Below are 57,671 nucleotides of genomic sequence, written 5' to 3' on the forward strand. Positions count from 1 at the left end.
AGGGCCTTGCGGTCGAGCTTGGCGTTGGCGGTGAGGGGGAGCGCCGCGAGGTGAAGGAAGGCGGCGGGCAGCATGTAGTCCGGCAGCCGCGAGGCGAGGAAGGAGCGAAGGGCCTCGGTGGAGGGCGGGGCGTCGGAGGTGAAGTAGGCGACGAGGCGCTTGAGGCCCGGAGAGTCCTCACGGGCGATGACAACGGCCTCGCGCACGTCGGGGTGGGCGAGGAGGGCGGATTCGACTTCAGCGATTTCAACGCGGAAGCCGCGCACCTTCACCTGGGAGTCGAGGCGGCCGAGGAAGTCGAGGGTGCCGTCGAGGCGGTGCCGGGCCAAATCGCCGGTGCGGTACATGCGAGCGCCGGGCGAGGAGGCGAAGGGATTGGGGAGGAAGCGCTCGGCGGAAAGAGAGGGATTGGCGAGGTAGCCGCGCGCGAGGCCGTCACCGGCGAGGAAGACTTCGCCTGGGAGGCCGGGAGGGACGGGCTGGAGGTAGGCGTCGAGGAGGAAGAGCTGGGTATTGGCGAGAGGCCTGCCAATGGGGACGGAGGGCCCGACGGAAGCGGGGGGCGAGGCCGTCCAGGTGGAGGCGAAGAGGGTGGACTCGGTGGGCCCGTAGCAGGCGGTGACGGGGATGCGCAGGGCGTCGAGAGCGCGCTGGAAGTGGGCGGAGGAGACGACGTCGCCGCCGGTGAGCAGCTGGCGCAGGTGGCGCAGGCCGTCGAGGTGGGAGTCGATGACTTGAGAGAAGAGGCCGGCGGTGAGGTGGAGGGTGGAGACGCGGTGGTGGTTGAGGACGCGGACCAGCTCCGGGACGTCACTGGGAGAGTGGGGCGGGAAGACGACGAGGCGGGAGCCGTTGAGGAGGGGGCCCCAGACTTCGAGGGTGGAGGCGTCGAAGGAGATGGGGGCGATGAGGAGGAAGGACTCGCCGGGGCCGAGGCGTGCGTAGTCGACACCGCGCACGGTGCGAAGGACGGCGCGGTGGGTGGTGCCGACGGGCTTGGGGCGGCCCGTGGAGCCGGAGGTGAAGTCGATATAGGCGAGGTGCTCCGGGTGAATACCGACGCGGAGCGGTGCCTCGGACTGAAGCGGAAGCGTTGGGGCTACGTCCTCGATGAGGAGCACTTCAATGCCTTCGGTGGGCAGTGAAGGCAGCAGCTCTCGGGAGGTGAGGAGGAGCTGGGGCGGGACGTCCTCCAGCATGAAGGCGAGGCGCTGGCGGGGGTAGGACGCGTCGAGAGGAAGGTAGGCGCCGCCGGCCTTGAGGATGGCGACGAGGGAGACGACGAGCTCCAGGGAGCGCTCCAGGCAGAGCGCCACGGGCGAGTCGGGGCCGACGCCGCGCTGCACCAGCACCCGCGAGAGCTGGTTGGAGAGCGCGTCGAGCTGGCGGTACGTCAATCGCTGCTCACCGAATTCGACGGCGATGGCGTCTGGGAAGAGGGCGACCTGGGCGGCGAAGACTTCGGGGATGGAGGCGTCGCTGGGGTAGGGCCGCGCGGTGTCGTTCCACTCCACGAGGACGCGGTGCTTGTCCTCGGCGGAGAGCAATGACAACTCACCGATGGGAGCCTCGGGACGGGCGACGACGGACTCCAGCAACGTCAGCAGGTGGCCGGAGAGGCGCTGGACGGTGGAGGCTTCGAAGAGGTCGGTGCTGAATTCGAAGGCGCCGACGAAGCCGTCCGGGGTGCGAGTCAGGGACAGGCCAAGGTCGAACTTGGAAGTGGCGGAGTGCAGCTCCAGGGGGTGGACGACGAGGCCCGGCAGCGCCAGCTGGGGAAGGGCGTCGGGCTGGAGGGTGAACATCACCTGGAAGAGGGGCGTGCGGCCCAAATCCCGCTCCGGCTGGAGGGCTTCGACGAGCTTCTCGAAGGGGACGTCCTGGTGGGCGAAGGCGCCAAGGGCGGAGTGCTTCACCCGGGCCAGGTGGGAGAGGAAGGAAGGGTTGCCGGAGAAGCGGGCGCGGTGGACGAGGGTGTTGACGAAGAAGCCGATGAGGCCTTCGAGGGAGGAGCGGTTGCGGCCCGCGATGGGGGCGCCGACGCAGAAGTCGTCCTGGGCGCTGTAGCGGTGAAGCAGCAGCTGGAAGGAAGCCAGCAGCGTCATGAAGGGCGTGACGCCTTCACGAAGGCTGAGGGCTTCAACGGCCTGGGCCAGGGCCCGGGGTACGTGGACGCGAAGGCTCGAGCCGCGGAAGGACTGGACGGAGGGGCGGGGGAAGTCGGTGGGAAGCGAGAGGGATTGGGGCGCGCCCTCCAATTCCTGACGCCACCACGAGAGCTGTGCCTCCAGCGCTTCACCGCGCAAGGCCTGACGCTGCCACGCGGCGAAGTCCGCATACTGAATTGGCAGGGCCGGCAGCGGAGACTTGAGGCCCTGCGCGAACGTCGCGTACAGCGCCGACACCTCCCGGATCATCACCCCCATCGACGCGCCGTCGAAGACGATGTGATGCACGGTCACCACCAGCACATCGCCCCGCGACGCGTTCCGCAGCAGCACGGCCCGCAGCAGCGGTCCCCGTTCGAGGTTGAAGGGATCGCGAGCCGCCGCTTCGGCCTGACGGAGCAGGTCGGCTTCGGAGCCCTCCACCTCCACCACGGACAAGGTGAAGGCGCCTTCCGGTGAGATGATCTGGGTCGGCCCGCCGTCGGACACGACGAACGTGGTGCGCAGCGCTTCGTGGCGACGAAGGACCTCCTCGAAGGCACGCTCCAGCGCCGCGACGTTGAGCCACCCTTCGAGCCGAAGCGCTACCGCCAGGTTGTAGAGCGAACTGCTCGGATCCAACTGGTCCAGGAACCACAGTCGCTGCTGCGCGAACGACAGCGCCAGGGCCTCCGTGCGAGCCACGGGGAGCAGCGGGGGAAGCCCGGCCTCGCGCCGCGTCCGCACCAGGGCGGTCAGCTCCCGAAGGCTCGGTCCCCGCAGCAGGGCTTCCAGCGGAAGCACGGCGCCCCATCCCTGCTCGATGTCGTTCGCCAGCTCCGCGGCCCCCAACGAATCCAATCCCAGCCGGGTGATGGGCTCCTCCGCGTCCACCTGCTCCGGCCGCACGTGGGCCCGTGCCGCCAGCCGCGCCCGCAGCCAGGACTCCACAGCATCGCCCTGCGCGACCGGAACCGCGTCGGGCTCGGACGCTTCGGGCACGGGGTCCGTCCCCGCGTCGTCGGCCTCCCGCCAGACCCGCACCGAGGGCAGCTCGCCCGCGAGGAACGCCGAGCGCGACGCCCGCCGCTGCACCTTGCCACTGGAAGTCTTCGGCAGCGCGCCCGCTTCCAGCAGGACGAGCGCATGGGGCCGCACCTCATGCCGTTCCGCCAACCGCTGCCGCAACTGGCCCATGAGTTCGTCCAGATCCCCGTGCTTGCGCGCATCCACCTCCTGCGCGACGACGAGCCGTTCCTCGCCGTCCACGTCGACGGCGAACGCGGCGCCACAACCCGGCCGGAGCGCCGGGTGGGTCTGCTCGACGGTGAGCTCCAGGTCCTGCGGGTAGTGGTTGCGTCCCCGGAGGATGATCAGGTCCTTGCGGCGGCCGGTGACGAACAGCTCGCCGTCCAGCAGCACGCCCAGGTCGCCGGTGCGCAGGAACGTCCGCGTATCCTCCCCCGCGAGCCGCGCCCCGAACGTCTGGGCCGTCTCTTCCGGACGCTCCCAGTACCCCTGCGCGATGCTCGGGCCCGCGACCCAGATTTCACCCACCGCGCCGGGCTCAAGGCGCGACCGGGTCTCCGGATCAACGATCACGATCTCCTGATCAGGCAGCGAACCGCCGGACCCGACGAAGGTCCGCGCGCCCGGGGCACCCTCCGCGGCGGGGACCGCGCGATGCTGCTCCAGCGCCGCCGTCTCCAGCGAACGGAGCACGGGCACGGCGCTCTTCGCCCCACCGGAGACGATGAGCGTGCCCTCCGCGAGTCCGTAGCAGGGATAGAACGCCTCACGACGGAACCCGCTGGGCGCGAACGCCTCCGCGAACCGGTCCAACGTCTCCGCGCGGATGGGCTCCGCGCCGCAGAACGCGACCTCCCAGCGGCTCAGGTCCAGCGTGCTGCGGAGCTCCGGGGCAATCTTCCGCACGCAGAGGTCGAACGCGAAGTTCGGACCGCCGCTGATGGTGCCCCCGAAGCGAGACACCGCCTCCAGCCAGCGCAGCGGCTGACGCAAGAACGTGAGCGGCGACATCAGCGCCGTGTGGAAGCCCTGGTAGAGCGGCTCCAGGATGCCGCCGATGAGGCCCATGTCGTGGTACGGCGGCAGCCAGATGACGCCCGTGCTGTCCGGACGCGTCTGGAACGCCCGGGAGATCGACGCCAGGTTGTGCAGCAGGTTGCCGTGACTCAGTCGCACGCCCTTCGGAGCGCCCGTGGAGCCCGACGTGTACTGGAGGAACGCGAGGCTGTCGGTCCCCACGACAGGCGGCCTCCAGGCCCCCGCGGCCTCCGGCGGCAGCGCGTCCGTCGCCATCCAGTGCAGGGCGCGCAACTCCGGCGCCTGCTCGAAGAGGAACTCGCCCATCGACGCGATGAAGTCGGTGGTGAGCACCACCTCCGCGCGCGCATCCTCGATGATGGCTCGCAACCGGGGAACGGTCCGCTCCAGCCGCGTGGGATCGGGAGGATAGGCGGGCACCGCGACGAGCCCGGCGTAGAGGCAGCCAAAGAAGCCCGCGATGTACTCCGGGCCGGGCGGGTAGAGCAGCAACGCGCGTGTTCCGGGCGCCACCCTTTGCTGCAATGCAGCACCAATCTGACGCGCCCGGACGTCGAGCGCGCCGTATGTCAGCGTCGCCTCGTCCTCGCCCGCTTCCCCCAGGAACGTGTACAGCCGCTGATCCGCCCTCTCCGCCGCAGCCTGTCTCAGGAGTTCAACGAGCGAAGAAGCAGCGGATCCAGGGGGGAGAAGCGTGTTCTTGGAGTGCATCAGCAACCCGGTTGCAAATTGAAAAGCTGGAGCTGGCCATGCTCGGATTAGCCAGTGAGACGGGCACTCTATGACTCAACGGAGATGCTGTAACAAGCGCGCATGATCAGGGGCATCACGTCTGGCGCGTCTTGCATTTGTTGCAGTTCCTGGTGAGCATGCCGGCCGCCTCGGCTTCACGACTGCGACTGCCAGTGCGTGTGGAGTTTTCCACTCGCCCGCTCTTGCTCGGTGTGCGGACGACGGGGCCCCTGCCGGGTAAGGCCCGGAAGCCGAGGAGGTTCGTGGTGAGTGTGGATCGACAGGTCTTCTTGAAGCGGAACGTGGTGCTCGATCCGCTGTTCAACCATTGGTACGCGTGGACGCACCTCATCTCGCCGGCGACGGCGGCGTTGAACGTGGCGAACCACGTGAAGATCATGAAGTCCTTCCTCGCGAACCCGGAGGTTCACGAGGACGCGGCGAAGGATCCGCAGATGATGGGCGGCCCGTTCCTGGACTGTCCCGTGGATCAGTCGGACCGGGTGGCCGCGCTGCTGGAGCGCACGCTCGTCACGCAGGCGAAACCGCTGGAGCTGGTGGAGGCCCTGAAGGGGCTGGACGCGCTCCTGGCGAAGGAAGGGCAGGGGCTGTCGCTGGAGTCGCTCTATGCCCGCGTCCCCGCGCCCCTGAGGGGCTACGTGGAGCTCTTCTACGATCAGGAGAACCGCCCCACCTTCCGCCTCTTCGAAGCGCTGCTGTACCGCAGCCCCTTCTACAACCGCGGGGCCCAGGCCCTGGAGCTGTTCGAGTCCGGCGCGGATGGCCGTCCCTTCATGCTGAGCACGCCCCGGCTGGAGGACCCCACGCGCCTGCACGTGTCCCTCACGCTGGACAGTCCGGCCATTGACGCGCTGGTGCGGGCGAAGTGGACGGCGACGTCACTGGGGACGCTGCGCGATTCGCTTCACCTCACCGCTGCGCAGGTGCCGCTCCTGGACGCGCTGGTGACGGACACGTGTGAGAGCCGCGTGTCGGAGCCCTACCGAGGCGAACAGGTGCGCGTGCGCTACTTCGGCCACGCGTGCGTGTTGATGGAGGCGGGCGGCGTCAGCGTCATCACCGATCCCATCATCAGCTACGACGACGCGGGGGGCATCGACCGGTATTCGTTCTCTGACCTGCCGGAGACGCTGGACTACGTGCTCATCACGCACAACCACCAGGACCACGCGCAGATTGAAACCCTGCTCCACCTGCGTCACCGGGTGAAGACGGTGCTGGTGCCTCGCAACGACAGCGGCAGCCTGTTGGACCCCTCCCTGAAGCTGACGCTGGAGCACCTGGGGTTCCGGAACGTGGTGGCGGTGGACGACCTGCAGACGCTCGACATCCCGGGGGGCAGCATCATGGCCCTGCCGTTCCTGGGTGAGCATGGCGACCTGCTGATCCGCGCCAAGACGGGCTACATCGTCAGCATGGGGGGCCGCAGCGTGTTGTTCGCGGCGGACTCGCGCAACATGGAGCCGGAGATCTACGCGCACGTCCATCGCTGGGTGGGCGACGTGGACATGATGTTCGTGGGGATGGAGTGCGAGGGCGCGCCGGGAAGCTGGGTGTATGGGCCCCTGATGCTGCGTCCCCTCACGCGCAAGATGGACCAGGCGCGGCGGCTCAATGGCTCCGGCTTCGAGCAGGCGGCATCCCTGGTGAAGCAGTTCAATCCGCGTTCGGTCTGGGTCTACGCCATGGCCCAGGAGCCCTGGCTGCGGCACGTGCTCGGGCTGGCGTACACCCCGGAGTCGATCCAGATCATCGAGTCCGACCGTCTGGTCAAGCACTGCCGCGAGCGTGAACTGCCCTGCGAGCGACTCTATGGCAGGAGTGAGATGTTTCTGTAGCCGCGCGGTGCCACTGCGGGTGAACGCGTCGTTCTCCGGGGGGGCGTGCTCGCGCTGGTGGCGCTGATCCCCTTCAGGTAGGGTTCAGCGTTGTTGGCGCACGAGTGGCGGAATTGGCAGACGCAGCGGACTTAAAATCATCAAGCGCCTTCGGGGGTTTGCGCGTCCCCTCGAAGAGGCCCTGGTTCGCGTCCGCTGGAGTCCGGTGGCGTCCACCCGCCGTGGGTACGGAGTGGGTACCGATACGGGCATTCTCCATGTGCCGTTTGTAGGTCCTGCACCTGATAGTGACTTCAGATCGCGGAGCTTTCCAAATTGCTTGGGGGACTGATTCTCGTCCTCGTCCGCGCATGCGTTCCTGCCCAAGCCCAACTGCTGCGTTGGCTGCGCGCTTTCATCGGCGCGCGATCAGCACAACCCAGGGAATGTGGAGGGAAACCATGACTATAGAGTTCGGTTCGACTCCTGTAGACAGCGGTCATTCATTAGGTGTCGCGGCAATAACCGTCGCCTCACCGTCCTCAACCGCTAGGGTTGACGGTCGCCCAGGACGGCGAGAGAGAGCCTTTGCTCGATACTGTGCCGCCTCTACACGACTGAGGAGAGCACCAGGATCGGTCTTGGAACTTGTGGCCGCTACAATGCCACACGATGCGCTGAGGGGGCGATCAGCGTCGGAAACCCGGATGGTCTCGCGCTGGAGTTGCTGAAGTACACCCTGGAGCGTGCGAGTTGCCGCATCAATGGATACGGAGCGCATGATCAGGGTGACCTCATCGCCGCCTTCGCCACGATAAGCATCCCAGCCAGTATCAAGACGGCTGACGATGACTTGCAGGTACGCCCGTATGGCAGCATCGCCAATCGCGTGGTTCTTCGCATCGTCGTTGATAGCTTTGAGCCCATTCATATCGAGCAAGGCTACGCAGACAGGGGATTCCGCCGAGGCATGGAGTAGCGCGACGGAAATATCCCGCTCAAGGTACTTTCTCGCGATTGCGAGCCCCGTCGGATCTCGATCTCGCCCGGTTTGAATAGTCTCTTCGAGTTCCGCGCGCCGAACGCGTCCTTTGTGGGTGATGCCAAGTACGACCTTTCGGCCCGCGAGGACACTCCCTATATCACGCAGCCGATTGACCTCTGCCTCTTGAACCGCGTGGAGCGCGTGTCCATCAAAAGCGTAATGGCCGACATCGTTCACGAGTACAGATTGGAGCAGATGCACGACCATTTGGCTCTCGACCGAATCATCTGTTGTGGGCGTGTACACAATCCGGTCACCGGCCTGTTCCAGCATGGTGAGGAACTTCAATTCACGAAGCCGAGCGTCCTGGATGGGCATAGTGTGCTTCTACACGAGGGGAGCGCTCTACGGAATACTGCTCGTGTTGCCACTTCTGCTCGTGAAGTAGCTCGTCATGCGATGCGAACTGCCCCTACGGGAACGTCACGCCGGAGAGCGTGATCGTGCGGAGCCCGCCCGAGCCCCACAGCTTGAGGGTGAACGGCCCCAACGCAGCGTCCGGCGTTGCTTCCGCTTCAACTACGACGCGGCCGGACGGATAGCGAGAGATGGGGGCCTTCTGCCAGAGCGTCAGAATTTTCAGGGGTGCGCCCGTCCTGCTCACCAGCGATGCACCTTCCGCCGTCCAGGGGTGCTCGGCGTCCGGGTTCTCCAACTGCACCGCCACGGCCACTCGGACAGGGGCGCGATAGCTCCATGCCCGCAGTGTCCGGAGGGCATTGCTGGGATGCTGACGGACCTCCGTGTTGACGAGGAGGCGCTTCGCATCGACGCCCTCCTCACCTTCAATGACGCCGTTGGCCAGGAGGCCCGCGATGCCGCCCGGTCCCTTCTGCTCCGCCCTCAGCCTCGCGTTCTCCTCCTGGAACTGCTGGGTCTCCGCCCGGGCCTCCTTAGCCTCCTGCTGGTAGGACTCCGCCGTGCGCGGCTGGCGCCACACCTCGACGACACGCTCGGTGCGAGCGGGGTGGGCGACGAGCACGAAGGCCGCACCGAGGGGAACCGAACCGTCCTGGAAGCGTACCGTCAGCCGCAGGCGCTCGCCGGGCAGGATCTGCTCCGAGGGCACCAGCCGGAGCGTGCTTCGCCCGAGGTCCACGAGCGAGAAGCGCTTTTCACCTTCGAGCACGACCTTCGCCGGGTCGAGGGCGGAGTCGAACTCGAACGTGGTGGACATGCGCGGGCTTATCTGGACCTCGGGCGTCGGCGTCGCCTCGGTGCTCTCGGTCGGGATCTCGATGTGACGTACCCCGAGACCCGAGGCCATGGGATGGGGTTGGGCGGTCGCGGCTCCAGACGCGAGCATGACCACCAATAGAAAGGCGATGGGCGACGCGGGCACGTCCGGTCCTCACTCGAAGCGGCGCACGGCCTTCAAATCCAGGGTGGAGTAGACGAAGGCAGCGCCGGAATCACTGGTGAACCCTCTCTTTTGGAGTCCAATACGGCCGCCCTCGTCGTCAACGAACTGCACGCAGACGGGGATGCGCTCATTCTTGGGAGTACGCGCCTCGGTGAGCCGTCCGTAGACCCGCTCCGGGCCGACGAGGAGCTGCCCGGAGAACAGGGTCCCCGGCGGCATGCGTCCCCAATCATCCACCATGCGAACCGTGGTCGTGCCCTCGCGGACCTTGATGTTTCTGGCGTCTTGGGGACGCAGGTCGAAGGTGGCTGTAGGCTTCTCTCGGGTGAAAAGGCCAAGTTCTTCCATGGCCTCAACGGCCCCTGGAGGGCAGTCCTCCGGAGGGGGCGTCGGGCGCACCTGGGGGCCAGGGCAGGCCATCGCCATGCAGGCCGCGACGCCCAGGCCGAGCGCCTTGCCAACGGCTCCGCCCCGGAGGCGCTGCGGCTCTGGCTCGGGGAACATGCCGGTGTTCTTCTTCATCTTCACGGAAGCCTTCTCCTGGGAGAACGTCGCGGGAATGGCGACGGCCGCAAGGGTGGGTGCGCCATCGCGCGCGGCTGCGGCCGCGTGAGCTTCCAGTGGCAGCCAGGGTGCCGCCACTTCCTGGTCGGGAGCCCAGGGCGCGAGGTCGAACCCGGGAGATGCGGGTGGTGAGTCCACGGCCACATCGAGATGAGGCTCCAGTCCGTGACGTGCGGCCAGATCAGGGGAGGGCCGCAGGTCGCGCTCGATCACCAGCGCGCACACATTCAAGACCACGAGCAGGCCGATCCAGGTCGCCACTCGAAGGGCATTGAAGTGACCGGCTCGTGCCTGGGGCGTCGCGTGCGGCGGGGCAGGGCGAGCGGGAAGTGGAGGTGGCAGCTCGGCCTGAATGGCCGCTGCGCTTGACTCCGGATCGTGCGCGGCATCTTCCGTTGGCGGACGTGGCCCCCGGCGAGGACGGGCCTTGCGCTTCTTCAGCCACTGCACCAACTCGTCTTCGCCCGCGTGCGGCACCTCCGCGATCGTCGTAGCGGTGTCCGGGCCATAGGCGTCGCATAGCTTCACGTCCCAGAACTCGTCCGCCTGGGCCAGCAGGGCCTCCAGCTCCGCGCATAGCGCTTCGGCGTCCGAATGGCGCTCCTCGGGCTCCTTGGCCAGAAGGCGCATGCACACGGCACTCAGGGCCTCGGGGACGCGCGGGTTGAGCACATGGGGCGGTTTGGGGGCGCGGTTGAGGACGGCCTCCACCCCCTCGGCCTCATCCGGCAGGAAGGGCTGCTTGCCCGTCAGGAGCCAATAGATCACGACGCCCAGCGCGTACAGGTCGTCCGAGGGGCGGGGTTGGTACGAGCGGCCGGGCTCGTCTCCGTGCTCCTGCTGGAAGCGCCAGGCCTCGGGGGCGCGGTACTCCGGAGTGCCCGGTGGCAGCACGCCGCCGGTGATGCGGGGGGCGCTCTCGTACCCGCCCGCGCCGAAGTCCACCACCACCGCCTCTCCATCCGAGGCGCGGACGACGATGTTGCTCTCTTTCAAATCCCGATGCACCACCTTCGCTCGGTGTGCCGCGCCCAGTCCCCGTGCCACGCCGAGCATCTGGAGCAGGACTTCACGGCCCGAGGGGTTCTCCTCCCGGGCCCACACGTCCAGGCGGCGTCCCTCCACGAAGTCCATGACGATGAAGAAGGAATGGGGAGATTCATCCGGCCACTGCCCGTGCCCACGGATGCGCACCAGATTGGAATGCTTCAGCCGCAGGAGGATGGCCACCTCGCGCTCCGCCCACTCGGCCAGTCCCCAAAGCGGAATGAGTTTGAGCGCGTAGCTCCGTCCTCCGCGCCGCGTGCGGTACACAGCACCGAAGCCTCCAGCCCCCAGCTTCGCCTCGACCGTGTGCCCGCCGATATCCGTGCCCAAGGGCACGACGGGATGCCGACGGTGGCTCAAGAGGCGTCTCCTGTGGAGGTGCGCTCGGTGCTCCTGGACATGACCTCGACCTTCATCGCTGGTGCCAGAGTACGAGAGGGCCCGCCTCTCGACGGTCAGCGGAACTCGTGCGAGTTCCATCCGTCCAGGAGTGCATGGGAAGGATAAACCCAAAGCGGATACTCGAAGTATACCCAATGACCCCTATGCTGGGGTTGCCGTCCATGCGGCATCTTCCTCTTTCCCCCAGGTTCGCCCATGCCCGCGAAGCTCTCTGAACGGATTGGAACCCACGTCCGTGCCGCCCGGCATCGTGCGGGCCTCACGCAGGCCCAGGTGGCCCAGGCCATCCACGTACCGGCGCTGGTGTTCAGCCGTCTGGAGCGGGGCCGGTTGCTGCCCAGCGTTCCCACGTTGGTGGCGCTCGGTGGGGTCCTTCGTGTCTCTGTCGACTTCATCCTGAGCGGCAAGGCCTTGAAGGTCCACGCACCCGACGGGGCTGGCCAGTAGGTGTGGTGCCGTGCGCGTGCGTGGCGCCAGTCGCGCATCGACACGGCCGCCAGGATGCGGCAGGAAGGGGGCGCTGCGGTGCGGCCCCCCGGCCGCGCCAGACCTGGTTCTCGCGGTTCCTGGTACCCCGACACATGAACGAAGCGCTGGCGAGCATCATTGGAGGCGCGGCCCGAGAGGCCCGGACGCACCTTGGGCTCACGCAGGCGGAGGTGGCCGAGAAGCTGGGCCTCGCGCACATGGTCTACAGCCGCCTGGAGCGCGGGAAGATGCTGCCCAGCGTCCAGACCCTGTTGCGGATGTGCTCCGTGCTGCGCATCTCCTCGGACGAGTTGCTGGGGAACGTGAGCCCGGAGGAGGCCTCGAAAGCGGCCAGGAGTGAGCGAGGGCAGGTCGGGACGCCAAAGTTGCGCCAGCTCACGGGGCTCGCGCGCAAGATGGACGAGGACCAGCTCGACGCCCTCGTGACGGTGGCCCAGGTGTTGTTGCGTTGAAACGACGCGGACCCGCCTCTGGGCCCGCGTGCTTCAACGGAGGCGTGAGCGCCTGGGCTCACTTCGTGTCGGGCGAAGGTGTCACCACGTCGTCGGCGTCCAGGCCCTCGGGGAAGAAGCCTTCCTCGTCCAGCTCCACGCGGTCGCGCAGGACGGACGCCTCCGACAGCAGCCGTGCCAGCTCCTCGCTGGCCTCCTGTCGCTCGAAGCGTGGGGACTCCACCGCGAGTGCCCCCCGAAGCGCGTCGCGCATCTGGGCGGCCGTGGCGTAGCGCTCGGAGGGTTTGCGTTGGAGGGCCTTGTGCAGGATAGCCTTGAGCATGTCCGGGAGCCCCGCCACCGCGCGTTCCACGTCCTCGGGGCCGTAGCGGTTGACGAGCGCCATCATCTGCGTGAAGGGCACCGAGGGCAGCTCCTCCGTCATCACGCCCGGGATTGAAACAGGGGCCGTCGCGTCCTCCATGTCGAAGAGATGCTTGTTCGTCAGCATCTCCAACAAGACGAGGCCTAGCGAAAAGATGTCGGACCGGCCATCCATCGGCTTCCGGTGCAGGTACTCGGGCGAGGCGTATGCCACGTCGCCCTTGAGCAGGAGGTCCGGCGTTTCCTCCCGGCCCACCATGCGCGAGTAGGCGGCACCGAAGTGCGTCACCTTCGCTTCACCGCTCCTCGCCACGCGGATGTTCCGAGGGGCCACGTCGCGGTGAATGATGCCCAGCGGTCGGTGCTCCTCGTCCTTCAGCGTGTGCGCATGGTGGAGGGCGTCGGCCACCTCGGCGGCGATGTAGAGGGCGAAGGGCGCGGAGAGCGGTTTCTCCCGCATCGTGGCGAGGCTGATGAGGGTGTCCAGCGAAGGTCCGTCCACGTGCTCCGCGATGATGTGTGGCGAGTCGGAGTGGATCTTCAGGTGATGGACCTGGGCAATGGCGGGGTGGTGCAGGCGGAAGGCGAGCTGGACCTCCTCGATGAGCCGCTGGCACCGCTCGAACGTCGCCGGGTTGCGCAGGCGCTTGATGGTGACCCAACCGGCGAGGCCATGGGGCAGGTGACGCTCAGCCAGGAGCACCACCTCCCCGTTGCTCCGGCGGTCCAACACGCGGATGGTTTCGTACCGGGTGGTCTCCACCGTGAACCGGATCCGGGGATGCGCACGATCCAGTTCGGAAGAGATCTCTGGTGTCGCGTCCCCGCTCAGCGGGTCGTCGGTCGGCGTTCTGTCTTCGGTCATGTTTGACCTCCAGGAAGAACAAGGGCCGTGCATCAGGACAGTGGCCCGGGATTACCCCGCTCCTTGGCGTGACCTTGGCTTCGGAAGCCCTGGATCTTGCAAATAAAGGTCTACTATCAATAAACCCATCAGGTATTTCAAGTGGCCCATGCCGATGGGCCGGTCGAATGGGTGCATCCCCACCTGGGCCTTTGGGTCTGAATCTTGTGCGACGCAGGGGCTGAGCGAAGAGTTCCCACTAGGCGAGGGCCTGACCCTCGAGCACTCTCTGGGCGCAGCGCGGGTTCAGTTGCTCGGGAGGACTGGCTCCTTCGAGGTTCTGACCACGCTTTTCCAGGAGAGTGCGAAGCCGCTATAGGTGAGGTAGGGTCGTGGAGTCGTCGGCGCACGAGTGGCGGAATTGGCAGACGCAGCGGACTTAAAATCCGCTGACTCGCAAGGGTCGTCCGGGTTCGATCCCCGGCTCGTGCACTTCTTCGGTCAGTAGAGGCCCACGGCCTGCCTCTCGATGAGTCGGTGCTGGCGGCCAACGTGCACGACACGCACGGCACGGGTCACTCCCAGCCCCGTGCTGCGCGCCGTCACCGCACGACGCGCAGCATGAGACCCATCGAGAATCGTGCTCCGTCGCTGAGAGCTTTCCAGGGCCCCGCCGTGGCGTCGCTCTCGGTCCATGCCCCTGGTCCTTGACACCCATGCGCGCTTTCTGAAGATCGGCCGTCGCTCATCGCCTCCAGTTCGCGACGCAAACGAGAGTTCGATCCTCGTTCAAGCCGCGGAGGAGCTCCGGACTTCTCGTCGACCGTCCTCGCCTCACGTGGCAGGCTCATCGTTCATGGGAACGTGGCTGAACGTGGCCTTCATCCAGTGTGCGGATATCGCCCGGGTAGAGAGAGAACTCTCACGCTTGTTGGTGGAGGAGGGGCGGCAATTGATGACACCCAAGCCGCGCACCCGGGAACGGCATGACCGCATGCAGTACGGGCTCGGTGACGAGGTGCAGCGCTGGGGCCTGGCGGGTTTTCGCGGAGCTCCCGGGTGGACCGTCCTGCGCACCGCCCCCTTCGAACTCCTGATGCAGGGAACCCCGCCGCTGCTCGCACGCCTCTCCTCGCGCCTGGGCGTGCCCGCCTTTCAGTACAACATCTATGACAGCACCCCAGAGTTCCTGATGGAGGTGGATGCTGGTGGGCGCGTCGAACTCTCGGGGTTCGTGGGTCAGGATTTAACACGCTATTGGAACAGCGAACCGCCGATGGATCGTTTGGAGACACAATTTCGCATCATCGATCCATCAGCAGTGGCCGCATGGGCAGAGTCGGCAATGCCGGAGGCGCGTGTTACCGGATGGCTCTATCCCTCCCGTGCCAACTCCCCTCTGACGGACTTCGACAAACTTCGTGAGTCACAGCGGGCGGATCTCGTGCGATGGCTCGGCCAGCTAGGCACCCGAATCGACCCCGAGAGCCATGAGTGGTGCGTACATCCCGCGCACATCGTTCGCCGGCTCGCTCAGTTTGGCAGCGCGTTTCTTCCCGCTGAAGGGTGCGTGGAGCCAGCCATCCAGACCGTGTTTGGCGGACCGAACGCCAGACACTGTGACAACCTCTTTCTCGTGGAGACGCTCATCCCGCATGCACCCATGCCCGTCGATGGGTTCGTGTTGTACGCGGAAACGAGCAGCAAGTAGGCATGGGCGCTTCATGTTCACGTCCCACCGCGCCCCGGTACGTTCCGGGTATCCCAGCGATTCTCGGATGCTGGCATGCTCCACATGCGGCCAGCATTGCCTCGCAACTCGCTGGCTCGGCTGAAAGGACGTGACCATGCGACTCCGCGCCTGCGCCGCACTCCTACTTTTCCTTTCGGCGTGCGCCACGCCGGCACCGAGCCCAAGAGAGCGCGCGCCCCGGAATCCGAGGATCGCCAACCTCCAGCGAGCGGCGAAGCTGCCGTGGGCTGACGGGGGACGGTGTGTCGTCCGTGAGGCTTCCCAGCCTTGGCCCGTGCTGATGGAGAAGTGCTATCGGACCCTCGACCATGATCGGATCGAATTACACGACACCACGGGGAGATGCACTGTCGCTTCAGCGGATGCCGCAGCCGTGGGACTCGGGTTCTGCGTGCTGGCGGCTCCTGAAATTGCCGTGGGAGCCGTGATCGTGCTTGGTGTGGTGGTGGTCGGCGTCGCCATCAAAGAAGCACTGGATGCATATGAACTCCGTCACGCCTACCCCGAGGAAGCAGGAACCTCACAAGGAACGAAGGTGTCATCCCGGCAAACTGACGCCCAACGCGAGCCCAAGCTGAAGCCCGAACCAGCGGGGCAGGACTGGTTTCCCCCGGTGCCGCCCGAGTCACCGGAGCGCGAGCGCCCTCCCGAGTGCAGGCCCGTCCCGGTGCGACATTTGGGCGGCAACGATCCACACAACGAATGCGCTGACAAGATTCCCAACAACAGCTTCCCTGGCTGGGATGTGCTCGTCAATGGGAAGAACTTCGACGGACTGGTGCTCACCACTCGCACGCTGTGGGATGTCAAGACGGATGACTTTGAAAGACAGCCGCTACGCTCTCAAAGGTTCTTTGTCAGGATGAAGCTGCCTGAGCTGAGGCGCGAAGCCAAGCTCGCAAGGGACTGCGGGTACAACTTCGTCATTGGCGTGCGAAGCGCCGCGCATAAAGCTGTGCTGTTCGATGAAGACCCCACCCTGAAAGTTGTTGTCATGGATTGGTGTTGAAATGACGTCCGCTCATAGAACCCTCATCATTATCGCCCACGCGACTGCGCTCAAGGACAATGACGACCGACCGACCGCGGTTGTCCATGCGATGGAACGTGCGCTGCCCGGCTTGCGCTTGGGGTGGACGACGTCGGAAAAGGAAGACCTCATCGCATTGCCTCAACGCGACGAGTGGGTCGCGGCCAACATGACAAACGGAGGGTTTCCGTTCCTCTGCAACGATGATGATAATCATCTCGTGACGGTTGCCGGATTGGAAAACCCAAGCGGTCTTGCCGCAGGGAGCCCGCCGCATTTTGAAATCCATGCGGACCTGCCATTAGACGCAGTCGGCATCGCGGGGGCTGTCGATGTGCTTGCAGGTGTAGCGGAGGGCGCTCGCGCGGTATGGGGGCATGCGACGCCGAGCGGTTATGGTGGGATCGTGGCGCAACAGTTCCGCCAGCCCGGCGATGAGCTGCACGTTCGGCCCCATGGGCTGCCGTCGCTCAAGCTCCCATGGGACAGGTCCACGCCTGAGATTCCGCACTTTCTCGGGTGGCTGAACTACTGGTCGGCCGCTGCTGCGCAGGCCATTGGGTTCCCGGACCCGACCCGTGACACGGACCTGCTTTCACGGGCGCGGCGCACGGCATCAGGGGGATGGGTCGTGCAGCTCACCGACGCGCCGCTCGACCTGGACAACCCCGCTCACCTGGATGCACTCAAGCGTGCCTACGAACGCTTTCCGGAGATCGGTGGACGCGCAGAGCCTTGACCTCAATCAATGGGTTTGGACGCGCAGCAGCGGGGCAGCAGCGCGTCCGTGGGCTGGGAGCAGCGCTTCCACCGTCTCCGCGCCTCGCCCTGAGTCATCGGCATCAACAAAGACCTGTTGCAGGGCCTGGACGCGGGCGCGGTAGATGGGATTGCCTAGCACTTCGTCAATCTGGGCGCCCACCTGCTCCGTCGTGGCCTGGCGGATGTCGCCACGCAATCCAATCCCATGGTGGACGATGCGCGCGGCGTTGCCCGGCTGATCGAACACGAGCGGATAGGCAATCATGGGAACCCCCATGCTGATGCATTCCTTCACGCTGTTGAGCCCGCCATGGGTAATCATCAGCGACGCGCGCTTCAGCGCGGTGAGCTGCGGCACCCAATCCACCACCGTGACATTTTCAGGAAGCGGGCCGAAGGCTTCGGTTCCTATCTCCTTCCCCACGGCCATGAGCAGTCGCAAATGGGGTCTGCGGGCGAAGGCGTCAATGACGGATTTGAAGAAGGCCTGGTGCCCACGCACCCGGTTGCCATGGCTGCCCAGCGAACACAGGACGAGCGGGGCCTCACCCGAGGCGAGCTCCGGAGGGAGCGCAGGTTCATCGCGGTCCCGATCGACACAGGGCCCCAGGTAGTGGAGGCCCCCGGAAGCGCGGCGGAAGTCGAACTCGGGAACGCACGTCACCAGGGTGGGAATCCGCAGGTGGGGGCCGGCCTGCAGGTGGGTGTGGAAGTCACCCGGCGGCGCCTCCGGATGGCGGTCGTAGAAAGCCCGGACGTGCGCACGCATCTTCCCCAGGACGCCCATGAACGTGCGCAGGTACAGCCACTTCCAGGCGAAGGCAATCTGGAGCCCGGAAGCGATGCTGCCTGTCGGGATGTGATGCGAGGTCAGCGGAGGCACCGCGGCGTCGCGGTTCAGGGCGAAGTTGGTGCAGATCTGGAAGGCAGGGATGCCCAGCTTGGATGCGGCGAGGATCGGCAGGGGATAGCTTGCGTCCACGAGCAGCAGGTCCGCGCCGCTGTCGCGCAGGCGTGACTCGAAAGAGGCGCCGAAGAGGACCTCTGTGATCCGCAGCTCGTGACGGCGGAGGAACTCGTCGATGGTCTGCTTGCGAGCGGGCGGGGGGAGCTTCGGATCTTCAATCCGCGAAAACACCTCCGCCTGGTAACCCCTGGGAAACACGTCCTCGAGCATCGGCGTGAAGGGCCAGGGCCGCGAGTGCAGGAACGGCTCTGCGTCCGGCGGAGCCATGTATCCGATCTCATGCCCCCGGGCTTCAAGCTGCTTCGCGAGGCCAAAGGTTGCATGGATGTGGCCGGCTTCCGGGAGCGGCAGAAACAGGATTCTCGCCATGGTCCCGCAGACTAACAGAGTGTTATGCAGGGGAGGGTCGGAAGAAGAGGAGCCTTCGTACGATGAAGCCATCTGTCTCTGTCATCATCCCTGCGTACAACGTGGAGGCGTATCTCGGCGCCGCCATCGACTCCGTGTTGGCGCAGACCCGGCGGGACATCGAGCTCATCATCGTCGATGACGGGTCGACGGACCGGACCGTGGAGGTCGCCGAGCGTTATCAGGACCCACGGATCCGCGTCTTCAAGAACGAGCGGAACGCCGGCGCTTCCCAGAGCAGGAACGTGGCGATCGGGCACGCGCGAGGCGAATGGGTCGCCATCCTCGACTCCGACGACTGGTGGGCGGAGACCCGGCTGGAGCGCCTGCTCACGCTCGCGGAGGCTCATGGGGCGGACATCGTCGGTGACGACATCCAGCTCGTCAAAATGGGGGAGCTGGATGCCCAGGCGACCTTCTTCCAGGTGCACGCACACCGCCTGGGAGTGATTGACAAGCCATTCGAGCTATCAGCGCTGAGGATGGTGGTGGATGATTACGGCGTCCTCAAGCCGATCTTCCGCAAGTCATTCCTGGAGGAGAAAGGCCTTCGCTACAATCCAGCCTTCAAGACGGGGGAGGATTTCGATTTCCTGCTCAGGGCCCTGCTTGCCTCCGCCAGGATGGTCGTCTCAAACGAAGCCCTGTATTACTACAGGGCCCGGGGTGGTTCCCTCGTCGCGGACCCGGTGAAGTGCCTGGCTGGAATCCTGGAGATGGCGGACGCGCTGCTCCGCACGGTGGACGGTCGGACGCATGCGGAGGTTGTCCGTGCGCTCGAAGGCTTCCGTGCCTGGAAGCATGACGAATGGGAGAATGCGAGGTTCCGGGTTCCCATCCGTCACGGCCACCTGCTCCAGTGCCTCGCGCTGGCGCGGGAGAATCCCGCGCAGCTGCCGCGGTATGCGCGTTTGACGGCGGAGCGGGTTGTCTTGCTGGTGCTCCTGCCCGTTCTGTCCTGCATCCGGTTCTTGCAGTCCGGTCGGCGTCAACGGAGGGCGCTCCCGGCCCCTGGAACCAGCGGGAGCGCTCCGGCGAGTTGATTCCCCGGGCAAGACAGCCGCCTGTCCAAGCCGTGAATCAGGGAACGACGGCGGCGCAGTCGGTTGCGCAGGAGAAGGTCGCGGACGTGCAGGCCCGGTCCGTGAGGCAGGCATCGCAGACGTCTGCCTTCCGCTTGTAGTCCTCGTCGTCCGCCGCGTTGTCGCGGCAGCGGCTCTCACAGGCGGACGTGTCGTAGTTGCTGTCGTAACAGGAAGCGTACTTGTCGCAGATGGCGTTGCAGTCGAGCGCGGCGTCCACGCCGCAGCCGGCCATCCCCGTCAAAGCCATTGCCGCAACCAGCAGGTTCTTGAGGTGCTTGCGCATTGTTGCTCCTGTGGAGAGGGACCCGGAAAGGCGGTCGCGTCTTCGCGACGCAAGACCGGCTTCCAGGCGAAAGGGAACTCGCGCTCGTGGTGCGAAGTGGCGTCTCTTGAACGCTTCCCTTTTGTGTGCCGGAAAATAGGAACGAACTGCCCACTGTCAAGCGGTCCCCACCCCGAAATCACTGGGACGGTTCAAGGGTGGGGAGCGTGCGTGGGAGTTCCTGGTTACGCTCTCGTCCATGATGGGTCCGCGACCAAGGACTTGTGCGGCCTGCCGGCGTGTCCTGGCGGCCCACGAGGTGTACTACCGCTTCAGCCTCGTGCTCGAAGGGGAGCAGGACGTGCTCGACCCTCCGGATGAAGTGGACGGCGGCCGTGGGGATGCGCTCGCCGAACTCGTCCAGCGGCTGGAGGCGGGGCCCGAGGACCCCAGCGAGCTGGAGGCCCAGGTGCACTGGGAGCGCTCCGGGGTGGCCTGCGCCGAGTGCCGCACCGTGGCGGTGCGGATGCTGACCCCCGACTCCGAGGACGCTGGGCCGCATTGAGGGCCCGCCCGGCCGGCTTCCTGGGACTCCCGCCGGGCCGCGCCCCCGTGTTACGGCTTCATCACCCCGGCGTCCTTCAACAACGCCACCATGTCACGGGCCTTGTCGTTGCCCTTCGCCTCCAGCTCCCGCAGCTGCTGTCCCAGCTTCGGCGTGTAGGCGTCCAGGAGCGCGCGTCGCAGCGCCTCCTGGTCGAAGCCCCAGTTCTCCAGCGCCTTGGGCAGGAACTTCGACGCCCTCGGGTCCTTCAGGCGCACCAGCGCCGCGGTGGCGGCCGCCGCGGAATCAGGGCAACGCTGCGCAATCCCATAGGCGGTCTCCGCCGCCTGCTTCGTTCCCTGATAGCCCAGCAATGACATCTCGTTCTCGCCAATCTTGCTGCGGCAGAACAGCACCCGGTCGAGGGCGGCCCGGGCGTCCGGATTGCCCTGCCGCAGCGCGGCCTCCAGTTCATCCCGGTTCAAGATGCCCCGGTCCTCCTTCCAGGTCACCTTCACCGGCACGGTGTGGCCGGCGTTCACCAGCTTCGCCGCCGTGTGGTTGCGCCTGAGCTCCGGATAGTGTTTCAGGTCGCGCCCCGCCCGTTCGCCCGCGGCCCTTCTCAGGGCCCAGTCCTTCTGCAGACTCGTGGCCAGGGGAAGCACCAGGGAATCAAGGTACGTTCCTCGCGCGACCAGCGCATCGTAGGCCGCCAGGGCGCACGCCGGACTCAGCGAGACCTCCTCGCCGTTCGCGCGCTTCGCCTCCAACTCGAACCTTTCGTTGGAGGAGGACCAGCCGCCAGCCGTGGCCATTCCTTTTTCCAGCTCGTCCACCAGCGTCGGCGCCAGCTCGGCGGGCTCCACGCACCGCAGGGGTTCCCGGACGTCCTCGGCAAGTTCCGCCAGGTGCTTCTCCTCGATGCGCATCGCATCGAGCGAGGGATCGCCGCGCTTCTCCGCCGAGCGGGTGAAGCAGGTCGCGATCGCACTCGCCCACAGGCGCAGCTCCGGGTCCGATTCCTTTCGCATCGCCGCAAGGGCTTGCGCCTGGGCTTCCGGCAGCCTCGCCGTGGAGAGCAGCGCCAGGGCCCGGTCGAACGGATCCTCCGATGTCTGGGCTTTCCTGCGCAGCGCTTCGTCCTTCATCAACAGACGTCCCGCGAGCTCCGCCGCCTTGCCAGGAAGCCTGGGCCCGTTCGAGCGCATCGGTGACATGGAGCGGAACTGGGGGGCACCCATACAGAAGGGAACCGGGCCCGCGGCGGCCACCACCTGGTCCCTGCCTCCGACCCGGGCCATCTTCGTCAGGACGCCGTAGGCGGTGGTGCCTCCCTGCAGCAGGCTGGCCTCCGCTTCCGCCAGCACCGCCGGGGGCGAGCCGTCCAAGGCGAAGGCGGCCTTCCACATCGCGGCTTCATCTTGAGCGGGCGTCGGTGCTCCCGCGAGCGCGAGCGCCGTGAACAGGGCGGGCAGATGCAGCATGGTTCACCTCGGGTTTGAGAACAGGTGAACCAGTTTCGCCTGGATTGCGGTGACACGCTTGATTCTGGCGTGTCGGGGGCTCGCGGACTTCGCGAGGGAAGGGCATCCGCCCCCGGCGCTGGCCTCGCGCGCCGTGCACCGGGGGCGTGGGGCGCCGCGTCAGTGGATCCGCAGCGCGTACTTGCCCAGGTGGTGTTTGAGCACCTCCTGCTGGGCCTTGGCGGCCTCCTCCATCGCGTAGATGCGTCCGATCTCCAGATGGAAGGGGCCCGCTTCGATGAGCTGGTTCATCTTCTTCAGCAGCTCCGGGCTGGGGATGCCGTCGTAGGCGGTGGCCTGGACGCCCTCGGGTGCCTTCGGCGCGGGCTCCACGCCGTTCGGCCAGGCGATGCGCCCGCCCTTGCGGACGTGCTGGAGGGCCGCTTCGGCGATGTCTCCCGGTGCCAGGACCAGCGCCGCGTCGAGCCCGTCCGGGGCGAACTCGCGGCAGGCCGCGGCCACGTCACCCTTTCGGCCGTCCACGACCGCTTCCGCGCCGAGCCGCCGGGCCAGCTCCACCCCGTCTTCTCCCGACGCGACCGCCAGCACCTTCACGCCCTGCCTCCGGGCGAACTGCAGCGCGAGGTGCCCGATGCCGCCGCTGGCTCCGAAGATGAGCAGGCGTTGGCCGGGCTGGATTTGGAGAAGCTCCTCCAGGCCCCGGAGCGCGGTGATGCCATCCGCCCCGAGCGCCGCCGCCTGTTCCACCTTCAGTCCCTTGGGGATCCGCGCGGCCTGGCTGGCCTTCACGGCGGTGAACTGCGCGTAGAAGCCGCCCTTGGGGCTTCCGAGCGCGAAGCCGAAGACGCGGTCTCCGACCTTGAGGTCCTTCACGGCCTTGCCTGCCGCGACCACCTCTCCGGCGCCGTCGGTGCCGGGCACGTAGGGGAATTTCGGCTCGCCTCCAATCAACTCCACCATCTGACCTTCGCGCTCCATGAAGTCCCACGCGCCAATCCCAGCGACCTCGACGCGGATGAGGACTTCATCGTCGCCGCAGGTGGGAACGGGCACGGTCTTGATGCCGAGGACCTCGGGGCCGCCAAAGCGGTCGAGCGCCGCGGCCTTCATCGTGTCGGGAATGGACGTGGCCATGCTGTGACTCCTTCTCCGGGAAAAGTCCGGTTCCCGGAGACGGTGCACACTCCCTGCGTGAAGGTCAGGGACCGTCCTGCCAGGTCCCACGGCCGGTCGCTCAACGGCAGGCGTTCAGGCCAGCAGCTGCATCAGGTCCGCTCGCGTGAGCGCCGCGCCGCCACCCTCGGCGCCTCCGAGCGCGGCTTCGAAGAGGGCCCGCTTCTTGTCCTGGAGCAGGAGGATCTTCTCCTCCACCGTGCCCTGGGACACCATCCGGTACACCATCACCGGGCGCTGCTGCCCGATGCGGTGCGCCCGGTCCGCCGCCTGGGCTTCCACGGAAGGGTTCCACCAGGGATCCACCAGGAAGACGTGGTCCGCCGCCGTGAGGTTGAGCCCCGTCGCTCCCGCCTTCAGGGAGATGAGCATGACGGGCGCTCCCTTCTCTTCCTGGAAGGAGCTGGCCACCGCACCCCGGTTCGCCGTGCCGCCGTCCAGGCGGATGAACCCGATGTCGGCTTCCTTCAGCGCGGGCTCAATGAGGTCCAACATCGACGTCCACTGCGAGAACACCAGCGCCTTGTGCCCGTCCGCCACCGCCGTGCCGAGCGCCTCCACCAGCGCCTGCACCTTCGAGGACGTCCTCGCCTGCTGCCCCGGCACCAGCGCGGGATGGCAGGCGGCCTGGCGCAGCCGGAGCAGGGCCTCCAGCGCCTTCATCACGCTGCCGCCTTCCTCCAACTGGGACACCACCTCCTCGCGCGTCGCGGCGTGGACCGCGTCGTAGACGGCGCGCTCCTGCTCGGTGAGGGTGACGTGACGGACGGCTTCGGTGCGCGGCGGCAGCTCGGGCGCGACGTCGCGCTTGAGCCTGCGCAGCACGAAGGGCCGGATGCGCGCGCGGAGCTTTTCGGCGGCGCCTTTCTGGTTCTCCGACACCGGCCGGGACCAGCGCTCCTCGAACGCCTTGCGTCCGCCCAGCAGCCCCCGGTTGGTGAAGTGCATCAGGCTCCACAGCTCCTCGAGCCGGTTCTCGATGGGGGTGCCGCTGAGCGCCACGCGGAAGTTCGCGTCCAGTTCGTAGGCCGCGCGCGCGACCTGGCTGTCCGGGTTCTTGATGGCCTGGGCCTCGTCCAGCACCACCGTGTCCCACGTCTTCACGCCGAGCACCGCCGCGTCCAGGCGCAGGAGCGCGTACGTGGTGAGCGTCACGTCCGCCGTCTCGTCCAGGCTGCGGTTCACGCCGTGGTAGACGGACACCTTCAACCCCGGACGGAAGCGCTTCACCTCCGCCTCCCAGTTGGGGAGCACGCTCGTGGGCGCCACGATGAGGGTTCCCGGGCCCAGCGTGCAGATGGTCTGGAGCGTCTTGCCCAGGCCCATGTCGTCCGCGAGCACGCCGCCGAGTCCCGCCTGTCGCAGGAAGGTGAGCCAGCTCACGCCCTGCAACTGGTAGGGGCGCAGCGTCGCGGTGAGGTCCTTCGGGAGGCGGGGCTCGGGGAGCTTCTCGAAGCCCTGCACCAGCGGCGCCAGTCGCTCCAGTCCCGGCGGGGCAGGGTGCTCCAGCGCGTCGCACAGCCCGGTGAGCTGGGGGATGGCGTGGTTGGCGATGCGCCCGTCCGTCTCGCGCGCGGCCAGCAGGTCCGTGACGCGCTGACCGTGGGCCTTCAGCCAGCCGGTGGGCAGCGGCGCCCATCCGCCGCCCTCCAGCGGCACCAGTCCCAGGCCCTCTTCCCAGGCGCGCATCACCGACGCGGCATCCACCGAGCGCGTCATGCCGGGCCCCAGGCCCTCCACCTGGAAGTCGAGCGCGAAGCCCACGCGCGGCACCCCGTCCGCGGTGGTGGTCGTGTCCAGCGTGAGGGTGGGGCGCAGCTTCACGTCGGGGCTGACCACGCCCGCTGCGTCCCCCGTGAGACCGCCTCGCCAGCGCCGCAGCTTGTCCGCGAGCTGTACGGCTTCCTTGCCGTGCACCGTCACGCGCCGGCCCGGCGCCATGTTCAGCTCGTCCCGGAGCTGGTGGATGAGCTTTGTCTCGGTGGGCTCGTCGCGGACGGGCGCGGCGCCCTGCAGGTACACCATGCGTCCGTTGTCGATGCGCGCCGTGGGCGGTGAGCCGTACACCAGCGTGGGCAGCACGGAGAGCCCCGCGTCGAGCTTGTCGAGCTCCAGCGAGATGCGCGGCTTGAGCGTCCGGTCGATGGGCGGCAGCCGGCGGCTCTTCACGTCCACCGGCATGCGCCGCGCGAAGTCCGGCAGCACCTTGCCCGTCAGGTCCGCCAGCTGCTCCGCGGAGAAGACGCGCTCCTGGGGGAGGTTCTCCAGCCTGGCGCCGGTGAGGGTCTGTTCACCCAGCCGGCAGAGCATTCCGGCGCTCAGCGCGACGCCGGGGCTGACCAGCTCGGTGATGCGCGGATCCCTCTCCACCTTGAGCACCGTCTGCTCGCCGCGGTCCTCGACGGTGACTCGGGGGAGGAGCGGCTCGTTGGAGACGGACACCAGCGCGCCGTCGAAGAGGACGGTGCGCGCCTTCTCCAGCACGTGCAGCAGGGCGTCGAGCCGGCTTGCCGGAAGCGCGCCCTTCGTGGGCTGCGCGAGCAGCTTGTCCGCGAGCAGATCGCAGGGCTCCACCTGGATGCGCGCGGCTTCGACGGGGTTGTTCAGCAGGGACGTGAGGCTGCGGGCCAACAGGCGCGCGGTGTTGTCCGGACGGACCACCAGCCGCTCCAACTGGAGTCCTCCGTCCACGCGCTTGAAGCGGTACACCATGCGCTCGGGCTTCGGCGCGGTGCCGGGACGCGGCGGCCTTCGGCCTGATGGAGGAAGAACGCGGCCGCGACCACGTGCTCGCAGGGGTCGTGCTTGCCGCGACAGTCGCACTCCCAGATTTCATCCTCCGGGTAGAGCACGGACTTCACGGGCGCCGGACGTCCCGGGACGCGCACGCGCACCACGGTCTCTTCTTCGCCGACGGAGAGCACCGACACCGCGCCCGCGCGAGCGAGCGCCATGCCGGCGGACCAGGTGTCCGGGCGGGATTCTTCCCGGAGGGAATCGAGCAGTTCCGCGAGCGCCGACATACGAGGACCCGTGCCTAGCCCCCCGTGAACCGGCGCGCAACAGCACAACCCGGGTGGGGTGGGGCCGCACCTGGAGTCTCCGTGTGGGCCTCCTGTTGTACGGGCCCGGTGCCGTTGAACGTGCAAACCCGTGGGTGATGCCTTTGTCCTGGCTGGAGGGGGAGGCTGTGGCGTGGGCTGATACAACCCCGGCGCCCTTTGTAACCTCGCGCGCTACAGCGACCGGGAGCGCCATGCCCGCCTCCGAGTGGGGTGCGAGGGCAGTGGGGCTGGCGTGAGAGGTGCAATACTTCCCGACGCCGATGCGTGTGCCCTGGTCCATCGTTGGTATCTCCGCGGGCGCGCTGCTCGTTGGCGCCGCATGGGCCACCGTGGTCCGCCGCCCGGTGCCTCTGCTCTTGGGGCCGCTGCCCGCCATCGTCCTTCCCGCCGTGGAGCAGTCCGGCGGGGCCACCACCGTGGCGGATCCGGGCCGCAACGCCTTCGGGCGCTCGCCCATGAACATGCCGCACTCGCGCTGGCCGGACTTCCACGCCGGCAAGGGCGTCTTCGACCGCGACTGGAGCGAGCCTCGCGGTGGCAAGCCTGTCGCCGCCGGCCCGCTGTTCAGCGCTTCCTCCTGCATGACCTGCCACGTGAAGGACGGCCGCGGTCAGCCCCCGGCCACCCCTTCCGACGTGCCCGTCTCCCTGGCGTTCCAGTTGAGCGCGCCCGACGGCACCGGGCCGCACCCGCTGTACGGCGCCCAGCTGGACGCCCACGCCCTGGACGGCCACGCCCCCGAGGGCCACGTGCGCGTCGAGTTCGAGGAGACGCGCGGCACGTTCGCCTCCGGGGAGACGTACTCCCTCGTGCGGCCCCGCTACCAGTTCCAGGACCTCGTGCACGGCCCCCTGGGCGAGGGCGCCCGGTTCTCCGCCCGCGTGTCGCCCGTCAACTTCGGCCTGGGCCTGCTGGAGGCCCTCCCTGAAGCGGCGCTGCTCGCCCGGGCCGACCCCGAGGACCTGGACCACGATGGCGTCTCCGGCCGCCCCAACCGGGTGCTGGACCTGGAGACCGGCACCCCCCGCCTGGGCCGCTTCGGGTGGAAGGCCAACCAGCCCACGCTGCGCCAGCAGGTGACGCATGCGCTCGTCGCGGACATGGGTGTCACCACGTCCCTGTATCCCCTGGAGCAGGGCCGCGACACCCCCGGCGAACCCGAGGTGTCCTCGGACGACCTGGACCTGTTGATGCTCTACATGCGCCTTCTGGCCGTGCCGAAGCGGCGCGACTGGGACGCCCCCCCGGTGCAACGCGGCCACGCGGTGTTCCGCGCCGTCGGGTGCGCGGCCTGCCACGTCGACACCCCCCAGGAGACGGAGGCGGTGGAGGGCTTCGACGAGGTGTCCCGTCAGGTCATCTACCCCTACACGGACCTGCTGCTGCACGACATGGGCGAGGACCTGGCGGACGGGCGCCCGGACGGGCTCGCCACCGGCAGCGAATGGCGCACCCCTCCACTGTGGGGCATCGGGCTGGTGGAGGTCGTCAACAAGCACACCCGCTTCCTCCATGACGGCCGGGCCCGCAACCTGGAGGAGGCCGTGCTCTGGCACGGCGGCGAGGCGGCCCCCTCCCAGGCCCGCTACGTGCGGCTGCCTCCCGAGGACCGGGCCGCGCTGCTCGCCTTCCTGAAGTCGCTCTAGCGCCGCGCGGAGGGCCGCCCCTGGCCCCCCTGTCGGACTGGCGGCCAGGAGTCCCGTCGCCTGGAAGGGACTTCGGCCCCCCTCGCGGGTACGGAACGGTGGACGCCCCGGGTCCTTGGGCTACCCTGCGTTCCCCTTCATGCAGCCCAACGCCCCCATCCCCGATGATGCCCCCGATGTCCCGCTCGCGGTCGACCTGGACGGGACGTTGGCGCGCACGGACACGCTGCACGAGAACCTGCTCGTGCTCTTCAAGCACGCACCGTGGTTGCTGCTGCTGGCGCCGCTGTGGGTCCTCCGGGGCAAGGCCTTCTTCAAGGCGGAGGTCGCCCGCCGCGCGCGGCTCGACGTCACGGCGCTGCCCTACAACGAGGCCGTGCTGGCCTTCCTTCGCGAGGAACACGCCCGGGGCCGGCGGCTCGTCCTGGCCACGGCGGCGGACCGGAGCATCGCCGACGCGGTGGCGGCCCATCTGGGATTGTTCAGCGACGTGTTCGCCAGCGAAGCGGGCGTGAACCTGTCCGGCTCCCGCAAGCTCGCGCGGCTTCGCGAGTCCCTGGGCACGTTCGACTACGTGGGCAATGACGCCGTGGACCTGCCGCTATGGCGCGAGTCCCGGCGCATCCTGGTGGTGCACGCCACGCCCGGGGTGCTGCGTCAGGCCCAGGGCCTGGGCCCGCCCGTGCACCGCGTCTTCGAGGCTCCGCCCACCCACTGGCGCGTCTGGATCCGGGCGCTGCGGGTGCACCAGTGGGCGAAGAACGCGCTCGTGTTCGTGCCGCTGCTGGCGGCGCACAAGGCGACCCAGGGGGGCATGGCGCCTCGCGCGGTGCTCGCCTTCGTGGCCTTCAGCCTCTGCGCTTCCAGCGTGTATGTGATCAACGACCTGCTGGATCTGTCATCGGACCGGCGCCACCCCACCAAGTCCCGGCGCCCCTTCGCTTCCGGGGACCTGCCGGTGCGGGCGGGCGTGGTGCTGGCGCCGGTGCTGCTGGGGCTCGCCGCGGTGGTGGCCCTGGGGACGCTGCCCCTGTCGTTCGCCGCGCTGCTGGGCGTGTACTCGGTGCTGACGCTGGCGTACTCGCTGCGGCTCAAGCAGGTGGTGATGCTGGACGTGCTGGTGCTGGCGGGCCTGTACACCGTGCGCATCTTCGGCGGCGCGCTGGCGGTGGGCGTGCCCACGTCGAGCTGGCTGTTGATGTTCAGCACCTTCCTCTTCCTGTCCCTGGCCCTGCTCAAGCGCCTGAGCGAGGTGCGGCGGCTGCGTCAGTCCAACGAGGTGTCCGCCCACGGCCGCGGCTACCTGGCGCAGGACTATGAGTTGCTCGCGAGCCTGGGCACGGCGGCGGGGCAGGTGTCCGTGCTGGTGCTGGCCCTCTACATCACCAGCAAGGAAGTCACGGCGCTGTATGGCCATCCCGAGCGGCTGTGGCTGCTCTGCCCGGTGATGCTGTACTGGGTGGGCCGCATCTGGGTGCTGGCCCACCGGGGACTCGTGAACGAGGATCCGCTCATCTTCGCGCTGCGTGACCGGGTCAGCTACGTCGTGGGCGTCGTCGCGGCGCTGGTGCTGTGGGTGGCCACGTGACGGGAGCCTCGCGATGAGCCCTCCGGAGTCCTGGGGGCGCTACCCCCACGTCGAACAGCACACGCGCTCGCTCGTGTGGCGCTCGGACGCGCTGCCGCGGGGAGAGGGCACGCTCCTGCCGCGCGGCCTGGGCCGCAGCTACGGGGATTCGTGTCTGAACGCCGGGGGCACGCTGCTGCTCACCTCCGGGTTGGATCGCCTCATCGACTTCGACCCCACCACGGGCGTGGTGCGCTGCGAGGCGGGCGTGTCGCTGGATACGCTCCTGCGGCTGAGCGTGCCCCGGGGCTGGTTCCTGCCGGTGACGCCAGGCACGAAGTTCGTGACGGTGGGCGGCGCCATCGCCAATGACGTGCACGGCAAGAACCACCACCGCTCCGGGACGTTCGGTCGGCACGTGCGCCGCTTGGAACTGCTGCGCTCGGATGGCAGCCGCCGGATGTGTTCTCCCGAGGAGAACCCGGACTGGTTCGGCGCGACGGTGGGCGGCCTGGGGCTCACGGGGCTCGTCACCTGGGCGGAGGTGCAGCTGGTCCCCATCCGCAACCCCTTCGTGGTCCAGGAGACGATTCCCTTCGAGAACCTGGATGGCTTCTTCCGCGTGTCGCGTGAATCCGAGGCCGACCACGACTTCACCGTGTCGTGGGTGGACTGTCTGGCGCGCGGCCGGAAGCTGGGACGCGGCCTGTTCTACCGGGGCAACTTCGCGCCGTCGCAGTTCGAACGTCTGCCTTTGGCGAAGAGCCACCTGTCGCACGGCGCCGGGCTCGCGGTACCCATGGACCTGCCGGCCTTCTGTCTCAACCGGCTGTCGGTGTCCGCGTTCAATCTCTTGTACTACCACCGCCAGCGCGGGCGTCCGTCCCAGCAGCTCATCCACTACGATCCGTTCTTCTACCCGCTCGACGCCGTGCATGGGTGGAACCGCATCTATGGCCGCCGGGGCTTCCTCCAGTTCCAGTGCGTGGTGCCGCACGCCACCGCGCGCGACGCGGTGAAGGAAATCCTGGAGCGCAGCGCCCGGGGTGGGCTGCCCAGCTTCCTGTCCGTGCTCAAGACGTTCGGTGATCTGCCGTCTCCCGGGTGGCTGTCCTTCCCGCGTCCCGGCATCACGCTGGCCATGGACTTCGCCAACCGGGGTGAGAAGACCTGGCGGCTGGTGGAGGAGCTGGATCGCGTGACGCGCGAGGCGGGCGGCGCGGTGTATCCGGCCAAGGACGCGCGCATGAGCCCGGAGAGCTTCGCGGCGTACTTCCCCCAGCGTGAACGGTTCGCGCCGTACGTGGACCCGGCCTTCTCGTCCTCCTTCTGGCGCCGGGTGAATCCGGCGTCACTGCCCGCCCTTCGCTGACAGGCCTCAAGATCCCCATGAAGAAAGTCATCGTCCTCGGCGCCACGAGCGCCATTGCCCAGGCCACGGTGCGGCTGCTCGCCGCGCGCGGGGCATCGCTGTACCTGGTGGGCCGCAACGCCGCGAACCTGGAGGCGGTGGCCCGGGATGCGTCCACGCGCGGCGCGCCCAAGGTGGAGTTCCGCGCGCTGGACCTGAACGACTGCGAAGCGCACGCGAGCCTCGTGGAGCGCGCGTGGCAGGCCCTGGGCGGCCTGGACGGCGTGGTGCTGGCGCACGGCGTGCTGGGCGACCAGGAGGAGAGCCAGCGCTCCTGGGCGGCGGCGGAGCTGGTGCTGCGCACGAACTTCCTCTCCGCCGCGTCACTCCTGACGGAGCTGGCCAACCGCTTCGAGGCGCAGAAGGCCGGCACGCTGGTGGTGATCTCGTCGGTGGCCGGCGATCGTGGCCGGCAGAGCAACTACGTGTACGGCGCGTCCAAGGGCGCGCTGACCGTGTTCCTCCAGGGCCTGCGCAACCGGCTGGCGAAGTCCGGCGTGGCGGTGGTGACGGTGAAGCCCGGCTTCGTGGACACACCGATGACGGCGCACGTGCCGAAGAACAAGCTCTTCGCGTCGCCGGAGCAGGTGGCGCGCGGCCTGCTGAAGGCCGCGGACGGGCGCAAGAACGAGGTCTACGTGCCCGGCTTCTGGGCGCTCATCATGCTCATCATCCGCAGCATCCCGGAGCCGGTGTTCAAGCGGCTGAAGCTCTAGGCTTCAGCCGCCTGTCCACCCCGCGGGCTCAGCTCCCCGTGGAGCCTCGCGCTTCCAGGCCTGACACCCGGGCCAGGGCCTCGCGCAGCCGTTCGACCAGCGGATCCAGGTTCGGGTCCTGCATCAGTTGGTGGTGGCTGCCGGGCACGTCCACCACCTCCAGGCCCCCGCGCACCAATCCCTCCCATCCCCGGTGACGCGGGATGGGTTCACCGCCGGGGATGGGCTCGCTGGCGCTCAGGAGCAGCGCGGTGCCGTCGTAGGGCTTCGGCACGTAGTGGTCCAGGGACAGCAGGTTGGCCTGGAAGACGAGGAACAGGGCCCGCAGCTGGGCGGGGCCCGTCTGCGCATCCAGGATGCCGGCCCGGAGTCCTTCCGCCAGCAGCTGCTTGAGCATCGCGTCGTCGTCGCCCTGCGCCAGGGCTTCGTCCGACAGCGTGGGCTCCTGGCCGAAGGCGGACGCGGTGGCCCGGGCGAAGGCGATGCGTGCGCGCGCGTGGGGCGTGTACTTCGCCTGCTCCTCCGACAGCTTCATCAGGCCCGGCACGTGCGCATCCACCAGCGCGAGCAGGTCCACCTGTTCTCCCGCTTCACGCAGCCTGCGGGCCATCTCGTAGGCGATGACGCCGCCCTGCGACCAGCCGCCCAGCATGTAGGGGCCTCGCGGCTGCACCGCGCGCATGCCGTCGATGTAGAGGCCCGCCATCTCCTCGATGGTCTTCGCGACGGGACGCCCATCCAGGCCGCGTGACTGGAGGCCGTAGAGGGGCTGGGACGGGCCCAGCCGCCGCGCCAGTTCCACGTACGCCAGCACGTTGCCGCCACCCGGGTGGACGAAGAAGAGCGGACGCTGTCCCGGCTCGCCGCGCTCCAGCGATACGACGGGCGTCCATTCCTGCGCCTCGTCGCGCAGCACCTTCGCCAGCTGCTCGATGGTGGGCTGCTGGAAGAGGACCGACAGCGGCAGGGTGTGGCCCAGCCGCTCGCGCACGGCGGAGACCACGCGCACCGCCAGGAGCGAGTGGCCTCCCAGCTCGAAGAAGCTGGTGCGCACGCCCACGGAGCGCACGCCCAGGACTTCCTCCCAGATGCGGGCGAGCTGCGTCTCCAGCGCGTCGCGCGGCGCGACGAAGTCCTTGGCCTCGACCTCGCGCGTGTCCGCTTCGGGGAGGGCCTTGCGGTCGACCTTGCCGTTGGCGTTGAGGGGCAGGGCGTCCAGGACGACGAGCGCGGAGGGCACCATGAACTCGGGCAGGTGCTGCTTGAGCCCGGCCTTCAGGGCGTCCGTGTCCAGCGTGTGCCCGTCACGCGCGGTGACGTAGCCCACGAGCCGCTTGTCCCCGTCGGTTCCCCGGGCGACGACCACGGCCTCGCTGACGCCGTCAGCGGCGCGCAGGGCGGCTTCGACCTCGCCGGGTTCAATGCGGAAGCCGCGCACCTTCACCTGGAAGTCGGTGCGGCCCAGGAAGTCGAGCGTGCCGTCCTCCCGCCACCGGACCTGGTCGCCGGTGCGGTACAGACGCTCGCCCGGCGTGGTGGCGAAGGGGTGCGGCACGAAGCGCTCCGCGGTCAGCTCCGGACGGCGCAGGTAGCCCCAGGCGAGGCCCTGGCCGCCGACGTACAGCTCGCCCGCGACACCCGTGGGCACGGGGCGCAGGTGCGCATCTAGCACGAAGGCGGTGGCGTTGGAGAGGGGCCGGCCGATGGACACCGGGCCCTCCACCTGCGTGTCGCGGTGCAGGGACGCCGTCGTGGAGAACGTCGTGTTCTCCGTCGGGCCATAGCCGTTGATGAGGACGGCGCCTTCGGGGATCCGCGCCAGATGCTCACGCACCCGGGCGGCGGGCAGGACATCGCCACCGGCCAGGAGCTGGCGCACGCCGGCGAGCGCCTCGCCCTGGTGCAGCACCATCTGCTCGAAGAGGGCCGCGGTCAGCCACGATGTCGTCACGCGGTGGTGACGCAGCAGCGTGGCCAGTTCCTCCAGGGAGAGGGGCTGGGGCGGCGCGAGCACGAGCTTCGCGCCGTGCAGCAGCGCGCCCCAGATTTCGAGCGTGGACGCGTCGAACGCGATGGGCGCGAGCTGGAGCCAGACCTCGTCGGGTCCGAAGCGCATGAACGTGTTGCCGAGCACCAGGCGGGTGATGCCCCGGTGGGGCACGCAGACGCCCTTGGGCCGTCCGGTGCTGCCGGAGGTGAACATCACGTAGGCCAGCGCCTCGCCGTCCACGATGACGTCCGGCGCATGCGTGGGCAGCGCGGCGAGGACGCCCTGCTGTTCATCCAACAGGATGCGGGCGCCCGACGCGGGCAGCAGCGGGGCGACGGGCTGGTGGGTGAGCGTCACGCTGACGTCGGCGTCCTCCAGCAGGGCGGCGATGCGGTCCACGGGGGCGTTGCGGTCCACGGGGACGAAGGCGGCGCCGGCCTTGAGGATGGCGAGCAGGGCCACCACCAGCTCGAAGGAACGCTCCACCGCGAGGCCCACGCGAGCACCGGGCGTGATGCCGAGCGCGCGCAGGTGCCACGCCAGTTGGTTGGCGCGGGCCTCGAGCTGTCCGTACGTCAGCGTGGCGTCCCCGAGGACGAGGGCCACGGCGTCCGGCGTGCGGCGGGCCTGCTGTGCGAAGTGGACGTGGACCGGGAGGCCCGTGGGGCTTGGGACGGTGGTGTTGTTCCAGTCCACGAGCAGGCGCTGACGCTCCTGTGCCGACAGCAGGGGCAGCTCGGCCACGGACTGCTCGGGGCTCGCGGCCACGGCCTCCAGCAGCGTGCGCAGGTGTTCGGACATCCGCTTCACGGTGTTCGGGTCGAACAGCGCGGTGCTGTACTCCAGCATTCCGCGCAGCCCGTCCGGCGTCTCCATGAAGAAGGCGCTCAGGTCGAACTTCGACGTCCGCTGCTCGAACGCCAGTCCCTGGAGACGGAGGCCCGGCAGGCGCAGGTCCTCCGTGGGCACGTTCTGCAGCGCCAGCAGCGTCTGGAAGAACGGCGTGTGACTGAGGTTGCGCGCCGGTTGCAGCACCTCCACCAGCTTCTCGAACGGGACGTCCTGGTGCTCGTACGCCTCCAGCACGGTGGCGCGCACCTGCCGGAGCAGCGTGCGGAACGGCTGTCCGGACCGCACCTTCGCGCGCAGCACGAGCGTGTTGACGAAGAAGCCGATGAGTCCTTCGGTCTCCGCCCGGGTGCGACCCGCGATGGGCGAGCCCACGGCGAAGTCCTGCTGCCCCGTGTAGCGCGACAGCAGGGCCTGCCAGCCCGCGAGCAGCACCATGAACAGCGAGCCGCTTTCGCGATGGCCCAGGCTCCGCAGCTTCTCCGTCAGCTCGCGGGGCAGGGTGAAGCCGAAGGTCGCGCCCGCGCTGCCGCGAATCGCCGGACGGGGCCGGTCGGTGGGCAGCTCCAGCACGGCCGGCGCACCGGAGAGCTTCTCCTCCCAGTAGGACACTTCCCTCCGGAGCGTCTCTCCGCTGAGCGTCTGGCGCTGCCACACGGCGTAGTCCGCGTACTGCACCGGCAGCTCCGGCAGGGGCGACGGCTGGCCGTCGGAGAACGCCGCGTAGAGCGCTCCCACCTCACGCACCAGCACCCCCAGGGACCATCCGTCGGAGATGACGTGGTGCATGTTGATGACGAGCACATGCTCCTGTTCGGACAGCTTGAGGAGCAGCGTGCGCACGAGCGGACCGGTGCGCAGGTCGAACGGTCGGCGGATCTCCTGCTCCACCCGCGACCGGGCCTCGGCTTCACGCTGGGCTTCGTCCACGCCCGTGAGGTCGACGAAGCCCAGGGGCAGGGCGACTTCCGGGTGGATGATCTGGACGGGCTCGCCGTCCACCTGCGCGAACGTGGTGCGCAGGGCTCCGTGTCGCCGCACGATCTCCCGAAGCGCCTTCTCCAGCACGTCCGCGTGCAGGTGTCCGTCCAGGCGCACCGCCACGGGCAGGTTGTAGAGCGGGCTGAACGGCTCGAGCTGATCCATGAGCCACAGCCGCTGCTGTGCGAACGACAGCGGCTGCGTTCCTTCGCGCGAGACCTGCACCCGCGTCGTGGCGCGCGTGCCGGAGTATCGGGCGAGACCTTCCACCGTCGGTGACTCGAAGAGCGCGCGCAGGGGCAACTCCACGCCCAGCTCCGTCCGCACGCGCGACACCACTTGCGTCGCGAGCAGCGAGTGGCCGCCCAGTTCGAAGAAGGAGTCCTTCACGCCGACACGCGGCAGCCGGAGCACTTCGGCCCAGATGGCGGCCAGCTTTGCTTCCGTCTCGGTGCGCGGCGCCACGTAGGTGCTGGCCGACTGCGGAGCTTCCGGCTCGGGGAGGGCCTTGCGGTCGACCTTGCCGTTGGAGTTGAGGGGCAGGGCGTCCAGGACGACGACGGTGCCCGGGACCATGTACTCGGGGAGGCCCTGACGCAGGTGGGCCTTGAGGGCTTCGGCCTCCAGCGTTTCACCGACCTTCGCGACGACGTAGGCGACGAGGCGCTTGTCGGCGGCTTCGCCCCTGGCGACGACGACGGCGTCCTTGACGGCGGGGGCCTTGCGGAGCGCGGACTCGACTTCACCCAACTCGATGCGGAAGCCGCGCACCTTCACCTGGAAGTCGATACGGCCCAGGTACTCCAGCCGTCCGTCCTCGCGATACCGCACGCGGTCGCCGGTGCGGTACATGCGGCCACCGGGAGGCCCGTAGGGCTCCGGGATGAAGCGTTCGGCGGTGAGGTCGGGGCGCAGCAGGTAGCCGCGCGCCTGGCCTTCGCCTGCGAGGAACAGCTCGCCGGCCACGCCCACCGGGACGGGGTTCAACGCAGCGTCCAGCACGTAGGCGCGCGTGTCCGTCAGCGGACGGCCGATGAGGGGCACTTCGTCACGGCCCACCAGCGAACCGGTGGAGTACGTCGTGTCCTCCGACGGTCCGTAGAGGTTGAAGAGCTTCTGGACCGAGGGGACGCCGTAGACCTGCTTCGCCAGGGTGTCGGGCAGGGCTTCACCCGCGAGGTTGACGACGCGCACGCCCGTAGGCACCGCGCCCAGGCGCACGAGTTGAGCCATGGCGGAGGGCACGGTGTTGATGAGGGTGACGTCCGAAGCGGTGGACAGCTCCGGCAGGTGCAATGCGTTGCGAGCCATGACGACGGCGCCACCGCTGGAGAGCGGGGCGAAGAGCTCGAACACGGACAGGTCGAAGTTGACGCTCGTCGCGGCGAGGACGCCCTTCAACTCTTCCTTCGAGAACGTCGCCAGGGCCCAGTGCAGGAAGGCGACGGCATTGCCGTGGGTGATGGCGACGCCCTTGGGCCGGCCGGTGCTGCCCGAGGTGTAGATGAGGTAGGCGAGGTGGCCCGGGAGGATGTCCACGGACGGGGCCGTGGTGGGCTGCTTCGCCAGCTCCGTGTCCGTATCCAGGCACACCGCAGTGGCGGAGTGCTCCGGCAGGGACGCGAGCAGGTGTGAGTGGGCGACGAGGGCGGGGCCCTGCGCGTCCTCCAGCAGCCAGCCCAGGCGCTCACGCGGGTAGCTGGGGTCCAGGGGCACGTAGGCGCCACCGGCCTTGAGGATGCCGAGCACGCCGATGACGAGGTCTTCGGTGCGCTCGACGCACAGGCCCACGCGGACTTCGGGGCCCACGCCCAGTCCACGCAGGCGGTGCGCGAGCTGGTTCGCGCGTGCATCCACCTCTCGGTACGTCAGGCGACGCTCCGGGGTGATGACAGCGACGGCATCCGGCGTGCGAAGCACCTGGGCTTCCACCATCTCTGGGACGCTGGCTTCGCGCGGAGACGGCGCCGAGGCAGGGTTCCACTCGACGAGGAGCTGGTGGCGCTCGGCTTCGGTGAGCAGGGGCAGGTCCGCGATGCGGGTGTCCGGCTTCGCGACGATGGCCTCCAGCAGGATGCCGAAGTGGCCCGCCATGCGCTGGACGGTCGACGCATCGAACAGGTCCGTCGCGTACTCCAGCGCGCCGACCATTCCCGTCGGAGCGTCCTGAAGCGCCAACGTCAGGTCGAACTTGGCGAAGTGGGCCTCCAGCGGCAGCGTCCGCAAAGACAGGCCTGGCAGGCGCACGGATTCATTGGGCGTGTTCTGCAGAATGAACATCGCCTGGAAGAGCGGGCCCCGGCTCAGGTCGCGTGGGAGCTGCACGGCTTCGACGAGCTTCTCGAACGGCAGGTGCTGGTGCTCGTAGGCCGCGAGCGTCGTGCCGCGCACCTGAGAGAGCAGCTCGCGGAACGTGTCGCGCGAGCCCAACCGCGAGCGCAGCACGAGCGTGTTGACGAAGAAGCCGATGAGCCCCTCCGTTTCCGCCCGGGTGCGGCCCGCGATGGGAGAGCCAACGCTGATGTCGTCCTGCGCGGAATAGCGAGACAGGAGCACCTGGAAGGCCGCGAGCAGCGTCATGAAGGGCGTAGCGCCTTCACGCTGGGCCAGCGCCTTGAGGGCATCGGACACCTGCGCGGGGATGCGCAGATCCACCTTGGCGCCCCGGTGCGACTGCACGGGCGGACGCGGATGGTCGGTGGGCAGTTCCAACGCGGCCGGTGCGCCCGCGAGCTTCTGCTTCCAGTAGCCGATCTGCGCGTCCAGGACATCGCCCTGGAGCCAGCTGCGCTGCCACGCCGCGAAGTCCGAGTACTGCACGGCCAGCGGCGGCAGGGTGGGCTCCTGGCCCGCATGGAAGGCCACATACAGTGCGGTCAGCTCGCGGACGAGCACGCCCATGGACCAGCCGTCGGAGACGATGTGGTGCATCGTCACCAGGAGCAGGTGCTCCTCTTCGCTCAGCCGGATCAACGTGCTGCGCAGCAGCGGACCGGTGGTCAACTGGAACGGACGTCGCGTCTCCTCGTCGGCCTGCCGTCGAGCCTCCTCCTCGCGCTGTGATTCGGACACGGCGGAGAGGTCCACGAGCGGCAACTTCCATTCGCCCGCGGCGTGCAGGACCTGGGTGGGCTGCCCCTGGTATTCGTGGAAGGTGGTGCGCAGGGCTTCGTGGCGCTGGACCAGGGCCTCGAAGGCTTGGCGCAGGGCGTCCAGGTCCAGGCGTCCGGTGAGTTGGAGCGCGATGGGCAGGTTGTAGGACGCGTCCTCCGGTTGGATCTGATCCAATAGCCACAGCCGCTGCTGCGCGAACGACAGCGGCAGTGTCCCTTCGTGCGGAACGTGCTTGATCACCGAGGTGTTGGCACTGGTGAACCCACCCAGTCGTCCAGCCACGCCTTCCACTGTCGGCGATTCGAAGAGCACGCGCAGGGGCAGCTCCACGCCCAGCTCCGCGCGCACGCGTGACACCACTTGCGTCGCGAGCAGCGAGTGGCCGCCCAGTTCGAAGAAGGAGTCCTTCACGCCGACACGCGGCAGCCGGAGCACTTCGGCCCAGATGGCGGCCAGCTTTGCTTCCGTCTCGGTGCGCGGCGCCACGTAGGTGCTGGCGGACTTGGGGGCTTCCGGCTCGGGGAGGGCCTTGCGGTCGACCTTGCCGTTGGAGTTGAGGGGCAGGGCGTCCAGGACGACAACGGTGCCCGGGACCATGTACTCGGGCAGGCCCTGGCGCAGCTGGGCCTTGAGGGCTTCGGCCTCCAGCGTTTCACCGACCTTCGCGACGACGTAGGCGATGAGGCGCTTGTCGGCGGCCTCACCCCTGGCGACGACGACGGCATCCTTGACGGCCGGGGCCTTGCGGAGCGCGGACTCGACTTCACCCAACTCGATGCGGAAGCCACGCACCTTCACCTGGAAGTCGATACGGCCCAGGTATTCGAGTCGGCCGTCCTCGCGATACCGCACGCGGTCGCCGGTGCGGTACATGCGGCCTCCGGGAGGCCCGTAGGGCTCCGGGATGAAGCGCTCGGCGGTGAGGTCGGGGCGCAGCAGGTAGCCACGCGCCTGGCCTTCGCCCGCGAGGAACAGCTCACCGGCTACGCCCACGGGGACGGGGTGCAGTGAGGCGTCCAGGACGTAGGCACGCGTGTCCGTCAGCGGACGGCCGATGAGGGGCACTTCGTCACGGCCCACCAGCGAGCCGGTGGAGTACGTCGTGTCCTCCGACGGCCCATAGAGGTTGAAGAGCTTCTGCACCGAGGGGACGCCGTAGACCTGCTTCGCCAACGTGTCGGGCAGGGCTTCACCCGCGAGGTTGACGACGCGCACGCCCGCAGGCACCGCGCCCAGGCGCACCAGTTGGGCCATGGCGGAGGGCACGGTGTTGATGAGCGTGACTTCCGGCGCGGTGGACAACTCCGGCAGGTGCAGCGCATTGCGCGCCATGACGACGGCGCCACCGCTGGAGAGCGGGGCGAAGAGCTCGAACACGGACAGGTCGAAGTTGACGCTCGTCGCGGCGAGGACGCCCTTCAACTCTTCCTTCGAGAACGTCGCCAGGGCCCAGTGCAGGAAGGCGACGGCATTGCCGTGGGTGATGGCGACGCCCTTGGGACGGCCGGTGCTGCCCGAGGTGTAGATGAGGTAGGCGAGGTGGCCCGGGAGGATGTCCACGGACGGGGCCGTGGTGGGCTGCTTCGCCAGCTCCGTGTCCGTGTCCAGGCACACGGCGGTGGCGGAGTGCTCCGGCAAGGACGCGAGCAGGTGTGAGTGGGCGACGAGGGCGGGGCCCTGCGCGTCCTCCAGCAGCCAGCCCAGGCGCTCACGCGGGTAGCTGGGGTCCAGCGGCACGTAGGCGCCACCGGCCTTGAGGATGCCGAGCACGCCGATGACGAGGTCTTCGGTGCGCTCGACGCACAGGCCCACTCGCACTTCGGGGCCCACACCCAGGCCGCGCAGGCGGTGCGCGAGCTGGTTCGCGCGTGCATCCACCTCGCGGTACGTCAGGCGACGCTCCGGGGTGATGACGGCAACGGCGTCCGGCGTGCGCAGCACCTGCCCCTCGACGAGGGCGGCAATGCTCGACTCACGCGGCGCGGAGACCGAGGCGGGGTTCCACTCGACGAGGAGCTGATGGCGCTCGGCTTCGGTGAGCAGGGGCAGGTCCGCGATGCGAGTGTCCGGCTTCTTCGCGATGGCCTCCAGCAGGACGCCGAAGTGGCCCGCCATGCGCTGGACGGTCGACGCGTCGAACAAGTCCGTCGCGTACTCCAGCGCTCCGATCATCCCGTTCGGAGCGTCCTGGAGCGCCAACGTCAGGTCGAACTTGGCGAAGTGGGCCTCCAGCGGCAGGGGCTGGATGGACAGGCCCGGCAAACGCATGGCTTCCGTGGGCGTGTTCTGCAGAATGAACATCGCCTGGAAGAGCGGCCCGCGGCTCAGGTCGCGCGTGGGCTGCACGGCTTCGACGAGCTTCTCGAACGGCAGGTGCTGGTGCTCGTAGGCCGCGAGCGTCGTGCCGCGCACCTGGGCCAACAGCTCGCGGAACGTGTCACGCGAGCCCAGACGCGAGCGCAGCACGAGCGTGTTGACGAAGAAGCCGATGAGCCCTTCGGTCTCCGCCTGCGTGCGGCCCGCGATGGGGGAACCGACGCTGATGTCGTCCTGCGCGGAGTAGCGCGACAGGAGCACCTGGAAGGCCGCGAGCAGCGTCATGAAGGGCGTAGCGCCTTCACGCTGGGCCAGCGCCTTGATGGCATCCGCCACATGCATCGGGACGTGCAGGTCCACCTTGGCGCCACGATGCGATTGCTCCGGCGGACGCGGATGGTCGGTGGGCAGCTCCAGCGCGGCCGGCGCGCCCGCGAGCTTCTCCTTCCAGTAGCCGATCTGCGCATCCAGGACCTCGCCCTGGAGCCAGTCGCGCTGCCATGCGGAGAAGTCCACGTACTGCACGGGCAGCGGCGCGAGGGTCGGCGTGTTTCCCGTGGTGAAGGACCGGTAGAAGTCCGCCATCTCGCGGACGAGCACTCCCATGGACCAGCCGTCGGAGACGATGTGGTGCATCGTCACCAGGAGCAGGTGCTCCTCTTCACCGAGCCGGATCAACGTGCTGCGCAGCAGCGGCCCCATGGCGAGCTGGAACGGACGACGTGTCTCCTCGTCGGCCAGACGCCGGGCCTCTTCCTGCCTCCGAGCTTCGGGCAGGGCGGAGAGGTCCACGATGGGCAGCTTCCATTCGCCCGGCGCGTGGACGGCCTGCGAAGGCTGTCCCTGGCGTTCCTGGAACGTGGTGCGCAGGGCTTCGTGGCGCTGGACCAGGGCCTCGAAGGCTCTGCGCAGGGCGGTCACGTCCAGATGCCCGGTGAGCTGGAGCGCGGTGGGCAGGTTGTAGGACGCGTCCTCCGGCTGGAGTTGATCCAACAGCCACAGCCGCTGCTGCGCGAATGACAGCGGAAGCGTTCCTTCTCGCGACACGCGCGTGATGGCCGGAGCACTGGAGCTGGTGAACCCGGCCATTCGGCTGGCCAGTGACTCCACGGTCGGCGATTCGAAGAGCGCGCGCAGGGGCAACTCCACGCCCAGCTCCGCGCGCACGCGCGACACCACCTGCGTCGCGAGCAGCGAGTGGCCGCCCAGCTCGAAGAAGGAGTCCTTCACGCCCACCCGAGGCACTCGCAGGACTTCCGCCCAGAGCGCAGCGAGTTTCTCCTCTACCGGCGTTCGAGGCGCCTCGTAGGTGCTGGCCGACTGCGGAGCTTCCGGCTCGGGCAGGGCCTTGCGGTCGACCTTGCCGTTGGAGTTGAGGGGCAGGGCGTCCAGGACGACGACGGTGCCCGGGACCATGTACTCGGGCAGGCCCTGGCGCAGCTGGGCCTTGAGGGCTTCAGCCTCAAGGGACTGGCCCGTCTTCGCGACGACGTAGGCGACGAGGCGCTTGTCGGCGGCCTCGCCCCTGGCGACGACGACGGCATCCTTGACGGCCGGGGCCTTGCGGAGCGCGGACTCGACTTCACCCAACTCGATGCGGAAGCCACGCACCTTCACCTGGAAGTCGATACGGCCCAGGTACTCCAGCCGTCCGTCCTCGCGATACCGCACGCGGTCGCCGGTGCGGTACATGCGGCCTCCGGGAGGCCCGTAGGGCTCCGGGATGAAGCGCTCGGCGGTGAGGTCGGGGCGCAGCAGGTAGCCACGCGCCTGGCCTTCGCCCGCGAGGTACAGCTCGCCGGCCACGCCCACGGGGACGGGGTGCAGTGAGGCGTCCAGGACGTAGGCGCGCGTGTCCGTCAGCGGACGGCCGATGAGGGGCACTTCGTCACGGCCCACCAGCGAGCCGGTGGAGTACGTCGTGTCCTCCGACGGCCCATAGAGGTTGAAGAGCTTCTGGACCGAGGGGACGCCGTAGACCTGCTTCGCCAGGGTGTCGGGCAGGGCTTCACCCGCGAGGTTGACGACGCGCACGCCCGTAGGCACCGCGCCCAGGCGCACGAGTTGAGCCATGGCGGAGGGCACGGTGTTGATGAGGGTGACGTCCGAAGCGGTGGACAGCTCCGGCAGGTGCAATGCGTTGCGAGCCATGACGACGGCGCCACCGCTGGAGAGCGGAGCGAAGAGCTCGAACACGGACAGGTCGAAGTTGACGCTTGTCGCGGCGAGGACGCCCTTCAACTCTTCCTTCGAGAACGTCGCCAGGGCCCAGCGCAGGAAGGCGACAGCGTTGCCGTGGGTGATGGCGACGCCCTTGGGCCGGCCGGTGCTGCCCGAGGTGTAGATGAGGTAGGCGAGGTGGCCCGGGAGGATGTCCACGGACGGGGCCGTGGTGGGCTGGGGCGCCAGCTCTGTGTCCGTGTCCAGGCACACGGCGGTGGCGGAGTGCTCCGGCAAGGACGCGAGCAGGTGTGAGTGGGCGACGAGGGCGGGGCCCTGCGCGTCCTCCAGCAGCCAGCCCAGGCGCTCGCGCGGGTAGCTGGGGTCCAGGGGCACGTAGGCGCCACCGGCCTTGAGGATGCCGAGCACGCCGATGACGAGGTCTTCGGTGCGTTCGACGCACAGGCCCACTCGCACTTCGGGGCCCACGCCCAGTCCACGCAGGCGGTGCGCGAGTTGATTGGCCCGTGCATCCACCTCGCGGTACGTCAGGCGGCGCTCCGGGGTGATGACAGCGACTGCATCCGGCGTGCGAAGCACCTGCGCCTCGACGAGGGCGGAAATGCTCGACTCGCGCGGCGCGGAGGCCGAGGCGGGGTTCCACTCGATGAGGAGCTGGTGACGCTCAGTATCGGTGAGAAGCGGCAGGTCCGCGATGCGGGTGTCCGGCTTCTTCGCGATGGCTTCCAGCAGGATGCCGAAGTGGCCCGCCATGCGCTGGACGGTCGACGCGTCGAACAAGTCCGTCGCGTACTCCAGCGCGCCAAGCAGTTCCGACCCTGACTCGCGCAGTGCCAGCGAGAGATCGAACTTGGCGAACTGGGTTTCCAGCGGCAGCGTCTGCATCGCCATGCCCGGCAGGCGCACGGATTCATTGGGCGTGTTCTGCAGGACGAACATCGCCTGGAAGAGCGGCCCGCGGCTCAGGTCGCGCGTGGGCTGAATGGCCTCGACGAGCTTCTCGAACGGCAGGTGCTGGTGCTCATAGGCCGCGAGCGTCGTGCCGCGCACCTGAGAGAGCAGCTCTCGGAACGTCGCCCGTGGATTCACCTGCGAGCGCAGCACGAGCGTGTTGACGAAGAAGCCGATGAGCCCCTCGGTCTCCGCCTGCGTGCGGCCGGCGATGGGGGAACCGACGCTGATGTCGTCCTGCGCGGAGTAGCGCGACAGGAGCACCTGGAACGCCGCGAGCAGCATCATGAAGGGCGTAGCGCCTTCACGCTGGGCCAGGGCCTTGAGGGCATCGGACACCTGCGCGGGGATGCGCAGGTCCACCTTGGCGCCCCGGTGTGACTGCACGGGCGGACGCGGATGGTCCGTAGGCAGCTCCAGTGCGGCCGGCGCGCCCGCGAGCTTCTCCTTCCAGTAGCCGATCTGCGCATCCAGGACTTCGCCCTGGAGCCAGTCGCGCTGCCACGTCGCGAAGTCCGCGTACTGCACGGGCAGCGGTGCGAGGACGGGGTCCTGGCCCGCGTGGAAGGCCACGTACATCGCGGTGAGCTCGCGAACGAGCACGCCCATGGACCAGCCGTCGGAGACGATGTGGTGCATCGTCATCAGCAGCAGGTGCTCTTCCTCGCCCAGCCGTACCAGCACGGAGCGCATCAGCGGACCCGTGGCGAGCTGGAAGGGACGCCGGGCCTCGGTCGTCGCCAGCCGCCGCGCCTCCTCCTCGCGCTGTGCTTCGGGAAGGGACGCCAGGTCGATGACGGGCAGGTCCCAGCCGGACGCCGGCTGGATGCGCTGCGCCGGGGCTTCGTGGGCTTCGGAGAGCGTGGTGCGCAGCGGTTCGTGACGGGCGACCAGGGCCTCGAAGGCCCGACGCAACGACTCCACGTCCACGCGCCCCGTCAGCCGCAGGGCCGTGGGGATGTTGTACGACGCATCCCCGGGCTGGAGCTGATCCAACAGCCACAGGCGCTGCTGCGCGAAGGAGAGCGGAATGGCTCCCTCACGCGACGCGGGCCGCAGCGGTGGGGCCCGGAGCGCCGCGGGCTGGGCTTCCTGGAGCCGGGACGCCAGGGCTTCGACGGTGGGCGCACCGAAGAGGGCCCGCAGCGGCAGCTCCACGTCGAACGCGGCGCGCACACGCGAGACGAGCTGGGTGGCCAGCAGCGAGTGCCCACCGAGCGCGAAGAAGTCATCGTGGGCGCCGACGCGCTCCACGCGAAGGACCTCCGCGAAGATGGCCGCCAGCTTCTCCTCGGTGGGCGTGCGAGGGGCGACGAAGTCGGAGGCGCGAGGCGCGTCTCCCGGCTCGGGCAGGGCCTTGCGGTCCACCTTGCCGTTGACGTTGAGGGGCAGCGCGTCCAGGACGACGAGGACGGACGGCACCATGTACTCAGGCAGTTGCTGCTTGAGCTGGCCCTTCAGTGCGTCCGTGTCCAGCGTGTGGCCTTCGAGCGCGGTGAGGTAGCCGATGAGGCGCTTGTCCCCATCCGTGCCGCGCGCGATGACGATGGCCTCGCTGACGCCCACGGCGGCACGCAGCGCGGTTTCGATTTCACCCAGCTCGATGCGGAAGCCGCGCACCTTCACCTGGAAGTCGAAGCGGCCCAGGAAGTCGAGGGTGCCGTCGGCCAGCCAGCGGACCTTGTCGCCGGTGCGGTAGAGGCGCTCGCCAGGAGTGGAGGCGAAGGGGTGGGGGATGAAGCGCTCCGCGGTCAGCTCAGGGCGGTGCAGGTAGCCCCAGGCGAGACCGGGGCCGCCGACGTACAGCTCGCCCGCGACGCCCGTGGGGACGGGGCGCAGGTGCGGGTCGAGCACGTAGACGGTGGAGTTGGAGATGGCTCCGCCGATGGAGGCCGGACCGTCCACCACGGTGTCGCGGTGCATGGCCAGCGTGGTGGAGAACGTCGTGTTCTCCGTCGGGCCGTAGGCATGTACGAACGTCGAGCCTTCAGGGAGGCGAGCCAGATGGTCGCGCAGGCGAGACCACGGCATCACGTCACCGCCGGCGAGGAGCTGGCGCACGCCCGCGAGGGCCTCACCCTGGTGCAGCGCCATCTGTTCGAACAGCGCGGTCGTCTGGAACAACGCCGTCACGCGGTGGTGACGCAGCTGCGCGGCCAGCTCCTCCAGCGAAAGGGCATGGGGCGGCGCAAGGACGAGCTTCGCGCCGTGCAGCAGCGCGCCCCAGATTTCGAGCGTGGAAGCGTCAAAGGCGACGGGTGCGAACTGGAGCCAGACCTCGTCGGGCCCGAAGCGCATGAACGTGTTGCCGAGCACCAGGCGGGTGATGCCCCGGTGGGGCACACAGACGCCCTTGGGACGGCCGGTGCTGCCGGAGGTGAACATCACGTAGGCCAGCGCCTCGCCGTCCACGGTGACATCCGGCGCATGCGTGGGTAGCGCGGCGAGGACGTCCTGCTGCGCATCCAGCCAGACACGGGCACCGGTCGCGGGCAGCAGCGGGGCGAACGGCTGATGGGTCACCACCACTCCGACGTCGGCGTCCTCCAGCAGGGCGGCGATGCGGTCCACGGGCGCGTTGCGGTCCACGGGGACGAAGGCGGCGCCCGCCTTGAGGGTGGCGAGGATGGCGATGATCAGCTCGAAGGAGCGTTCCACGGCGAGGCCCACGCGCGCGCCGGGCGTGATGCCAAGCGAGCGCAGGTGCCACGCCAGTTGGTTGGCGCGGGCCTCAAGCTGCCCGTACGTCAGCGTGGCGTCCCCGAGGACGACGGCCACGGCCTCCGGCGTGCGGCGGGCCTGGTGCGCGAAGTGGACGTGGACCGGAATGTCCGTGGGGCTTGGGACGGTGGTGTCGTTCCAGTCCACGAGCAGGCGCTGACGCTCGGCCGCTGACATCAGGGGCAGCTCCGCCACGGACAGCCCGGGCCTCGTCGCCACGGCGTCCAGCAGCGTGTTCAGGTGCTCGGCCATCCGCTCCACGGTGCCGCGCTCGAACAGCGCCGTGCTGTACTCCAGGTCTCCGACGAACCCGTCCGGGGACTCCAGCAGCGTGAGGGTGAGGTCGAACTTCGCGGAGCGCGCTTCCGCCGTCACCTGCTGGAAGGCGAGTCCGGGAACGCGCAGGTCCTGCGTGGTGGTGCTCTGCAGCGTGAACATCACCTGGAAGAGCGGGCTGCGGCTCGGGTCGCGCACGGGCTGGAGGACTTCCACCAGCTTCTCGAACGGCAGGTGCTGATGGTCGTAGGCCGCGAGCGTCGTGCAGCGCACCTGCTCCAGCACCTGCTGGAACGTCGCCTGGGGTTCGACGTGGGCGCGCAACACCAGCGTGTTGACGAAGAAGCCGATGAGCCCTTCGGTCTCCGCCTGCGTGCGGCCGGCGATGGGCGTTCCCACGCTGATGTCATCCTGGCCGGAGTAGCGCGACAGGAGTACCTGGAAGGCCGTGAGCAGCACCATGAAGGGTGTGACGCCCTCGCGGCTCGCGAGCGCCTTGAGCGCTTCGGACGTCGCCTTCGGCACGCGGAGGGAGAGCGCCGCACCCGCGTGGGACTGGATGGCGGGACGCGGATGATCCGTCAGCAGCTCCAGCGCGGACGGCGCGCCCGCGAGCTGCTCCTTCCAGTAGCCGAGCTGCGCGTCCAGCGTCTCCCCCTGGAGCCACTGGCGCTGCCACGCCGCGAAGTCCGCGTACTGCACGGGCAGCGGGGCCAGGAGCGGCGCGCTTCCCCGGGTGTGACCCTCGTAGAAGGCCACCAGCTCGCGGATGAGGACGCCCATGGACCAGCCGTCGGAGACGATGTGGTGCATCGTCACCAGCAGCAGGTGTTCCTCCTCGCCCAGCCGAACGAGGCGGGTGCGCAGGAGCGGACCGTGCTCCAGGTGGAACGGCTGGCGCGCATCCTCCTCGATGCTGCGCCGGGCCTCGGCTTCCCGCCGCGCTTCGGGCAGGTCGGAGAGGTCCGTGACGGGCAACGACCACGCGGACGGCGCGTGGAGGTGTTGCGTGGCCTGTTCCTGATGCACCCGGAAGGTCGTGCGCAGGGACTCGTGACGGGCGACCAGGGACTCGAAGGCGCGGCGCAGCGACTCCACGTCCACGCGCCCCGTCAGTCGCAGGGCCGTGGGGATGTTGTACGACGCATCCCCGGGCGAGAGCTGATCCAGGAACCACAGGCGCTGCTGCGCGAAGGAGAGCGGAATGGCCTCCTCGCGTGATACGGGCCGCAGCGGCGGCGCTCGAAGCGCGGTGCTCCGGGCCTCGTCGAGCTGGGGCGCGAGGGTCTCGACGGTGGGCGCACCGAAGAGGGCGCGCAGTTGCAGCTCCACGCCGAACGCGGCGCGCACACGCGAGACGAGCTGCGTGGCCAGCAGCGAGTGTCCACCGAGCGCGAAGAAGTCGTCGTGGATGCCGACGCGCTCCACGCGCAGGACCTCCGCGAAGATGGCCGCCAGCTTCTCCTCGGTGGGCGTGCGCGGGGCGACGAAGTCGGAGGTGCTCGGGGCCTCTCCCGGCTCGGGCAGGGCCTTGCGGTCGACCTTGCCGTTGGCGTTGAGCGGCAGCGCGTCCAGGACGACGAGCGCGGAGGGCACCATGTACTCGGGCAGCTGCTGCTTGAGCTGGCCCTTCAGTGCGTCCGTGTCCAGCGCGTGGCCTTCGAGCGCGGTGAGGTAGCCGATGAGGCGCTTGTCCCCATCCGTGCCGCGCGCGATGACGATGGCCTCGCTGACGCCCACGGCGGCGCGCAGCGCATTTTCGATTTCGCCCAGCTCGATGCGGAAGCCACGCACCTTCACCTGGAAGTCGAAGCGGCCCAGGAAGTCGAGGGTGCCGCCCGCGAGCCAGCGGACCTTGTCGCCGGTGCGGTAGAGGCGCTCGCCAGGAGTGGAGGCGAAGGGGTGGGGGATGAAGCGCTCCGCGGTCAGCTCGGGGCGGTGCAGGTAGCCCCATGCGAGGCCGGGGCCGCCGACGTACAGCTCGCCCGCGACGCCCGTGGGGACAGGGCGCAGGTGCGCGTCCAGCACGAAGGCGGTGGCGTTGGGAATGGGCCGGCCAATGGACACCGCCCCCTCCACCACGGTGTCGTGGTGCATGGGCGAGGTCGTGGAGAACGTCGTGTTCTCCGTCGGGCCGTAGGCGTTGATGAGGACCGCGCCTTCGGGGAGCCGCGCCAGATGTTCGCGCACGCGCGTGGCGGGAAGGATGTCGCCGCCGGACAGGACCTGTCCGACCCGTGCGAGCGCTTCGCCCTGATGCAGCGCCATCTGCTCGAAGAGGGACGCGGTCAGCCACAGCGTCGTCACGCGGTGCTGACGCAGCTGCGCGGCCAGCTCCTCCAGGGACAGGGCGTGGGGCGGCGCGAGGACGAGCTTCGCCCCGTGCAGCAGCGCACCCCAGATTTCGAGCGTGGACGCGTCGAACGCGACGGGGGCGAACTGGAGCCAGACCTCGTCGGGCCCGAAGCGCATGAAGGTGCTGCCGAGCACCAGGCGGGTGATGCCCCGGTGGGGCACGCAGACGCCCTTGGGACGTCCGGTGCTGCCGGAGGTGAACATCACGTAGGCCAGCGCCTCGCCGTCCACGCTGACGTCGGGGGCATGGGTGGGTTGCTTCGCGATGGCGGCCTGCTGTTCATCCAGCCAGATGTAGATGCCCGTCGAGGGCAGCAGCGATTCGAAGGGCTCGTGGGTGAGCGTCACGCCGACGTTGGCGTCCTCCAGGAGCGCGGCGATGCGGTCCACGGGCGCGTTGCGGTCCACGGGGACGAAGGCGGCGCCGGCCTTGAGGATGGCGAGGGTGGCGATGATCAGCTCGAAGGAGCGCTCCACCGCGAGGCCCACGCGCGCGCCCGGGACGATGCCGAAGGAGCGCAGGTGCCAGGCCAACTGGTTGGCGCGGGCATCGAGTTCCCCGTACGTCAGCGTGGCGTCCCCAAGCACCAGGGCCACGGCCTCCGGCGTGCGACGGGCCTGCTCCGCGAAGTGGACATGGACCGGGAGGTCCGTGGGGCTGGCGACGGTGGTGTCGTTCCAGTCCACGAGCAGGCGCTGGCGCTCTTCCACGGGAAGCAGGGGCAGCTCCGCCACGGACAGCTCCGGCCTTTCGGCCACGGCCGCCAGCAGCGTGTTCAGGTGCTCGGCCATCCGCTCCACGGTGCCGCGCTCGAACAGCGCCGTGCTGTACTCCAGCTTGCCGAGGAAGCCCTGCGGCGAGTCCTGCAACAGCAGGGTCAGGTCGAACTTGGAGGAGTTTGTCTCCGCCTCCACCTGACGGAAGGAGAGCCCGGGGACGCGCAGCTCCTCCGTGGGCATGTTCTGCAGGGTGAACATCACCTGGAACAGCGGGCTGTGGCGCAGGTCGCGCACGGGCTGGAGGACCTCCACCAGCTTCTCGAACGGCAGGTGCTGGTGCTCGTAGGCCGCGAGCGTCGTGCCTCGCACCTGGCCCAGCAGCGCCTGGAACGACTCTCCGGACGCAAGCCGCGAGCGAAGCACCAGCGTGTTGATGAAGAAGCCGATGAGCCCTTCGGTCTCCGCGTGCGTGCGGCCCGCGACGGGCGAACCCACGCTGATGTCGTCCTGGCCGGAGTAGCGCGACAGGAGCACCTGGAAGGCCGCGAGCAGCACCATGAAGGGCGTGGCGCCCTCGCGCCGGCCCAGGGCCTTGAGCGCTTCGGATACGGACCGCGGAACCTGCACGGGCACCGTCGAGCCCCGGTACGACTGGAGGGACGGACGCGGATGATCCGTGGGCAGCTCCAGCGCGGACGGCGCGCCCGCGAGCTTCTCCTTCCAATAGCCGAGCTGCGCATCCAGCGTCTCGCCCTGGAGCCAGTCGCGCTGCCAGACCGTGAAGTCCGAGTACTGCACGGCCAGCGGCGGCAGGGTGGCTTCCTGGCCCGCGTGGAAGGCCGCGTACAGCGCGGTGAGCTCCCGCACGAGCACGCCCATGGACCAGCCGTCGGAGACGATGTGGTGCATCGTCACCAGGAGCACGTGCTCCTCCGTGCCCAGGCGCACCAGCGACGTACGCAGCAGCGGGCCTGCTTCCAGGTCGAAGGGCCGCCGGGCCTCCTGACCCGCCAGGCTCCGGGCCTCCTCTTCACGCCGCGCTTCGGGCAGGGCGGACACGTCCGTGAGCGGCAGCGTCCAGCCGCCCGGTGCGTGGACGTGTTGCGTGGCCTGCCCCTGGTGCTGGACGAGCGTGGTGCGCAGCGAGTCGTGGCGCGCGACCAGGGCCTCGAAGGCGCGGCGCAGGGACTCCACGTCGACGTGGCCCGTCAACCGCAGGGCCGTGGGGATGTTGTACGACGCATCTCCCGGCTGGAGCTGATCCAACAGCCACAGGCGCTGCTGCGCGAAGGACAGCGGCAGGGGACCGTCGACGCGGGCACGGGTGAGCGGCGGCAGCCGGGGCCCCGAGGTCGTTGTCAGCAGGCGCTCGGCGAGCGCGGCCACGGTGGGTGATTCGAAGAGCGCGCGCAGGGGCAGCTCGACGCTGAAGACCGCGCGGATCCGCGACACCAGCTGCGTCGCGAGGAGCGAGTGGCCGCCGAGCGCGAAGAAGTCGTCGTGGACGCTGATGCGCTCGCGGCGCAGCACGTGGGCGAAGACCCCGGCGACCTTCTCCTCGGTGGGAGAGCGGGGCGCGACGAAGGCGGCAAGGGGCGATGCGTCGGGCGCGGGCAGGGCCTTGCGGTCCAGCTTGCCGTTGGCGTTGAGGGGCAGGGCCTCCAGCACGAGGAAGGCGGACGGCACCATGTACTCGGGCAGTCGCTCCTTGAGGAACGCGCGCACGACGGCGGTGTCCACCGGCTGTCCCGAGATGGGGACGAGGTAGGCGACGAGCCGCTTGTCGCCGGGCACGTCCTCGCGGGCGACCACGACGGCTTCGTGCACGGAGGCATGCGCGAGCAGCGAGGCTTCGATTTCACCCAGCTCGATGCGGAAGCCCCGCACCTTCACCTGGAAGTCGAGCCGCTGCAGGTAGTCCAGGTGGCCGTCGGCGCGCCAGCGCACCACGTCGCCGGTGCGGTAGAGGCGAGCCCCGGGGGTGGAGGCGAAGGGGTGGGGGATGAAGCGCTCGGCGCTCAGCGCGGGCTGGCCGAGGTAGCCCCACGCCAGGCCTGTGCTTTCGAGGAAGAGCTCGCCCGGGACCCCGAAGGGCACCGGCCGCAGCCCGGCATCCAGCACGTAGGTGCGGGTGTTGGCGATGGGCCGACCGATGGGCGGACGCGTGCCGTCGTCGCGCGTGGAGGCGGGCACGGGCGTGAAGGTGGCGACGACGGTGCTTTCGGTGGGGCCGTAGTGGTTGAAGAGCGTGGCGGGCACCGACGCGGACGGGCCGTGGTGCAGGGCATCGCCGCCCGTGAGCAGGGCGCGCAGGGCCATGGGCTTCGGCCACGCCTCGCGCAGCACCGCTTCGGCCAGGGGCGTGGGCATGAAGCAGGTGGTGATGGCTTCGTCGGCCAGCCAGCGCAGCAGCTGCGCGGGTTCGGCGCGCAGGGCATCGGGGGGAACGACGAGGCTTGAGCCCGACGCGAGCGAAGGCCACACCTCCCAGGTGGAGGCGTCGAAGGCCACGCCGGCGGTGAGCGCCGTGCGGTCCTCCGGCGTCAGTGCATAGGTGCGCTGGTGCCACGCCACCAGGTTCATCAGGCCCCGGTGGTGGACGGCGACGCCCTTGGGGCGCCCCGTGCTGCCGGAGGTGTAGATGACGTAGGCAAGGTCGTCCGCGCCCACGGGCGCCACGGGCAGGGGCGGGGCCGGCACCGCGACCTCCGTCTCCAGCGACAGGACGCGCGTGGAGAGGGCGGGCAGCTCCGTGCGCAGGTGCTGCTGGGTGAGGAGGATGGAGGCGGAGCAGTCCGCCAGCATGAAGGCGAGGCGTTCGGGCGGAACGCCGGCGGCGATGGGCACGTACGCGGCGCCCACCTTGAGGGCGGCGAGCAGGCCGGCCACCAGCTCCGGTGAGCGCTCGGCCAGGACCGCGACGCGGTCGCCACGACGCACGCCCGCGGCATGCAGGTGCACCGCGAGCTGGTGGGCCCAGGCGTCGAGCTCCCCGTAGGTCACGCCGCGCTCACCCATGCGCACGGCGAGCGCGTCCGGCGCGCGGCGGGCCTGAACAGCGAAGACGTGGTGGATGCAGGTGTCGTCCGGGAACGCGACGTCCGTCTGGTTCCACTCCACGAGCAGCCGGGCCTGCTCCGCCTCCGTCATCAACGGCAGGGCGGCGAGGGACGTCTCCGGCTTCGCGGCGATGGCCTCCAGCAGGACGCCGTAGTGGCCCATGAGCCGCTGGACCGTGGCGGCGTCGAAGAGGTCGCTGCTGTACTCCAGGAAGCCGGTGAGGCCCTGGGGCACCTCGAAGAGCGTCAGCGCAAGGTCGAAGCGCGCGGAGTTCCCCTCCAGCGGGATGGGCTGGAAGGCGAGCCCCGGCACCCGCAGCGCTTCCGCGGGCGCGTTCTGCAGGACGAACATCACCTGGAACAGCGGGCTGCGGCTCAAATCGCGCGAAGGCTGGAGGACCTCCACCAGCTTCTCGAACGGGACGTGCTGGTGCTCATAGGCGGCCAGCGTGGTGCCGCGCACCTGCGCGAGCAGCTGACGGAACGACTCCTCCGGACGCAGCCGCGAGCGCAGCACGAGCGTGTTGACGAAGAAGCCGATGAGCCCTTCGGCCTCCGCGTGCGTGCGCCCCGCGATGGGCGAGCCCACGGAGACGTCGTCCTGGGTCGAGTAGCGGGACAGCAGGAGCTGGAACGCTGAGAGCAGCAGCATGAAGGGCGTAGCGCCCTCCTTCTGTGCCAGCGCGCGCAGGGAGGCCGTCAACGTCGCGGGGAGGTTCACCGGCACCGTGGCGCCGCGCCGCGACTGCACGGGCGGACGCGGCCGGTCCGTGGGCAGCTCCAGCGCGGAGGGCGCGTCCGCGAGCTGCTGCTTCCAGTAGCCGAGCTGCGCGTCCAGCACCTCGCCCTGCAACCACTGCCGCTGCCACACGGCGAAGTCCGCGTACTGCACCGGCAGCGGCGCGAAGCCGGGCTCGCGTCCCGCGCTGAAGGCCGCGTAGCTGGTGGCCAGCTCCTTCACGAGCACGCCCATGGACCAGGCGTCGGAGACGATGTGGTGCATCGTCACCAGCAGGACGTGCGTCTCTTCCGACAGCCGCAGGAGCGCGGTGCGCAACAGCGGCCCTTGGCCCAGGTGGAAGGGCTGGCGCGCTTCGCGGGTGGCCAGTCGCACCGTCTCCGCTTCGGCCTCGGACGCGGCCAGGGAGGACAGGTCCTGGACGGGGAGCGCCCACGCGGCCGGGGCGTGGATGCGCTGGAAGGGCTGGCCCTCGTGTTCGAAGAAGGTGGTGCGCAGGGCGTCGTGACGCTGGACGAGCGCCTCGAAGGAGCGGCGCAGCGCCTCCACGTCCAGGCGCCCCGTGAGGCGCAGCGTGACGGGGAGGTTGTAGGACGCGTCATCCGGCGCGAGCTGATCCAGGAACCAGAGCCGCTGCTGCGCGAAGGACAGCGGCTGGGGCCCTTCCGTCGTCGTCCGGGTGAGGGGCGGCAGCCGCGCGGCGCTCCGGGCCTGCTGCAACCTCTCCGCGAGCGAGGCCACGGTGGGCGCCTCGAAGAGGGCGCGCAGGGGCAGCTCCACGTCGAGCGCGGCGCGCACCCGGGCCACCAACTGCGTGGCGAGCAGCGAGTGGCCGCCCAGCTCGAAGAAGTTGTCGGTGCGGCCCACCGAAGGCACGCGCAGCACGTCGCGCCACAGCTCCGCCAACTGCTCCTCCAGCGGCGTCACCGGCGCCTCGTAGGCGTGGGTCCGCGCGGTGGCCTCGGGGACGGGCAGCGCCTTGCGGTCCACCTTGCCGTTGGACGTCAGCGGCAGCGTCTGGAGGGAGACGAAGGCGGCGGGCACCATGTAGTCGGGCAGGTGCTGCTTCAGGTGCGCGCGCAGGGCCGCGACATCCAGCGCGTCCGACACGACGTACGCCACCAACCGCTTGTCGCCCGGGTGGTCCTCGCGGGCGAGCACCACCGCGTCCTTCACGGCCGGGCCCGCGCGCAGCACGGTTTCGATTTCACCCAGCTCGATGCGGAAGCCGCGCACCTTCACCTGCGCGTCGATGCGGCCCACGAACTCCAGCGTGCCGTCCGGCTGCCAGCGCACCACGTCGCCCGTGCGGTACAGCCGGGCCCCGCCCTCGCGGGAGAAGACGTCCGGCACGAAGCGCTCGGCGGTGAGGCCCGCGCGTCCCGCGTAGCCCCGCGCCACGCCCACGCCGCCCACGTACAGCTCGCCGCGCACGCCCACGGGCACGGGCTCGCCGCGCGGATCCAGCACGTAGGCGCGCACGTTCGCCAACGGCCGGCCGATGGACGGCACGCTCCCGTTGGCGATGACCTCTCCGAGCGTCGCCACCACCGTGGCCTCGGTGGGACCGTAGGTGTTGAGGAACCTGCGTCCCGGGGCCCAGCGCGCGACGACGTCCGCGGGCAGGGCTTCGCCGCCGGAGATGACGGTGCGCACCTCCGGCAGTCCTTCCGACGACGTGGCCGCGAGCGCGGCGGGCGTGAGGCTGATGACGGTGAGGCCCTGCTCCCGGAGCAGCACCGGCAGCGGCGCGCCCGGCATCAGCTTGTCCAGCGGCGCCAGCACCAGCGTGGCCCCGTTGCACAGCGTGGTGAAGATCTCCTCCACCGACAGGTCGAAGCTCAGGCTCGCGAACTGCAACACGCGGCTGCCCGGGCCGATGCCGTACGCCACCGCCTCGTGCGTGACGAGGTTGGCCACGCCGCGGTGCTCCACGGCCGTGCCCTTGGGCGTGCCGGTGCTGCCGGAGGTGTAGAGCAGGTACGCTAGGTGCGCGGGCGTGACGCCCGTCTCGGGTGCGTCCGTTGCCTCCAACGCGAGGGCTTCCCGTTCGGTGTCCAGGCAGAGCGCCCGCGACCGGTGGCCCTCAGGGAAACGGTCCACCAGCGGGCTCTGCGTGACGAGCACCGCCGCGCCGCTGTCCTCCAGCATGAAGGCCAGGCGCTCGCGCGGCAGCAGCGGATCCACCGGCACCCACGCGCCGCCCGCCTTGAGGATGCCCAACAGGCCGATGACGACGTCGAGCGAGCGCTCCACGCTCAGGGCGACGCGCACCTCGGGACGGACGCCCCGGCGGCGCAGGGCGTGGGCGAGCTGGTTGGCCCGCGCATCCAGCTGCGCGTACGTCAGCTGCGTCCCTTCGAAGAGGGCCGCCAGCGCCTCCGGGGCGCGGCGGGCCTGGGCCTCGAAGAGCGAATGCATGCACGCCTCCGGGAAGGGCGCGTGCGTGGCGTTCCAGTCGATGAGCACCTGCTGGCGCTCGGCGGCGGTGAGCAACGGCAGCCGCGCGGCGGCTTCGTTCGGACGGGCGAGCGCGCCCTCCAGCAGCAGGCGCAGGTGCTCCGCCATGCGCGCGGCGGTGGGCGCGGTGAAGATGTCGGTGGCGTACTCCAGGTAGCCCTTGATGCCCTGTTCCGTCTCCAGCACCTGGAGCGTCAGGTCGAACTTCGCGGTGTGCGTGTCGAGCTCCAGCGCCTCCAGCTTCACGCCCTCCACCGTCGCCGCGCCCCGGAAGGACGCCTGGAACGTGAGCATGACCTGGAAGAACGGGGTGCGGCCCTGGATGCGCTCCGGACGCAGCTCCTCCACCAGCCGCTCGATGGGCAGCTCCTGGTGCTCCTGGGCCCCGAGCACCGTCTCCCGCACCTGCCGCAGGAGCGCGCGGAAGGACGCGTTGCCGTCCACGCGCGTGCGCAACACCTGCGCGTTGACGAAGAGGCCGATGAGCCCCTCCACCTCTCCGCGCGAGCGGCCCGCCATCGGCGAGCCCACCGTCACGTCGTCCTGGCCCGAGTACCGCGACATGAGCAGCTGCCAGCCCGTCAGCAGCACCATGTACAGCGAGGCGCCTTCCTGCTGTCCGAAGGCCTTCATCGCGTCCATCAGCTCGCGCGACAGGTGCACGTCGTGCCGGGCACCCCGGCCGTCGCGGATCGCCGGACGGGGCAGGTCCGTGGGCAGCTCCAGCGCCGCCGGCACGCCGTCCAGGTGCTGCTTCCAGTAATCGAGTTGCTTCTCCAGCCGGGGGCCCTGGAGCCACTCGCGCTGCCACACGCCGAAGTCCGCGTACTGCACGCCCAGCGCGGGCAGGGCCGGAGGCATCCCCTTCGCGAGCATGCCGTAGAGCATCGCCACCTCGCGCACGAGCAGCGTCATCGACCAGCCGTCGGAGACGATGTGGTGCACCACCACCACCAGCAGGTGCTCCCCCGGGCCGGACGTCAGCAGCAACGCGCGCAGCAGCGGGCCCTGCGCCAGGTCGAAGGGACGGGCCGCCGCCTCGCGCGCCAGCCGCCACGCCTCGTCGGGCGCCGCGCCCGTGACGTCGCGCCGCTCCAGCGTGAGCACCGGCTCCTGGGACACCACCTGCACCGGCCCCGCCGCGTCCTCGCGGAAGGTCGTGCGCAGCACCTCGTGACGGCGCACCACCTCGCGCAGCGCCCGCTCCAGCACCGCCACGTCCAGCGAGCCCTCCAGGCGCACCGCCATGGGCACGTTGAACAGGGCGCTGCCAGGGTCCAGCTGATCGATGAACCACAGCCGCTGCTGGGCGAACGACAGCGGCAGCGGACGCGAGCGATCCTGGACCGGGATGAGCCCGCGAGCAGTGCTTCCCGCGGCCCCCTTCTGCGCGGCCATCTTCTTCAGCAGCTCGGCGCGCTTTTCCGGTGAGAGGTTCGCGATCCGCTTCGACAGCTCCTGGCTGCTCATCTCATGAACTCCGCACTCGGGGACGCCACCGCACGCGAGCGCCACCCGGGGCGATGGACTCGCGAGGACTTCGACCTGTTGTCGCTGTGGGTTTGACGCCCTGCGCCGTTCTTCCGGGGTCGGCGCAGGGGTGGGTCAAATTCACATGGATGAGACTATTCCGCTATCGAGCGACCTGTCATGGGGGCGATCCAGCGCCCAGCCGAATGAATCCAGGTATTTACGGAAATAGCTTCTTCCTCCGCTTTCGCGGGAGGAAGGAC

The 57,671-nt window shown here is 69.2% G+C and carries 22 protein-coding genes, 1 tRNA gene and 1 pseudogene; 13 read left to right on the plus strand and 11 right to left on the minus strand.

Annotated elements, in window-relative coordinates; genetic code table 11:
• Positions 1-4,925 (minus strand): non-ribosomal peptide synthetase (locus D7Y13_RS02205; RefSeq protein ID WP_147452418.1); only part of this gene is annotated, 4,925 nt, incomplete at its 3' end.
• Between the two features lie 287 nt (positions 4,926-5,212).
• On the opposite strand from D7Y13_RS02205, the gene D7Y13_RS02210 reads away from it, so the two are divergent.
• Positions 5,213-6,805 (plus strand): MBL fold metallo-hydrolase, encoded by a 1,593-nt coding sequence (locus D7Y13_RS02210; protein ID WP_233595220.1) that lies wholly within the window; start codon positions 5,213-5,215, stop codon positions 6,803-6,805.
• 478 nt (positions 6,806-7,283) lie between these two features.
• Here the strand turns inward: D7Y13_RS02210 and D7Y13_RS02215 are convergent, their stop codons facing one another.
• From D7Y13_RS02215 to D7Y13_RS02225, 3 genes are all read right to left on the minus strand, one after another.
• Positions 7,284-8,147 carry a GGDEF domain-containing protein gene (locus tag D7Y13_RS02215; protein WP_120581883.1) on the minus strand — a complete coding sequence of 288 codons (864 nt, stop codon included), beginning with the start codon at positions 8,145-8,147 and terminating at the stop codon, positions 7,284-7,286.
• 94 nt (positions 8,148-8,241) lie between these two features.
• Complete coding sequence (locus D7Y13_RS02220) at positions 8,242-9,135, minus strand: DUF2381 family protein (protein WP_244222307.1); 894 nt, start codon at positions 9,133-9,135, stop codon at positions 8,242-8,244.
• 45 nt (positions 9,136-9,180) lie between these two features.
• Positions 9,181-11,163 carry a serine/threonine protein kinase gene (locus D7Y13_RS02225; RefSeq protein WP_120581885.1) on the minus strand — a complete coding sequence of 661 codons (1,983 nt, stop codon included), beginning with the start codon at positions 11,161-11,163 and terminating at the stop codon, positions 9,181-9,183.
• A 237-nt stretch (positions 11,164-11,400) separates the two neighbouring features.
• Between D7Y13_RS02225 and D7Y13_RS02230 the strand changes: the two genes are divergently transcribed.
• Together D7Y13_RS02230 and D7Y13_RS02235 are read left to right on the plus strand one after the other, a co-directional pair.
• Positions 11,401-11,652: a helix-turn-helix domain-containing protein gene (locus D7Y13_RS02230; RefSeq protein ID WP_233595221.1), complete on the plus strand. Its 252-nt coding sequence runs from the start codon at positions 11,401-11,403 to the stop codon at positions 11,650-11,652.
• 134 nt (positions 11,653-11,786) lie between these two features.
• Positions 11,787-12,146, plus strand: a complete 360-nt coding sequence (locus D7Y13_RS02235; RefSeq protein ID WP_120581886.1) for a helix-turn-helix domain-containing protein — start codon at positions 11,787-11,789, stop codon at positions 12,144-12,146.
• A gap of 58 nt (positions 12,147-12,204) precedes the next feature.
• On the opposite strand, the gene D7Y13_RS02240 is transcribed toward D7Y13_RS02235, so the two are convergent.
• On the minus strand, positions 12,205-13,374 hold the full coding sequence (locus tag D7Y13_RS02240; RefSeq protein WP_120581887.1) for a serine/threonine-protein kinase: 1,170 nt from the start codon (positions 13,372-13,374) through the stop codon (positions 12,205-12,207).
• A 385-nt stretch (positions 13,375-13,759) separates the two neighbouring features.
• On the opposite strand from D7Y13_RS02240, the gene D7Y13_RS02250 reads away from it, so the two are divergent.
• From D7Y13_RS02250 to D7Y13_RS02265, 4 genes are all read left to right on the plus strand, one after another.
• Positions 13,760-13,845, plus strand: a tRNA-Leu gene (locus tag D7Y13_RS02250).
• Positions 13,846-14,209: 364 nt separating this feature from the next.
• Entirely contained in the window at positions 14,210-15,064 is an 855-nt protein-coding gene (locus D7Y13_RS02255; protein WP_120581889.1) for a hypothetical protein, read from the plus strand.
• A 322-nt stretch (positions 15,065-15,386) separates the two neighbouring features.
• The gene (locus tag D7Y13_RS02260) at positions 15,387-16,115 is read left to right on the plus strand and encodes a DUF6310 domain-containing protein (RefSeq protein ID WP_341870391.1); all 729 of its coding nucleotides are present in this window, start codon (positions 15,387-15,389) and stop codon (positions 16,113-16,115) included.
• A gap of 1 nt (position 16,116) precedes the next feature.
• Positions 16,117-16,875, plus strand: a complete 759-nt coding sequence (locus tag D7Y13_RS02265; protein ID WP_120581890.1) for a DUF5953 family protein — start codon at positions 16,117-16,119, stop codon at positions 16,873-16,875.
• Positions 16,876-16,881: 6 nt separating this feature from the next.
• On the opposite strand, the gene D7Y13_RS02270 is transcribed toward D7Y13_RS02265, so the two are convergent.
• Entirely contained in the window at positions 16,882-18,132 is a 1,251-nt protein-coding gene (locus D7Y13_RS02270) for a glycosyltransferase (protein WP_158626144.1), read from the minus strand.
• 164 nt (positions 18,133-18,296) lie between these two features.
• Between D7Y13_RS02270 and D7Y13_RS02275 the strand changes: the two genes are divergently transcribed.
• Positions 18,297-19,316 (plus strand): glycosyltransferase family 2 protein, encoded by a 1,020-nt coding sequence (locus D7Y13_RS02275; RefSeq protein WP_120581892.1) that lies wholly within the window; start codon positions 18,297-18,299, stop codon positions 19,314-19,316.
• A gap of 37 nt (positions 19,317-19,353) precedes the next feature.
• Here D7Y13_RS02275 and D7Y13_RS02280 read toward each other — a convergent pair whose 3' ends face one another.
• Positions 19,354-19,641, minus strand: coding sequence for a hypothetical protein (locus D7Y13_RS02280; RefSeq protein ID WP_120536724.1), 288 nt, complete (start codon positions 19,639-19,641; stop codon positions 19,354-19,356).
• Positions 19,642-19,939: 298 nt separating this feature from the next.
• On the opposite strand from D7Y13_RS02280, the gene D7Y13_RS02285 reads away from it, so the two are divergent.
• Complete coding sequence (locus D7Y13_RS02285; protein WP_233595222.1) at positions 19,940-20,185, plus strand: hypothetical protein; 246 nt, start codon at positions 19,940-19,942, stop codon at positions 20,183-20,185.
• 50 nt (positions 20,186-20,235) lie between these two features.
• On the opposite strand, the gene D7Y13_RS02290 is transcribed toward D7Y13_RS02285, so the two are convergent.
• The 3 genes and pseudogenes from D7Y13_RS02290 to D7Y13_RS02300 form a co-directional block, all read right to left on the minus strand.
• Positions 20,236-21,648: a hypothetical protein gene (locus D7Y13_RS02290; protein WP_147444130.1), complete on the minus strand. Its 1,413-nt coding sequence runs from the start codon at positions 21,646-21,648 to the stop codon at positions 20,236-20,238.
• 159 nt (positions 21,649-21,807) lie between these two features.
• A complete protein-coding gene (locus D7Y13_RS02295) occupies positions 21,808-22,782 on the minus strand; it encodes an NADP-dependent oxidoreductase (RefSeq protein WP_199732641.1) in 975 nt (324 codons plus the stop codon).
• Between the two features lie 114 nt (positions 22,783-22,896).
• A pseudogene (locus tag D7Y13_RS02300) lies at positions 22,897-25,844 on the minus strand (DEAD/DEAH box helicase).
• Between the two features lie 281 nt (positions 25,845-26,125).
• Between D7Y13_RS02300 and D7Y13_RS02305 the strand changes: the two are divergent.
• The 4 genes from D7Y13_RS02305 to D7Y13_RS02320 all read left to right on the plus strand — a co-directional run bounded on the left by D7Y13_RS02305 (position 26,126) and on the right by D7Y13_RS02320 (position 31,226).
• Positions 26,126-27,532 carry a di-heme oxidoreductase family protein gene (locus D7Y13_RS02305; protein ID WP_341870389.1) on the plus strand — a complete coding sequence of 469 codons (1,407 nt, stop codon included), beginning with the start codon at positions 26,126-26,128 and terminating at the stop codon, positions 27,530-27,532.
• 139 nt (positions 27,533-27,671) lie between these two features.
• Entirely contained in the window at positions 27,672-29,120 is a 1,449-nt protein-coding gene (locus D7Y13_RS02310) for a UbiA family prenyltransferase (protein WP_120581904.1), read from the plus strand.
• A gap of 13 nt (positions 29,121-29,133) precedes the next feature.
• Positions 29,134-30,471 (plus strand): FAD-binding oxidoreductase, encoded by a 1,338-nt coding sequence (locus D7Y13_RS02315; protein WP_120581895.1) that lies wholly within the window; start codon positions 29,134-29,136, stop codon positions 30,469-30,471.
• A 17-nt stretch (positions 30,472-30,488) separates the two neighbouring features.
• Positions 30,489-31,226: an SDR family oxidoreductase gene (locus D7Y13_RS02320; RefSeq protein ID WP_120581896.1), complete on the plus strand. Its 738-nt coding sequence runs from the start codon at positions 30,489-30,491 to the stop codon at positions 31,224-31,226.
• A 28-nt stretch (positions 31,227-31,254) separates the two neighbouring features.
• Here the strand turns inward: D7Y13_RS02320 and D7Y13_RS02325 are convergent, their stop codons facing one another.
• On the minus strand, positions 31,255-57,408 hold the full coding sequence (locus D7Y13_RS02325; protein WP_120581897.1) for a non-ribosomal peptide synthetase: 26,154 nt from the start codon (positions 57,406-57,408) through the stop codon (positions 31,255-31,257).
• Between the last annotated feature and the right edge of the window lie 263 nt (positions 57,409-57,671).

It is taken from the genome of Corallococcus praedator (genome assembly GCF_003612125.1).
GTDB lineage: Bacteria > Myxococcota > Myxococcia > Myxococcales > Myxococcaceae > Corallococcus > Corallococcus praedator.

Coding starts and splice junctions, on each gene's coding strand:
- D7Y13_RS02265 (WP_120581890.1), top strand. CDS start 16,117: ATGACGTCCGCTCATAGAACCCTCATCATTATCGCCCACGCGACTGCG.
- D7Y13_RS02240 (WP_120581887.1), bottom strand. CDS start 13,374: ATGACCGAAGACAGAACGCCGACCGACGACCCGCTGAGCGGGGACGCG.
- D7Y13_RS02235 (WP_120581886.1), top strand. CDS start 11,787: ATGAACGAAGCGCTGGCGAGCATCATTGGAGGCGCGGCCCGAGAGGCC.
- D7Y13_RS02310 (WP_120581904.1), top strand. CDS start 27,672: ATGCAGCCCAACGCCCCCATCCCCGATGATGCCCCCGATGTCCCGCTC.
- D7Y13_RS02315 (WP_120581895.1), top strand. CDS start 29,134: ATGAGCCCTCCGGAGTCCTGGGGGCGCTACCCCCACGTCGAACAGCAC.
- D7Y13_RS02295 (WP_199732641.1), bottom strand. CDS start 22,782: ATGGCCACGTCCATTCCCGACACGATGAAGGCCGCGGCGCTCGACCGC.
- D7Y13_RS02270 (WP_158626144.1), bottom strand. CDS start 18,132: ATGGCTCCGCCGGACGCAGAGCCGTTCCTGCACTCGCGGCCCTGGCCC.
- D7Y13_RS02290 (WP_147444130.1), bottom strand. CDS start 21,648: ATGCTGCATCTGCCCGCCCTGTTCACGGCGCTCGCGCTCGCGGGAGCA.
- D7Y13_RS02325 (WP_120581897.1), bottom strand. CDS start 57,408: ATGAGCAGCCAGGAGCTGTCGAAGCGGATCGCGAACCTCTCACCGGAA.
- D7Y13_RS02280 (WP_120536724.1), bottom strand. CDS start 19,641: ATGCGCAAGCACCTCAAGAACCTGCTGGTTGCGGCAATGGCTTTGACG.
- D7Y13_RS02215 (WP_120581883.1), bottom strand. CDS start 8,147: ATGCCCATCCAGGACGCTCGGCTTCGTGAATTGAAGTTCCTCACCATG.
- D7Y13_RS02320 (WP_120581896.1), top strand. CDS start 30,489: ATGAAGAAAGTCATCGTCCTCGGCGCCACGAGCGCCATTGCCCAGGCC.
- D7Y13_RS02220 (WP_244222307.1), bottom strand. CDS start 9,135: ATGCTCGCGTCTGGAGCCGCGACCGCCCAACCCCATCCCATGGCCTCG.
- D7Y13_RS02255 (WP_120581889.1), top strand. CDS start 14,210: ATGGGAACGTGGCTGAACGTGGCCTTCATCCAGTGTGCGGATATCGCC.
- D7Y13_RS02275 (WP_120581892.1), top strand. CDS start 18,297: ATGAAGCCATCTGTCTCTGTCATCATCCCTGCGTACAACGTGGAGGCG.
- D7Y13_RS02230 (WP_233595221.1), top strand. CDS start 11,401: ATGCCCGCGAAGCTCTCTGAACGGATTGGAACCCACGTCCGTGCCGCC.
- D7Y13_RS02260 (WP_341870391.1), top strand. CDS start 15,387: ATGGAGAAGTGCTATCGGACCCTCGACCATGATCGGATCGAATTACAC.